The 45,135-nt window shown below is 72.1% G+C and carries 44 protein-coding genes and 2 pseudogenes (1 of these 46 cut by a window edge); 28 read left to right on the top strand and 18 right to left on the bottom strand.

The window, feature by feature from the left end; genetic code table 11:
• Window positions 1-88 precede the first annotated feature (88 nt).
• A complete protein-coding gene (purU, locus tag ABZ887_RS40640; protein WP_361301694.1) occupies window positions 89-961 on the bottom strand; it encodes a formyltetrahydrofolate deformylase in 873 nt (290 codons plus the stop codon).
• A gap of 144 nt (window positions 962-1,105) precedes the next feature.
• Window positions 1,106-2,155 (bottom strand): acyl-CoA dehydrogenase family protein, encoded by a 1,050-nt coding sequence (locus ABZ887_RS40635; protein WP_361301691.1) that lies wholly within the window; start codon window positions 2,153-2,155, stop codon window positions 1,106-1,108.
• 135 nt (window positions 2,156-2,290) lie between these two features.
• Between ABZ887_RS40635 and ABZ887_RS40630 the strand changes: the two genes are divergently transcribed.
• The 9 genes and pseudogenes from ABZ887_RS40630 (at window position 2,291) to ABZ887_RS40590 (ending at window position 10,837) form a co-directional block, all read left to right on the top strand.
• The gene (locus ABZ887_RS40630) at window positions 2,291-2,641 is read left to right on the top strand and encodes a YciI family protein (RefSeq protein WP_361301722.1); all 351 of its coding nucleotides are present in this window, start codon (window positions 2,291-2,293) and stop codon (window positions 2,639-2,641) included.
• A complete protein-coding gene (locus ABZ887_RS40625; protein ID WP_361301689.1) occupies window positions 2,641-3,834 on the top strand; it encodes an RNA polymerase sigma factor in 1,194 nt (397 codons plus the stop codon). Before ABZ887_RS40630 ends, ABZ887_RS40625 begins: the two co-directional genes overlap by 1 nt.
• Window positions 3,835-3,981: 147 nt before the next feature.
• Window positions 3,982-5,304 carry an aldehyde dehydrogenase family protein gene (locus ABZ887_RS40620; protein WP_361301719.1) on the top strand — a complete coding sequence of 441 codons (1,323 nt, stop codon included), beginning with the start codon at window positions 3,982-3,984 and terminating at the stop codon, window positions 5,302-5,304.
• Window positions 5,305-5,814: 510 nt separating this feature from the next.
• Window positions 5,815-6,213 (top strand): annotated as a pseudogene (locus ABZ887_RS40615) (chitinase); the annotation flags it as partial.
• A 35-nt stretch (window positions 6,214-6,248) separates the two neighbouring features.
• Window positions 6,249-7,145, top strand: coding sequence for an oxidoreductase (locus ABZ887_RS40610; RefSeq protein ID WP_361301686.1), 897 nt, complete (start codon window positions 6,249-6,251; stop codon window positions 7,143-7,145).
• Between the two features lie 689 nt (window positions 7,146-7,834).
• Entirely contained in the window at window positions 7,835-8,215 is a 381-nt protein-coding gene (locus ABZ887_RS40605; protein ID WP_361301684.1) for a BlaI/MecI/CopY family transcriptional regulator, read from the top strand.
• Window positions 8,215-9,147, top strand: a complete 933-nt coding sequence (locus tag ABZ887_RS40600; RefSeq protein ID WP_361301716.1) for a M48 family metalloprotease — start codon at window positions 8,215-8,217, stop codon at window positions 9,145-9,147. The genes ABZ887_RS40605 and ABZ887_RS40600 overlap by 1 nt, the downstream gene beginning before the upstream one ends.
• 188 nt (window positions 9,148-9,335) lie before the next feature.
• Window positions 9,336-9,728, top strand: coding sequence for a VOC family protein (locus ABZ887_RS40595; protein WP_361301681.1), 393 nt, complete (start codon window positions 9,336-9,338; stop codon window positions 9,726-9,728).
• Between the two features lie 38 nt (window positions 9,729-9,766).
• The gene (locus tag ABZ887_RS40590; RefSeq protein ID WP_361301678.1) at window positions 9,767-10,837 is read left to right on the top strand and encodes an adenosine deaminase; all 1,071 of its coding nucleotides are present in this window, start codon (window positions 9,767-9,769) and stop codon (window positions 10,835-10,837) included.
• Here ABZ887_RS40590 and ABZ887_RS40585 read toward each other — a convergent pair.
• The 3 genes from ABZ887_RS40585 to ABZ887_RS40575 all read right to left on the bottom strand — a co-directional run bounded on the left by ABZ887_RS40585 (window position 10,819) and on the right by ABZ887_RS40575 (window position 12,887).
• A complete protein-coding gene (locus ABZ887_RS40585) occupies window positions 10,819-11,334 on the bottom strand; it encodes a DinB family protein (protein WP_361301675.1) in 516 nt (171 codons plus the stop codon). The two genes, ABZ887_RS40590 and ABZ887_RS40585, sit on opposite strands and share 19 nt — an antisense overlap.
• Before the next feature lie 27 nt (window positions 11,335-11,361).
• The gene (locus tag ABZ887_RS40580) at window positions 11,362-11,880 is read right to left on the bottom strand and encodes a hypothetical protein (RefSeq protein ID WP_361301672.1); all 519 of its coding nucleotides are present in this window, start codon (window positions 11,878-11,880) and stop codon (window positions 11,362-11,364) included.
• A gap of 113 nt (window positions 11,881-11,993) precedes the next feature.
• Window positions 11,994-12,887, bottom strand: coding sequence for a LysR substrate-binding domain-containing protein (locus ABZ887_RS40575; RefSeq protein ID WP_361301669.1), 894 nt, complete (start codon window positions 12,885-12,887; stop codon window positions 11,994-11,996).
• A 111-nt stretch (window positions 12,888-12,998) separates the two neighbouring features.
• On the opposite strand from ABZ887_RS40575, the gene mgrA reads away from it, so the two are divergent.
• Window positions 12,999-13,991, top strand: a complete 993-nt coding sequence (mgrA, locus tag ABZ887_RS40570) for an L-glyceraldehyde 3-phosphate reductase (RefSeq protein ID WP_361301666.1) — start codon at window positions 12,999-13,001, stop codon at window positions 13,989-13,991.
• Between the two features lie 12 nt (window positions 13,992-14,003).
• On the opposite strand, the gene ABZ887_RS40565 is transcribed toward mgrA, so the two are convergent.
• On the bottom strand, window positions 14,004-14,291 hold the full coding sequence (locus ABZ887_RS40565; RefSeq protein ID WP_361301663.1) for a DUF1905 domain-containing protein: 288 nt from the start codon (window positions 14,289-14,291) through the stop codon (window positions 14,004-14,006).
• A gap of 77 nt (window positions 14,292-14,368) precedes the next feature.
• Window positions 14,369-14,791 (bottom strand): nuclear transport factor 2 family protein, encoded by a 423-nt coding sequence (locus tag ABZ887_RS40560; protein ID WP_361301714.1) that lies wholly within the window; start codon window positions 14,789-14,791, stop codon window positions 14,369-14,371.
• A 271-nt stretch (window positions 14,792-15,062) separates the two neighbouring features.
• Between ABZ887_RS40560 and ABZ887_RS40555 the strand changes: the two genes are divergently transcribed.
• From ABZ887_RS40555 to ABZ887_RS40540, 4 genes are all read left to right on the top strand, one after another.
• Window positions 15,063-15,473, top strand: coding sequence for a hypothetical protein (locus tag ABZ887_RS40555; RefSeq protein WP_361301660.1), 411 nt, complete (start codon window positions 15,063-15,065; stop codon window positions 15,471-15,473).
• Between the two features lie 69 nt (window positions 15,474-15,542).
• Window positions 15,543-17,882 carry an FHA domain-containing protein gene (locus ABZ887_RS40550; protein WP_361301657.1) on the top strand — a complete coding sequence of 780 codons (2,340 nt, stop codon included), beginning with the start codon at window positions 15,543-15,545 and terminating at the stop codon, window positions 17,880-17,882.
• A 7-nt stretch (window positions 17,883-17,889) separates the two neighbouring features.
• Window positions 17,890-18,438: a hypothetical protein gene (locus ABZ887_RS40545; protein WP_361301654.1), complete on the top strand. Its 549-nt coding sequence runs from the start codon at window positions 17,890-17,892 to the stop codon at window positions 18,436-18,438.
• Window positions 18,438-19,376: a serine/threonine-protein kinase gene (locus tag ABZ887_RS40540; protein WP_361301651.1), complete on the top strand. Its 939-nt coding sequence runs from the start codon at window positions 18,438-18,440 to the stop codon at window positions 19,374-19,376. The genes ABZ887_RS40545 and ABZ887_RS40540 overlap by 1 nt, the downstream gene beginning before the upstream one ends.
• 94 nt (window positions 19,377-19,470) lie before the next feature.
• Here ABZ887_RS40540 and ABZ887_RS40535 read toward each other — a convergent pair whose 3' ends face one another.
• Complete coding sequence (locus ABZ887_RS40535; RefSeq protein ID WP_361301648.1) at window positions 19,471-20,760, bottom strand: streptophobe family protein; 1,290 nt, start codon at window positions 20,758-20,760, stop codon at window positions 19,471-19,473.
• Between the two features lie 156 nt (window positions 20,761-20,916).
• On the opposite strand from ABZ887_RS40535, the pseudogene ABZ887_RS40530 reads away from it, so the two are divergent.
• Both ABZ887_RS40530 and ABZ887_RS40525 read left to right on the top strand, forming a co-directional pair.
• Window positions 20,917-22,068: pseudogene (locus ABZ887_RS40530) on the top strand (DUF6777 domain-containing protein); the annotation flags it as partial.
• A gap of 540 nt (window positions 22,069-22,608) precedes the next feature.
• Window positions 22,609-23,061, top strand: coding sequence for an ATP-binding protein (locus ABZ887_RS40525; protein ID WP_217551993.1), 453 nt, complete (start codon window positions 22,609-22,611; stop codon window positions 23,059-23,061).
• Between the two features lie 85 nt (window positions 23,062-23,146).
• On the opposite strand, the gene ABZ887_RS40520 is transcribed toward ABZ887_RS40525, so the two are convergent.
• The gene (locus ABZ887_RS40520; protein ID WP_361301644.1) at window positions 23,147-24,034 is read right to left on the bottom strand and encodes an RNA polymerase sigma factor SigF; all 888 of its coding nucleotides are present in this window, start codon (window positions 24,032-24,034) and stop codon (window positions 23,147-23,149) included.
• A gap of 223 nt (window positions 24,035-24,257) precedes the next feature.
• Entirely contained in the window at window positions 24,258-25,082 is an 825-nt protein-coding gene (locus tag ABZ887_RS40515; protein ID WP_361301641.1) for a class I SAM-dependent methyltransferase, read from the bottom strand.
• Window positions 25,083-25,173: 91 nt separating this feature from the next.
• Here ABZ887_RS40515 and ABZ887_RS40510 point away from each other — a divergent pair, with 91 nt between their 5' ends.
• On the top strand, window positions 25,174-25,656 hold the full coding sequence (locus ABZ887_RS40510) for a VOC family protein (protein WP_361301638.1): 483 nt from the start codon (window positions 25,174-25,176) through the stop codon (window positions 25,654-25,656).
• A gap of 60 nt (window positions 25,657-25,716) precedes the next feature.
• Here the strand turns inward: ABZ887_RS40510 and ABZ887_RS40505 are convergent, their stop codons facing one another.
• From ABZ887_RS40505 to ABZ887_RS40490, 4 genes are all read right to left on the bottom strand, one after another.
• A complete protein-coding gene (locus tag ABZ887_RS40505; protein WP_361301635.1) occupies window positions 25,717-26,601 on the bottom strand; it encodes a geranyl diphosphate 2-C-methyltransferase in 885 nt (294 codons plus the stop codon).
• A 64-nt stretch (window positions 26,602-26,665) separates the two neighbouring features.
• On the bottom strand, window positions 26,666-27,718 hold the full coding sequence (locus ABZ887_RS40500) for a family 2 encapsulin nanocompartment cargo protein terpene cyclase (protein WP_361301632.1): 1,053 nt from the start codon (window positions 27,716-27,718) through the stop codon (window positions 26,666-26,668).
• Window positions 27,719-27,735: 17 nt separating this feature from the next.
• A complete protein-coding gene (locus ABZ887_RS40495; protein ID WP_361301629.1) occupies window positions 27,736-29,178 on the bottom strand; it encodes a family 2B encapsulin nanocompartment shell protein in 1,443 nt (480 codons plus the stop codon).
• 228 nt (window positions 29,179-29,406) lie between these two features.
• Window positions 29,407-30,414 carry a zinc-binding alcohol dehydrogenase family protein gene (locus tag ABZ887_RS40490; RefSeq protein WP_361301711.1) on the bottom strand — a complete coding sequence of 336 codons (1,008 nt, stop codon included), beginning with the start codon at window positions 30,412-30,414 and terminating at the stop codon, window positions 29,407-29,409.
• A gap of 148 nt (window positions 30,415-30,562) precedes the next feature.
• Between ABZ887_RS40490 and ABZ887_RS40485 the strand changes: the two genes are divergently transcribed.
• Window positions 30,563-31,357 (top strand): VOC family protein, encoded by a 795-nt coding sequence (locus tag ABZ887_RS40485; RefSeq protein WP_361301626.1) that lies wholly within the window; start codon window positions 30,563-30,565, stop codon window positions 31,355-31,357.
• 47 nt (window positions 31,358-31,404) lie between these two features.
• Complete coding sequence (locus ABZ887_RS40480) at window positions 31,405-32,106, top strand: ribonuclease H (RefSeq protein ID WP_361301624.1); 702 nt, start codon at window positions 31,405-31,407, stop codon at window positions 32,104-32,106.
• A 39-nt stretch (window positions 32,107-32,145) separates the two neighbouring features.
• Here the strand turns inward: ABZ887_RS40480 and ABZ887_RS40475 are convergent, their stop codons facing one another.
• Together ABZ887_RS40475 and ABZ887_RS40470 are read right to left on the bottom strand one after the other, a co-directional pair.
• Complete coding sequence (locus ABZ887_RS40475) at window positions 32,146-32,976, bottom strand: tyrosinase family protein (protein ID WP_361301621.1); 831 nt, start codon at window positions 32,974-32,976, stop codon at window positions 32,146-32,148.
• A gap of 27 nt (window positions 32,977-33,003) precedes the next feature.
• Window positions 33,004-33,411 carry a tyrosinase cofactor gene (locus tag ABZ887_RS40470; protein WP_361301618.1) on the bottom strand — a complete coding sequence of 136 codons (408 nt, stop codon included), beginning with the start codon at window positions 33,409-33,411 and terminating at the stop codon, window positions 33,004-33,006.
• Window positions 33,412-33,754: 343 nt separating this feature from the next.
• Here ABZ887_RS40470 and ABZ887_RS40465 point away from each other — a divergent pair, with 343 nt between their 5' ends.
• The 8 genes from ABZ887_RS40465 (at window position 33,755) to ABZ887_RS40430 (ending at window position 42,802) form a co-directional block, all read left to right on the top strand.
• On the top strand, window positions 33,755-34,945 hold the full coding sequence (locus tag ABZ887_RS40465) for an FAD-dependent monooxygenase (RefSeq protein WP_361301708.1): 1,191 nt from the start codon (window positions 33,755-33,757) through the stop codon (window positions 34,943-34,945).
• A gap of 97 nt (window positions 34,946-35,042) precedes the next feature.
• Complete coding sequence (locus tag ABZ887_RS40460) at window positions 35,043-36,536, top strand: MFS transporter (protein WP_361301615.1); 1,494 nt, start codon at window positions 35,043-35,045, stop codon at window positions 36,534-36,536.
• On the top strand, window positions 36,533-37,141 hold the full coding sequence (locus ABZ887_RS40455; RefSeq protein ID WP_361301612.1) for a TetR family transcriptional regulator: 609 nt from the start codon (window positions 36,533-36,535) through the stop codon (window positions 37,139-37,141). The genes ABZ887_RS40460 and ABZ887_RS40455 overlap by 4 nt, the downstream gene beginning before the upstream one ends.
• A gap of 257 nt (window positions 37,142-37,398) precedes the next feature.
• Entirely contained in the window at window positions 37,399-40,806 is a 3,408-nt protein-coding gene (locus ABZ887_RS40450; protein ID WP_361301609.1) for a CHAT domain-containing protein, read from the top strand.
• Window positions 40,803-41,858 (top strand): tetratricopeptide repeat protein, encoded by a 1,056-nt coding sequence (locus tag ABZ887_RS40445; RefSeq protein ID WP_361301606.1) that lies wholly within the window; start codon window positions 40,803-40,805, stop codon window positions 41,856-41,858. Before ABZ887_RS40450 ends, ABZ887_RS40445 begins: the two co-directional genes overlap by 4 nt.
• Window positions 41,855-42,511, top strand: a complete 657-nt coding sequence (locus tag ABZ887_RS40440) for a DUF6338 family protein (protein ID WP_361301603.1) — start codon at window positions 41,855-41,857, stop codon at window positions 42,509-42,511. Before ABZ887_RS40445 ends, ABZ887_RS40440 begins: the two co-directional genes overlap by 4 nt.
• Window positions 42,498-42,683: a hypothetical protein gene (locus ABZ887_RS40435; protein ID WP_361301600.1), complete on the top strand. Its 186-nt coding sequence runs from the start codon at window positions 42,498-42,500 to the stop codon at window positions 42,681-42,683. The genes ABZ887_RS40440 and ABZ887_RS40435 overlap by 14 nt, the downstream gene beginning before the upstream one ends.
• Entirely contained in the window at window positions 42,680-42,802 is a 123-nt protein-coding gene (locus tag ABZ887_RS40430) for a hypothetical protein (RefSeq protein WP_361301597.1), read from the top strand. Before ABZ887_RS40435 ends, ABZ887_RS40430 begins: the two co-directional genes overlap by 4 nt.
• A 6-nt stretch (window positions 42,803-42,808) precedes the next feature.
• On the opposite strand, the gene ABZ887_RS40425 is transcribed toward ABZ887_RS40430, so the two are convergent.
• Window positions 42,809-43,714: a LysR family transcriptional regulator gene (locus ABZ887_RS40425; RefSeq protein ID WP_361301594.1), complete on the bottom strand. Its 906-nt coding sequence runs from the start codon at window positions 43,712-43,714 to the stop codon at window positions 42,809-42,811.
• A gap of 133 nt (window positions 43,715-43,847) precedes the next feature.
• Here ABZ887_RS40425 and ABZ887_RS40420 point away from each other — a divergent pair, with 133 nt between their 5' ends.
• On the top strand, window positions 43,848-44,744 hold the full coding sequence (locus tag ABZ887_RS40420) for an SDR family oxidoreductase (RefSeq protein ID WP_361301591.1): 897 nt from the start codon (window positions 43,848-43,850) through the stop codon (window positions 44,742-44,744).
• Between the two features lie 20 nt (window positions 44,745-44,764).
• On the opposite strand, the gene ABZ887_RS40415 is transcribed toward ABZ887_RS40420, so the two are convergent.
• Window positions 44,765-45,135, bottom strand: partial view of a cholesterol oxidase substrate-binding domain-containing protein gene (locus ABZ887_RS40415; RefSeq protein ID WP_361301588.1) — the 3' portion only. The gene runs 1,345 nt beyond the window's last position; only the last 371 of its 1,716 coding nucleotides appear in the window; its start codon lies beyond the right edge, outside the window; it ends in the stop codon at window positions 44,765-44,767.

Here is a 45,135-nt window from a genome sequence, read left to right as displayed (position 1 = left end):
CCAGTTGAAGAAGCTCGTGCTGAGTCTCCGTCAGGCGGCCTCCATCTCACACGACCCCGGCCGGGGTGCGGGCCCGCGGTTCGTGGGGTCAGCGGAAGACGACCGTGCAGCGGCCGTTGACCAGCACCCGGCTCTCGCTGTGCCACCGTACGGCGCGGGCGAGCACCTGGGCCTCCACGTCACGGCCCAGCGCGACCAGCTCGTCGGGGGCGTGCGAGTGGCTCACCCGGACGACGTCCTGCTCGATGATCGGGCCCTCGTCGAGGTCGGGCGTCACGTAGTGCGCCGTGGCGCCGACGAGCTTGACGCCACGGTGGTGCGCCTGGACGTACGGCCGGGCCCCCTTGAAGCTCGGCAGGAACGAGTGGTGGATGTTGATGGCCCGGCCTTCGAGCTGCTTGCACAGGTCGTCGGAGAGGATCTGCATGTACCGGGCGAGCACCACCAGGTCGACGTCCAGCTCGGCGACCAGACTCAGCAGCCGGGCCTCCGCCTCGGCCTTGGTGTCCGGGGTCACCGGGATGTGGTGGAAGGGGATGCCGTAGGTGCGCGCCAGCGGCTCGAAGTCGCGGTGGTTGGAGACGATCGCCGGGATCTCGATGTTGAGCGCGCCCGTGGACCTGCGGAACAGCAGGTCGTTGAGGCAGTGGCCGAACTTCGAGACCATGATGAGGGTGCGGGTCGGCGTCGACGCGTCGTTCAGCCGCCAGGTGATCCGGTGCTCTTCGGCGACCGGGACGAAACCGGTGCGCAGCTCCTCCAGCGAGACCGCGCCGTCCGGGACGTCGAAGTGCACCCGCATGAAGAAGCGGTCCTCCAGCCGGTCGTCGAACTGCTGACTCTCCAGGATGTTGCCGCCGTGGCCGACCAGGAAGCCGGTGACGGCGTGGACCAGACCGGCCCGGTCGGGGCAGGACAGGGTGAGGACGAACTCGCGGCCGGGCTGCGGTCGAGGAGACATGCCATCCTCCTGATGCACATTGCGCAACGATGTGGACTATACGCAACATGGTCCAGCCGAGACGGTCGGTAGGTCAAGAGGCAACGTTCTACTTGACGCACCACTCCGTGCGATACGCAACGCACTTCCCGGTCGGTGCCGCCGTCAACGACCGGAGTCGGGCCGCTCCGCGAGCCGTTGCAGATGCACCGCACGCGACTCGCTCGTCTGGCCCTGGACCAGCAGGAACAGGCCCTCCCTGGCCAGCCGTTGGGCGCGGTGGTCCAGGAGCATCGCCCGGCCGCCGCCCGCCACCACCGCCGCGGTCGTGGCCGTACGCATCAGCGTGAACGCCTCCGTCCGCACCGCCAGCCGCTCCACCACGTGCTCGTCCGGCACCGGATGGTCGGCCAACTCGTACGCCCGGCGGCGGATCTCTGCCAGGCGGCCCCGCAGCACGGCCGCGTACTCCTCCTCCACCAGCGTCAGCGCCGCCTCCGTGATCCCGAAGACCGCCGGGTTGGCGTTGCGGGTCTTCGGGCGGTCCGTCGCCGCCCACCGCGCGAACGGCATCCGGAGCGCGACCGCCTCCTCCGGGACGTGCAGGCCGCCCAGGTCGAGAGAGACCGTCCGGGACGCGGTGAGCGCCGCCAGGCGCATCGGCTCCGACGGCCGCAGGCCCGGCTGCTCCCGCGCCTCGACGAAGGCGAACAGGGCCTCGTCCTCCTCGGTCACCCCGGCCAGCAGCAGCACGTCGTTCAGCCCCCAGCCGGTGTACCAGGGCACGGTCCCGGAGAAGCGCCATCCGTCCGCCGCCCGCCGTACCCGCACGGGGACCCGCGGGTACGACCGAAGATGCGCGTACGCCACCCCCGACAGCAGCTCACCGCGCGCCAGCGGGCCCAGCAGGCGTTCCCGCACCGGCAGGCCGGTCCCCGCCAGGGTCAGCACGGGTGTCTGGTGCTGCGTCTGCACGAACCAGGTCGAGCAGCACGCCCCGGCCAGGATCTCCGCCGTCTCCCGCACCACGGACGTGGGCGCCGCCGAGCCGCCGTACGCCACCGGCGCGCTCATCCCGAGCAGGCCCGAGCGCTTCACCGCCTCGATGTGGCCCGGAGGGACACCCTCCTGGTCGACGCGCTCGGCGGCGGGGGAGAGGAGCCCGTCGGCGAGTTCCCGGGCGCGGGCGACGAGCGGATGCGCGGCGATGGTCATGGCGAAGATTCTTTCGGCTTCCCGGCGTGCGGTGTCGATCCGGCGGCCCGCCGTTCGTGTAGAAGGCGGGAACACCCCATGGCACACCTCACGGCACACCTCACGGCACACCTCACGACGACCGAGGAGAACATCATGAAGCACTACCTGCTCAGTGTGGTCCAGCCCGCCGGTGCCACCCCGCCCTCGCCCGACGCGCTCGCCGCGATCATGCGTGACGTCGAGGCGTTCAACGACGAGCTGCGCGCCGCCGGCGCCTGGGTCTTCGCGGGCGGGCTGCACGGTCCGGAGACGGCCACCATGCTGCGGCCCGAGGGCGGGGACGTACTGATCACCGACGGGCCCTACGCCGAGGGCAAGGAGTACCTGGGCGGGATCTGTCTCATCCGGGCCGAGGACCTCGACGCCGCCCTGGAATGGGGCCGCAAGGCCGCCCTGGCCACCACCCTCCCCATCGAGGTACGGCCCTTCGTGGACCAGCACTGATGGCGGACGCCGTCGACGTCGAGGCCGTCTTCCGCGCCGAGTACGGGCGCGCGGTCTCCGTCCTGGTCCGTTTCCTCGGCGACATCGACCTCGCCGAGGAAGCGGTCCAGGACGCCTTCGCCACGGCGCTCGACGGCTGGCCGCGCACCGGGGTGCCGCCGAGCCCGGCCGGCTGGATCATCACCACCGCGCGCAACCGCGCGATCGACCGGCTGCGCCGCGAGTCCTCCCGGGACGCCCGGCACGCCGAGGCCGACCGGCTGTACGCGCCCGACCCATCGGCCGAGGAGGGCCCCGTGCGCGACGAACGGCTCCGGCTGATCTTCACCTGCTGCCACCCCGCGCTCGCCCTCCAGTCCCGGGTCGCCCTGACCCTGCGCCTGCTCGGCGGGCTCAGCACGGCCCGCATCGCCCGTGCCTTCCTGGTCCCCGAGCCCACCCTCGCGCAGCGCCTGGTGCGCGCCAAGGCGAAGATCCGCGACGCGGGGATCCCCTACCGGGTCCCGAAGGACGCCGACCTCCCCGACCGGCTGAACGGGGTCCTGGCCGTCGTCTACCTCGTCTTCAACGAGGGGTACGGCGGCGATCCCGCGCTGTGCGCCGAAGCCGTACGCCTGGGACGGCTGCTGTACGAACTGATGCCGGACGAGCCCGAGGCCGCCGGGCTGCTCGCGCTGATGCTGCTGGTCGAGGCCCGGCGGCCCGCCCGGGAGCCGGCGGCGGGCGAGCTGGTGCCGCTGCCCGAGCAGGACCGCGGACGGTGGGACCGCGAGCTGATCGCCGAGGGGCAGGACCTCGTCCGGCAGTGCCTGCGCCGCAACCGCCCCGGGCCCTACCAGATCCAGGCCGCGATCAACGCCGTACACAGCGACGCACCCACCGTCGACGCCACCGACTGGGGGCAGATCCTGCGGCTGTACGACCAGCTCATGGCCGTCGCCGCGAGCCCGGTCGTCGCGCTGAACCGGGCGGTCGCGGTCGCCGAGGTCACGGGCCCGGCCGCCGCACTGGAGCTGGTCGACGCGCTCGACCTGCCCGGCTACCACGTGCTGCACGCCGTCCGCGCCGACCTGCTGCGCCGGCTCGGCCGGGACGCCGAGGCGATCGCCGAGTACGACGCCGCCATCGCGCTCGCCGACAGCCTTCCCGAACGGGCACACCTCGCACGACGGCGGGGCGAACTCACCGGCTGACCAGATGTGATCCACGTCAAGCGCAGTACTTTCGCGATGCCGGAATTTACTTCGGACCCTGAATGGTTGCAAAGTACATCTGAACGCTTGAGACCTTCGAGACCACAGTCGGGCCCCTGGCCCGTGCGCATCACCAGCGAGGCATCCGTGAACCAGCCCACCCCCGAGCAGCCCGCCGACATCGTGGCCCGGCTGCGCGCCACCTTCCGCACCGGCCGCACCAAGCCCGTCGAGTGGCGCACCGGCCAGCTCCGCCGGCTGCGCGCCATGCTCACGGAGCGCGGCGAGGAGATCGCGGCCGCCCTCCACGCGGACCTGGGCAAGAGCACCCGTGAGGCCTACGGCTCGGAGATCGACTTCACCGTCCGGGAGATCGACCACACCCTCGACCACCTGGAGGAGTGGCTGCGCCCCGAGTCCGCGCCGGTCCCGAAGCACCTGGGCGGCGACGCGACCGCCTGGACGCAGTACGACCCGCTCGGCGTCGTCCTCGTCATCGCCCCGTGGAACTACCCGGCCCAGCTGCTGCTCGCCCCCGTGGCCGGTGCCCTCGCCGCCGGCAACGCGGTCGTCGCCAAGCCCAGCGAGCTGGCGCCCGCGACCTCGGCCGCACTGGCCCGGCTGCTCCCGGCCTACCTCGACACCGAGGCGGTCGCCGTCGTCGAGGGCGGCATCCCGGAGACCACGGCCCTGCTCGCCGAGCGCTTCGACCACATCTTCTACACCGGCAACGGCGTGGTCGGCCGGATCGTGATGCGGGCCGCCGCCGAGCACCTCACCCCGGTCGCCCTCGAACTCGGCGGCAAGTCCCCGGCGTTCGTCGACCGCGACGCCGACCTCACCGTCGTCGCGGAGCGGCTGGCGCGCGGCAAGTTCCTCAACGCCGGGCAGACCTGTGTGGCCCCCGACTACGTCCTGACCGACCCGGAGACGGCCGCGGCCCTGGAGCCCGCCCTGGCCAAGGCCGTCGAGGGGCTGTTCGGCAGCGAGCCCAAGGAGTCCGGCGAGTACGGCCGGATCGTCAACGAGCGCCACTTCGACCGGCTCAGCGGACTGCTCGACTCGGGCCGGGTGGCCGTCGGCGGCGATACCGACCGTGCCGCGAAGTACATCGCGCCCACCGTGCTCGCCGACGTCGACCCGGAGTCCCCGGTGATGCAGGAGGAGATCTTCGGCCCGATCCTGCCCATCGTGACCGTCCCTGACCTCGACAGCGCGATCGGCTTCGTCAACGACCGTGACAAGCCCCTCGCGCTCTACGTGTTCAGCGAGTCCGACGGCACCCGGGACCGGTTCGCCGCCGAGACCTCCTCCGGTGCCCTCGGCCACGGCCTCCCGCTCGCCCACCTCACCGTCTCCGACCTGCCGTTCGGCGGGGTGGGCGAGAGCGGCACGGGCAGCTACCACGGCCGCTACTCCATCGAGACGTTCAGCCACCGCAAGGCGATCCTGGCGAAGCCGCTGAGCTGACCTGCCGACACCCGTCGGGCCCGGCTGCGTTGTGACGCGGCCGGGCCCGACGGGTGTCCGGGCGAGGTCCGACTTCTCTGTTTCCGGACCCGATTGAAGCAGTCCTGGATCGGAGATCGGCTGCCCGACGTGAGTGGTCTGCGTGCTTGACTGGTGCAGACCGAGGCAGTTGTGGGCCCGCCCAGCCGCACGCCCCGAACGGTCTTGGGCGCACTGGTCCCCGGCGTACTCAGCCCCGGGTCGGTGACACGCATCTTGTGCGTGGTCCGGGCCCAGGAGGCCAGTTCCCTTTGCGACCTGGCCACATGGATACGGCCAGAGACGACGGGGAGGGCCCGAACCATCACTCCGGTGGAGCGGGGGCCCCACACGCTGGCACCGCACCAAGCGTCCCAGATCGCTCGATCAGCGTAGCCCTGGTAGCCCGCACCATCGCAAGCCTGGAAGCTGGCCATCGCACGATTGAGCTAAGTCACCCTCGTGCACACTCCCCGGCGAGCAGTTGGCAATCCCCACCACTGCGACCGGAGCCAGTCCTACGGCTGCCCCGCAGGCCAGTCCGCCTACTACGGGCGCGGCCCCATCCAGCTCAGCTGGAACTCCAACTACAAGGCCGCGGGCGACGCGCTCGGCATCGACCTGCTCAACAACCCCTGGCTCGTGCAGAACAACTCCGCCGTGGCCTGGAAGACCGGCCTGTGGTACTGGAACACCCAGAAGGGCCCCGGGACCATGACCGGCCACAACGCCATGGTCAACCAGGCCGGCTTCGGTCAGACCATCCGCTCCATCAACGGCTCCCTGGAGTACGACGGCAAGAACCCGGCGCAGGTGCAGAGCCGGGTCAGCGCCTACCAGAAGTTCACGCAGATCCTCGGTGTACCGGCCGGGAACAACCTGTACTGCTGACCCTCCGGTCAGGGGCCCTGTGCCAGACTCCGTCGATGACCTCCGAATCGATCACCGCGGACGCCTCCGGCACCTGGAAACTCGGCGACCTGCCCGTCCACCGACTCGGCTTCGGCGCGATGCGGCTGACGGGCAGCGTCGCCTTCCACCACGGCACCCCGAGCGACCGCACCCGCTCCGTCGCCGTACTGCGCAAGGCCGTCGAGCTCGGTGTGAACCACATCGACACGGCGGCCTTCTACTTCTCCGCCCTGCGCTCCGCCAACGAACTCATCAACACCGCGCTCGCCCCCTACCCCGACGACCTGGTCGTCGTCACCAAGGTCGGCCCCTTCCGCGACTACTCCGGCGAGTGGGCCACCTCCGCCCGCCCCGACCAGCTGCGCGGGCACGTCGAGGAGAACCTGCGCCAGCTCGGCCGCGACCACCTCGACGTCGTCAACCTCCGCCGGATGGGCCAGGACTCGATCGCCGAGCACTTCGGCGCCCTCGCCGAACTCCGCGAGGCGGGCCTGGTCCGACACCTCGGCGTCTCCGACGTCGAACCGCACCATCTCGACGAGGCGCTGGCCATCGCCCCCGTGGTGTGCGTGCAGAACCGCTGGGGACTCGACGCGGCGAACCCCGCCACCGAGGAGGTCGTGCGCATCTGCGGCGAACGGGGCATCGCCTTCGTGCCGTTCTTCGCCGTGGCCGGGGCGCTCGGCGCCACCGCCGACCACGACGACGAGGTCCTCGCCGTCGCCCGCGCCCACGACGCCACCCCTGCCCAGATCCGCCTCGCCTGGACCCTGCACCAGGGCCCGCACGTCCTCGCCATCCCCGGCACCGGCAACCCGGACCACCTGGCCGAGAACGTGGCCGCGGGCGCCCTCCGGTTCACGGAGGAGGAGCTGACCCGGCTGAACGCCGTCCACGCCAAGGCCGGTTGACGGCCCGGCCCGGACCGCCCGCACCCCGTCCCGCACCAGGTGCCGACCGCGCAGCTCGCGCTCCCCGCGCCGGGCCCGCACCGGGTACGGCCGGATCCGGCAGAACGCGTACGACGGGCTGTCCCCGCGCGGGTCCCGGCCCGTCCGCGCTCGCAGCGCCCCGGCCACCGCCCCGGCACGTCGGCCGGGGCGAAGACGGCCGCCTCCCCGTCGGGCAGCACGACGTCCCGCCCGTCCCCGAGCCCGAGCCCGAGCAGGGCCCGGCCGCCGTCCCGCAGGTCGCGCCCGGCCGGGGTCGGCGGGAGCGGACAGCCGCACCGTGTCCGCGCGCTGGACGAACCGGAGCGGGACGGGACACGGCGGCCCGTCGCCGTCCGCCGTGGCCACCCCGATGTCCGTCTCCGCCTCCAGAGGGGGCGAGGGCTCCGAGCCTGCGAGGCTCGGGGGGACGGGCCGGGTCCGCGCTCTTCATGGCCGCGAAGCCGCCGGCCGGGACCGCTCCGCGCCTCGGGCCCGCCTCCCAGCCCCGGCAGCGCATGCCCTGTGACGGTTCCGCGGTCTGTGCGGTCGGGCCACCTCTCGCGGCGGGCTCCCCATAATGGATTCACGGGCGACGGGCGCCGCCGGGCTGACTACACTGCCGTAGACGGTCTGCGGACCGAGGACGAAGAAGGAGTGAGGAACCTTCCATGGCCGACGGGAAGGACGAACGCCGGCCCGCCGGCGAACTGGAAGCGAGCGTCATGGCGGCTCTCTGGGCCGCCGGTGTGCCCCAGACCCCCGGGCAGGTGCAGCGGAGCCTCGGCAGTGCCCTGGCCCGCACGACGGTGACGACGATCCTGACCCGGCTGCACGACAAGGGCGTGGTCGAACGGCACCGCCAGGGGCGCGGCTATGCCTACGTCCCCGTTCAGGACGCGCAGGGCCTGACCGCGAAGCGGATGCACACCGAACTCGACCGGGACGCCGACCGGGAGACCGTGCTCGCCCGCTTCGTCGCCCAGCTCAGCCCCGACGACGAGCGCGTTCTGCGCGGCCTGCTCGAAGCCGACGAGCAATCCGGTGGATGATGATCGCACTCCTGATCCTGCCGCTGCTGCTGCCGTTCGCCCTGCCGCCCCTGGCCCGGCGGGCCCTCGACCGGCTGGCCCCCGCCGTCGCGCTCCGGGCGATCACCGGCTCGGCCGTCGCCCTCGCGGGGTGCTCGCTCGCCGCGTTCGGCGCGTTCGTCCTCACCGGGCTGTTCAAGGTGCCGTTCTTCGCCGCGCTCGGTGAGCTGATCCGGCCCCTGCACACCGCCTCCGACCGCTATGTGCTGCCGCTGGCCGCGCTGTCGGTGGGAGCCCTCGCCGTGTGCGCCTGGACGCTCGCGCGGACGGTGCTCCGGCAGGTCCGTGCCTTCCGTGCGGCCCGCACGGAGGCCGGGCGCGGACCCGCGGCGGGTGATCTGTGCGTGGTCGACTCGCCGTGTGCGGACGCGTACGCGCTGCCCGGCAGGCCGCACCGGATCGTGGTCACCACCGGGATGCTGCGCAGCCTCGACGGGAACGAACGGGAGGCGCTGTTCGCGCACGAACGGGCACACAACGCGGGCGGCCATCACTACTATCTCGCCGCGGCCGAGCTCGTGGCGCACTGCCATCCAGCGCTGCGCGGGGTGCGGGACGTCATCCGGCTGGCCGTGGAGCGGGCTGCCGACGAGGCAGCGGCGCGTGCGGTGGGGGACCGGCGGCTGACGGCCCGCGCGATCGCACGGGCCGCGCTGGCGGGGCAGGGCGGGGGCGTCGAGCGGCCGGCGTTCGTGCCGGGTGCGGTGTCCGGGCCGGTGCCGCAGCGGGTGCAGGCGCTGCTGGCCGCGCCGCGGGTGCGGCGGCGGGCGGGGGTGTGGGGCGCCGTGCTGCTGCTGGTGGCTTGCGCGGGGCTCTCGTGTGCCGCTTCCGCGACCGGGATGATCGACTTTCATCATCGGGTGGAGGTCGCGCAGGGGGAGGCGGAGGGGTAGGGGCCGCGTCGACGGTCGGCTGCGGGTCGGTGGGGGCTGGTCGCGCAGTTCCTCCCCCAGCCGAAGGCTGGGGGTACCCCCAGCGCCCCTATCGGGGCGCTTCAGTGACGGTCCTCAGAGAAAGCGACTGGCGTCCGTTACGTTTTACGTATAACCTCTCCCGCTAACCGCTCCACCGAAAGGCCCCCATGCGACGCGTCGCCCTGGTCACCCTTGTCGTCGGCGACTACGACGAGGCGATCCGCTTCTACACCGAGGCCCTCGGCTTCCGGCTCGTCGAGGACGTGCCGCGGCCCGACGGCTCCCGCTGGGTCGTCGTGGAGCCCGGCGGGGAGGGGCACGGCACCGGACTGCTGCTCGCCCGCGCCAAGGACGAGGAGCAGTGCGCCCGCGTCGGCGACCAGACGGGCGGCCGCGTCGGGTTCTTCCTGCACACCGACGACTTCGCCCGCGACCACGCCCGGATGACCGCCGCCGGCGTGACCTTTCTGGAGGAGCCGCGGCACGAGCCGTACGGCAGCGTCGCCGTCTTCCAGGACCTCTACGGAAACCGCTGGGACCTGCTCCAGCCCGCCGCCTGACCGACCGCTCCGAACCACCTGCCGAGGAAAGCTCCACCATGACTGCTACGCGCGTAGACGCAGATGTGATCCGTCGCCTTCCCAAGGCCGTCCTCCACGACCACCTCGACGGCGGCCTGCGCCCCGCCACCCTGGTCGAGCTCGCGGCCGAGGTCGGTCACACGCTGCCCGCCACCGATCCGGACGAGCTGGCCGCCTGGTTCTTCGAGGCTGCCAACTCCGGAGACCTGGTCCGTTACATAGCCACCTTCGAGCACACCCTCGCCGTGCTGCAGACCAAGGAGGGGCTGCGGCGGGTGGCCGAGGAGTACGTCCTCGACCTGGCCGCCGACGGTGTGGTGTACGGCGAGGTGCGCTACGCCCCGGAGCTCAACGTCCGGGGCGGGCTCACGCTGAACGAGGTCGTGGAGAGCGTGCAGGAGGGGCTCGCGGCCGGCATGGCGAAGGCCGCTGCCGCCGGCACGCCGGTCCGCGTCGGCACCCTGCTCTGCGGGATGCGGATGTTCGACCGGGTCCGCGAGGCCGCCGAGCTGGCCGTCGCCTACCGGGACGCCGGTGTCGTCGGCTTCGACATCGCCGGTGCCGAGGACGGCTTCCCGGCCGCCGACCACCTGGACGCCTTCGAGCTGCTGCGCGGCGAGAGCGTGCCCTTCACGATCCACGCCGGTGAGGCCTACGGCCTGCCCAGCATCCACCAGGCGATCCAGGCCTGCGGCGCCCAGCGCATCGGGCACGGTGTCCGCATCACCGAGGACATCGTCGACGGCAAGCTCGGCCGTCTCGCCGGCTGGGTGCGCGACCGCCGCATCGCCCTGGAGATGTGCCCCACCTCCAACCTCCAGACCGGCTGCGCCACCTCGATCGCCGAGCACCCGATCACCGCGCTGAAGGAGCTGGGTTTCCGGGTCACCCTCAACACCGACAACCGGCTGGTGTCGGGGACGACGATGACCCGGGAGGCGTCCCTGCTGGTCGAGGAGGCCGGCTGGACCGTCGAGGACCTGCGCACGGTCACGGTGAACGCCGTGAAGAGCGCGTTCATCCCGTTCGACGAGCGCAAGGCCCTCATCGAGGACGTCGTCCTGCCGGGTTACGCCGCCGCGCTCTGAAGCAGCCCCCGCAGGTAGGCCGCCTGTCCGACGTGCTGAAGGTCGTCGGACAGGACACTCACCAGCCGTACGCCCAGCGTGACCGGGGGATCCCAGCGGGTGTCGACGATCCGTTCGAGGTCCGCCGCGGGCAGTCCGCGCAGTACGCCCAGGGTCTGCTCGTGCACCGCGTCGTAGTAGCCGGTCAGCAGGTCGCCGGAGTCCACCGTGACCTTGGCGACCTGCGCGGGGGTGTGGCCGTACCCGTGGTCACGGGGCGGCAGGTCGAGGCCGAGACGCTTCTCCCAGCCCTGGGCCAGCCACACCTGGTCCAGGTCGAAGGCGTCGGCGACGTGGTCGTCCTGGATCCGGGTGAGGTGCCACACCAGCCAGGTGACGGAGTTGGCGTCGGGGGACGGGCGGGCGTTGAGCAGGTCGGGGTCGGCGCCGTCGAGGGCGGCATGGACTTCTTCCTGGATGCGGCCGAAGCCGTCGATGAGGATGTCCCTTGCATGCATACGACCACGATCGCGCATCGCCGGTCGTCATGCGCCGGGAATCCGGCTTCCTTGACGCTCCGGCGGGCCGCTCCACGGTGTCCACGGCGGCGGGACGGGAATCCAGTCCGGGCCGCGGTGGTCCAGCCACCACCTGCCGATGGTGTGGAACTTCTCCTCGAAGTCGCGATCCCAGCTCAGGATCCCGGTGCTCGGGGCCCGCAGGCGGGTACAGCGGCCGCCCGCCTCGTAGATCACGACGGTGCGGCTGCCGAGGAGGGGCTCGATCCGGATGGCCTGGACGTCCGACCACGGGACGGTCCGGCGGCGGAAGGCGTGCACCACGGCCGCCGACGGCGTGAGCGTGATCCCGAGGGACCACGACGTGATCAGCCCCAGGAGCGGCAGCACACCGCACAGGACCACCGCCGAGACGAGCAGGGGACCCGTCGGGTCCCCCTCCAGCCGGAACACGACCTGGGAGGACATGACGATGACGATGGTCGGCAGCATGGGCAGCAGGCGTTGGAGCACCGTCAACCGGTAACGGATCTGCTCCGCCGGCACAGTTGTGTCCTGCGATCGCTCCACCGAACCCCGCCCCTCGCACCATGCGGCCGCCCCCCGGACCGGCACCGCCCGGACAGGATGGCGGGCCGGGGGCCGGCATGTCCAGGCCGTCACCGCTCTGTCAGGTCCCCGGTTTCGAGGAGGTTCATCAGCGCCCGGGCCGCCGGGCTGGTGGCCGTCTCGGGCGGCAGCAGGGCGACCGTCTCGTACGCGGCCTCGTCCGTGTCCTTGAGTGCGAGCGCGGTCAGCGTGGGCCGCTTGTGGCGGAAGTGACGGGGGACGACGGCGACACCGAGGTTCTCGTCGACCAGGTCGAGGAGGCTGTGCACGTCGTTGACCTCCAGGGCGACCGTCCGCCGTACGCCCGCCGAGGCGAAGGCCGCGTCGGTGGTACGGCGCGGGCCCCAGTCCGGGTGGAAGTCGACGAACACCTCGCCGCCCAGGTCCTGCGGGGTCACCGCCACGCCGGCCGTCGCCAGCCGGTGGCTGGGATGGCACAGCACGGTCATCGGCTCGCCGGTCAGGGCCACCGAGCGCAGCTGGTCGGTGTCGTCCTGGGTGCGGTACGCGAAGGCCAGGTCGAGCCGGCCCGCCGCCACCTCCTCGGCGAGCGCACCCGAGCCGGCCTGCCGCAGCCGGATCTCGACGTCCGGGTGCCGGCGCCGGAACGCCGCGAGCAGCCCCGCCACGTGCACCCCCGCGATGCACTGCTCGGTGCCCAGCGCCAGCGTCCCGCGCAGTACCCCCTGCACCGCCGCCACCGCCTCGTGCGCCGACCGCACCTGGGCCAGGATCCGCTCCGCCTCGCCGAGCAGCGCCCGGCCCGCCTCGGTCAGCGTCACCCGGCGGGTCGTCCGCACGAACAGCGGTGCCCGCAGCTCCCGCTCCAGGGCCCGGATCGACGCCGACAGCCCCGACTGGGACACCATCAGCCGCTCGGCGGCCCGGGTGAAGTGCTGGTCCTCGGCGACGGCGACGAAGTGCTGGAGGTGGCGCAGTTCCATGATTGAGCAGCCTAGCCGCACAATTCCATCGGATTCTCCTGTTGGACCACTGCCCGCGGCTCGGGAAAGAGTGGAACCGGTAGATCCTGTGCCCACCCCTCTGGAGTCGCGTTGTACACCGCACACCCCGACCGCTACGCCGACATGCCGTACCGCCGCAGCGGCCGCAGCGGCCTGAAGCTCCCCGCGCTGTCGCTCGGCCTGTGGCACAACTTCGGGCCCGACCGGCCCGTGGCGACCCAGCGCGCCATCCTGCGCCGCGCCTTCGACCTCGGCGTCACCCACTTCGACCTCGCCAACAACTACGGCCCGCCGCCCGGCGCCGCCGAGTCCGCGTTCGGCGAGGCCCTCAGGGCGGACTTCGCGGCCTACCGCGACGAGCTGATCATCTCCACCAAGGCCGGCTACCTGATGTGGCCCGGCCCGTACGGCGAGTGGGGTTCGCGCAAGTACCTGCTGTCCTCGCTGGACCAGTCCCTGACCCGGATGGGCCTGGACCACGTCGACATCTTCTACTCGCACCGCCCGGACCCGGAGACTCCCCTGGAGGAGACGATGGGCGCCCTGCACTCCGCGGTCCAGCAGGGCAAGGCGCTCTACGTCGGCATCTCCAACTACTCGGCGGAGCAGACCCGGGAGGCCGCCCGGATCCTCGGCGAGCTCGGCACCCCGCTCCTCATCCACCAGCCGCGCTACTCGATGCTGGACCGCCGCCCGGAGACCGAGGGCCTCCTGGACGTCCTCGACGAGCTCCAGGTCGGCTCCATCGTCTTCTCCCCGCTGGAGCAGGGCCTGCTGACCGGCCGCTACCTCGACGGCATCCCCGAGGGGTCGCGGGCCGCGAGCGACAGCCCGTTCCTGAACTCGGACGCGGTGACCGAGGACCTGGTCGCCCAGCTGCGCGACCTCGACGAGGTCGCCAAGGGCCGCGGCCAGACCCTGGCCCAGCTCGCCCTGTCCTGGGTGCTGCGCGGCGGCCGGGTGACCTCGGCGCTGATCGGCGCGAGCAGCACGCAGCAGGTCGAGGACTGCGTCGGCGCCGCGCGCAACCTCGACTTCGAGGCGGAGGAGCTGGCCCGGATCGAGGCGATCATCAACCGGTGACCGAAGTGATCGTCAACCGGTGAGGCGCTCGGTGAGGCGGACGCACACCGTGTCCCCCTCGCCCTTGCCGATCGCCCTGCGGACGTCGGCCCGCACGGGCAGCTTGTGCGTGCCGTCGCCCAGGGCCATGAAGGAACTCCGGAAGGGGTGCCCGTCGACCGTGCCGCGGATCCTGACGAGTCCCCGGGTGCCGAAGAACACGGCGGACTCGGGCCAGACCACGTAGGTCCAGCCGCCCCGGGCGGGGCTGCGGCGCAGCACGGCGGTGAACTCCACGTCCAGGTGTGCGGTCGTACTCATCGACGGTCCTCCGCTCGCGGTGGTCTCTCTCGTCCGGGAGACCGCCGCGAGCGCGGGAACTCATCGCGGACGCCGGCTCATGCTCCGGCCGGAATCCGGTCCGGGAAGCCCGGTACCCGGAGGATCCGGCCGTTCTGACTGAGCGTGACCACGTCAAAACCGGCCACCGGAGCCGAATAGTCCGCTTCGTTCACCGGCTCCCAGCCGAAGCGCGCCGTGTCGTGGTGGCCGTCGGTGGCCCCGAGCGGACGGAAGTCGAAATCCGGGAACTGCTGGTGCGCCGCCGCGATCACGGCCGTGATCTGCGCGTGTCCGCCGACATCCACGAGCGGATCGGTGTAGCGGCCGTCCGGAGCCCATGCCTCGGCGGCCGCCTTGCCCGGCGCCTGCGGCTCCGTTGCGTTCCAGGCCTCGAAGCAGCGGGCGGCGGCGGTCTGGTAACGGTCGGTGTTCGTGGACCTGGCGAATCGGCCTCCATCGAGGTCGTCACTGCTGGTCAGGGGGTGGGTCGCGGCTTGCGGCGATCCGTCGGCACCGCCATGCCCCGGTCCGCGTGACGGGTCGATTACCCCTCAGGCAATGAAGACCCGCCGGTACAGCTCGCGCATTTCGGCCAATTCGCAGGGGGAATATGCCAAGAGACTGGCCGGAAAGGTGTGGTGACAGTGTTTCGAAAGTGAACATACTCGAATGTCAGGAGCACTTCACCGCACAGGAGCCGCACGGAAACCCGGCCGCGACGGCACACCGGCGAGCTACGGGGGAGTGATCGTGCACGACGAATTCCTGTGCCATGTCACGGCATACGGCATGTGCGGCGGGCAACGCATCGGCGTTCCGCTGGGCACCTACCGTGCGCCGACCCTGGCGCTGGCGCTGTGGTGGTTACGGGACCGGGCGTCCTGGATCGCGGAGCGGCTGGACCCGTTACCCGAGAACCCCAGGTTCCCGCGGGGGGCGCTGGTCCCGGTCGCCGACACCGTCTCCGACGTGCCCGCCCTGCTGCGTGCCTGGTGTGCCGACGTGGTCCGGCAGGAACTCGTCGCCGACGAACTGGCCGGCGGGCGGCTGGTGCGGATCGCCCTCCAGGACGACACCACGGAGTACGAGCTGCTCGCCGAGTCCATCGACGCCCTCCGGATGCAGCGCACCGTACCGGCCCTCGTCGTCCCCGTCGCCTGACACGTGACAGCCGCCGCCCGGGCGGTCATGACAAGGCACACAAGTGGTCAGATCGGTAGAATTCTGGCCATGGCGGAGCGACCGGTCGCCTCGACGGCGCCCGAACTCGTCCTGGAGACCGACACGGGATCCACGGTGATGAGCCCGGGGCGCGACTACCACGTGGGGCGCGACCCGTTGAGCGACATCTTCATCGACGACGCCCGGGTCTCCTGGCACCACGCGGTGCTGCGGCCCGACGAAGGCCACTGGACGCTGGAGGACGAGCAGAGCACCAACGGCACCTACGCCGACGGCCGCCGCATCCGGGAATGGGAGGTCGGACCGGGCACGGTGATCCGCTTCGGCAGCCCCGCCGACGGCCCGTCCGCCGTCCTGAGCGGCCGCCCGCCGCCCGCCCCGGACCGCCCCTCCTCGGTCTCGATGCCCAGCCGGACCGGCACCTTCCGGCAGCCCACCTCGATACGACGACTCCAGGCCCGTACGGTCCGCATCGGCCGCGCCCCCGACAACGACGTCGTCGTCGACGACCTGATCGTCTCCCGCCACCACGCCGAACTGCGCGTCCACCCCGACGGCAGCCACGAGATCGTCGACCTCGACAGCCACAACGGCACCTACCTCAACGGCCGCGCCGTCACCCGCGCCCCGCTCGGCCCCCGCGACGTCGTCGGCATCGGCCACTCGGCGTTCTGCCTGGTCGACGGCCAGCTGCAGGAGTACGTCGACACCGGCGAGGTCTCCCTCGACGTCCAGGAACTCACCGTCGCCGTCGACCGCGGACGCAAGATCCTGCTGGACCACGTCTCCTTCCCGGTGGGCGAGAAGTCCCTGCTCGCCGTGGTCGGACCGAGCGGCGCCGGCAAGTCCACGCTGCTGGGCGCCCTCACCGGACAGCGTCCCGCCGAGCACGGCACCGTCCTCTACGACGGCCGCGACCTCTACCGCGACTACGCCGAGCTGCGCCAGCGCATCGGACTGGTCCCGCAGGACGACATCCTGCACGTCCAGCTGACCGTGCGCAGCGCCCTCACCTACGCCGCCGAACTGCGCTTCCCGGAGGACACCGCGAAGGCCGAGCGGCGCCAGCGGGTCGACGAGGTCATCCGGGAACTGGGCCTCGAACAGCGGGCCGAGCAGCCCGTGCACAGCCTCTCCGGCGGGCAGCGCAAGCGGGTCAGCGTGGCCCTGGAGCTGCTCACCAAGCCGTCCCTGCTCTTCCTGGACGAGCCGACCTCCGGGCTCGACCCCGGGATGGACCGCTCGGTGATGAACATGCTGCGCGGCCTGGCCGACGACGGCCGTACCGTCATCGTCGTCACCCACAGCGTGCTCAGCCTCGACGTGTGCGACCGCCTCCTGGTCCTCGCCCCGGGCGGCCGGACCGCCTACTTCGGGCCGCCCGGCGACGCCCTCGGCTTCTTCGGGTTCGAGGAGTGGCCCGAGGCCTTCGAGGCGTTCGAGCGGGACACCGGCCGGGACTGGGCGGGGGAGTACCGCGCCTCGTCCTTCCACCGGAAGTACATCGTGAACTCCAGCGCGCAGCCCGTGGTGCCGCGCTCCGGGCCGATGGCCACCGCCCCGCCGCCCAGGCCGCGCAGCTGGGGCGCCCAGTTCTCGACGCTGGTGCGCCGCTACACGGCCGCGCTCGCCGCCGACCGGACCTTCCTCGCCATCATGATCGGGCTGCCGTTCGTGATGGGCGCCATGGCACGGGCCGTCGCCGGCAACAAACTCACCTTCGACACCGCGACCAACGCGCTTCTCACCCTGTGCGTGGGCGGCGTCCTGACCGGCGCGGCCAACGCCGTGCGCGAGCTGGTCAAGGAGCGGGTCATCTACCAGCGCGAGAGAGCCGTCGGCCTGCCCAGATCGGCGTATGTGATGTCGAAGGTCGTCGTCCTCGGCGCCATCACCGTGCTCCAGGCGATCGTGCTCACCCAGGTGGGCCTGGCCGGCGTCGACATCAACGCGCCCGGCGGCGACGGGGTGCTGATGCCGCCCCTGCTGGAGATCACCGTCGCGGTGGCCGTGCTCTCCTTCACCGCGATGATGCTCGGTCTGCTGATCTCCGCCCTGGTCCGCAAGGAGGAGGTGACGATGCCGCTGCTGGTGCTGCTCACGGTCGTCCAGGTGGTCTTCTGCGGGACCCTGCTGAAGCTGAACGGCGTACCCGGTCTGGAGCAGGTCGCCTGGCTGGTGCCGTCCCGATGGGCGCTCGGCGCCATGGCCGGCACCGTCGAACTGCACCGGATCGTGCCCGGCACCCTCACCGCCGACCCCTTCTTCCGGCACTCGGCGGGCGTCTGGCTGCGGAACATGCTCATGCTGGTGGTGCTGTCGGTGGCCTTCGGCTGTGTGCTCTCCCGGCTGCTGCGCCGGCACGAACCGGCCGTGATGCGGAAGTAGGCGAGCGATGACGACGACGCCAGGATTCCGGCCCACCCACGTCGTCCCCGGCGACGGCATGCCCGCCTGGGAGGCCCCCGACCCGGCCCGGCCCACCGTGCCGCTCGACGCCCTGCTCCCGGTCCAGCTCGTGGAACGGCACGGCGACTGGGCGCACATCAGCTGCGCCAACGGCTGGTCCGCCTGGGTCGACGGCCGCTACCTCGTCGCCGTTCCGCAGGACCCGCCCGTCGCCGGCGACCCGCTCACCGAGGCCACCGACCCCCGCGGGCTGCTGGCCCGCGCCACCGAGGCACTCACCGGCTACCGGGCCGCCGTGGAGGAACTGGCCGTCGGCGGCCTCGACGGCGAGTCCTTCCGGGGCCGCACCCACGGACTGCGCATCGGCGTGGTCGTCGACGGGGAGTCGATGTGGCTGTACGACCCGGCCGAGGGACGCTGGCTGTACGGCGACGGGCGGCGGCTGTCCACGTACGTCACCGACCGCGCGGGGCCGGGCGGCGGCGGCCCCGGTCATGAGCCGACCCGGGTGGTCACCCCCGACGGTGACCGTTGATGTCCGGCGGTGCCGGCCTGCTCTCCGAACCGGTCGGGAAGGAGGTCGCCGGCTACCTGATCGAGAGCCGGCTCGGCCGCGGCGGCATGGCCGTCGTCTACCGCGCCCACGACCTGCGTCTGGACCGCACGGTCGCACTCAAGCTGCTGGCCCCCGAACTCGCCCGCGACGACGTCTTCCGGCAGCGCTTCACCCACGAGTCCCGGGCGGCCGCCGCGATCGACCACCCGCACATCGTGCCGGTCTTCGAGGCCGGCGAGACCGACGGCGTCCTCTACATCGCCATGCGCTACGTCGACGGCCGCGACCTGCGCCACCTGCTCGACGACGAGGGCCCGTCGGCCTTCCCGGCGGCGGTGCGGATCGCCGCCCAGGTGGCGTCCGCGCTGGACGCCGCCCACGACCACGGCCTGGTCCACCGGGACGTCAAGCCCGGCAACATCCTGGTCGCCCAGGGCACCGACAGCGACCACCCCGAGCACGTCTACCTCACCGACTTCGGACTCACCAAGAAGTCCCTGTCCCTGACCGGCTTCACCTCCGTCGGCCAATTCGTCGGCACCCTCGACTACGTGGCCCCGGAGCAGATCGCCGGCCGGCCGGTCGACGGCCGCTGCGACGAGTACGGCCTCGCCTGCGTCGTCCACGAGACCCTGACGGGCCGTCCGCCGTTCGTGCGCGAGGACGACATGGCCGTGCTGTGGGCCCACCAGAACGAGGAGCCGCCCGCCGTCACCGCCGCCCGGCCGGACCTCGGCAGGGCCGTGGACGAGGTCTTCGCGAAGGCCCTCGCCAAGACGCCCGACGAGCGCTACCCCACCTGCCTCGCCTTCGTCACCGCCCTGCGAACGGCCACGGCCACCGTCGCGTCCGGGAACGAGCGGCCCGTGTCCCGTCCGCCGCCGCCCTGGGCCGGTCCGGTCTTCCGGCGCGGTTAGCCCTGCCCGCCGCCCCGCCGATCGCCAGGGGCTGCCGCAAGGGCCTGCCGCCAGGGCCTCCAGGGCCTTCCGGCTGAGGGCCCCTCGGCGGCCCTCAGGCCGACACCTCGCCCCGCCGGTGCACCGGGCGGGCCAGCAGCGCGCCCAGGAACCCGGCGACCAGACCCCACAACGCGCCCAGGCCCATCGCCGACCACAGCACGGGCTCCAGCAGCAGTTCGCCCGACAGATTGCCGCCCAGATCGCCGATGCCGAGCAGGGAGAGGCCGTAGTGGGCGGAGATCCGGCCGATCAGGCACAGGGCCAGCATCGTCAGCGCGAGGGCGACCGCAAGGTGCAGGGCGTGCTGCCAGGCGCGGATCCGGGCCGGGGAACGGGCCACCATCAGGAACGCGGCCGCCAGCAGCAGCACCCCCGCCACCCAGGCCAGCCACCACCAGCGGCCGTCGTGGGCGGTGATGGTGCGCAGGTTCAGCGTCGAGACGTCCGGTGTGCGCAGCACCTCGGTGAGCACCTTCGGCACCGGCAGCCCGAACGGGCCGTCGATCCTGCCCTTCCAGGTGGCGCCGAGCCCGAGCGTGAGGGCGAGCCAGGCCAGGTTGGGCAGTCCGAGCAGGATCACCGCGAGGGTCTCCCTGGCATGCCCGCGGGTGACCATCACGACCAGGGCGATCACCAGGGCCAGCACGACGTACGCCAGCACGAGCACGACCATCGCGTACGCCGCCGGGCGCACCGAGGCCTGGAAACGCAGCAGGCGCCCCGGCAGCGGCGCGCCGCGCGACACCAGCAGCGCCAGCAGCAGGACCCCCGCCAGCCACAGCAGCCCGAACCCGGCGGTGAGCGCAACGTCCGTCGTGAAGCCCGCCTTCGGTGCCGCGTCGAGCGCGTCGGTGAGGTCACTGAGCACGCCGCTGCCCACGTCCACCGCGAAGGTGTGCCGGGCGCCGAGCGCGAGTCCGACCAGCGCGAGCAGCCACAGCACGGCGATCCGCGCCGCCCACCCGGCCAGCTCCGCGGCCCCGGCCACCGCCCGGTGGCGCAGCGGCCGCAGGAAGCCCCCGGCGGCGACCAGCGCCCCGACCAGCGTCACCGACAGCGGTACGACCGTCAGCCCGGCGTTCGTCCGGGCCAGTTCGCCCGCGTCCCCCGACAGCTCGACGGTGCCGCCGACCGCCGTCACCACGGCCGCCAGGACCACCGGCGCGAACGCGCCCTTCGGCAGGTCCGCCGCGCCCGCCGCCCACAGCCCGACCGCGGCCACCACGAGCATGGCGACCAGGGCGGCCAGCACCACGGCCAGGGCCGGCAGCCAGCCGTGCCGGGCGAGGGGCCGGCCGGCCGGCGTGGCCACCGGCTGCGCGGAGGCGATTTCGGGGCGCACATGGTCACGCTAGGCAGGACCCGCCCGCCCCGCCCGCCGGGTGGTCCGTCCGCGTCGGCTTGCGGCCGGTACCGGACCGGCGCACATTGGGCACAATGTGCCCCAAATGAGGCATTTTTTTCGGAATGCCGTTTGTCGAACCGGGGAGATGAACGCGTGAGCGTCGAACCGCCGTCGTCCGGCCGTCCCACAGGACCCCCCTCCGGCCCGCTGTCCGGGCCATCCGGGCCGCCCCCAGGGCCCCCGTCGCAGCCTCCCGGAGGCGGCGGCGGTCAGGGCGGGGAGCCGCACCAGCCGTGGTGGAGGTCGGTGCCCCGGGTCGCCACGCTCACCACCGCCGTGGTGGTGGCCGCGGCCCTGGCCCTGGTCCTCACCCGTTCGGGCGACAGCTCCGGGAAGCGTGGCGAGGTCTTCCTGCAGGCCGCCAACAGCTCCGGCCAGGACCCGTTCACCGAGTCCACCGCCACGAAGACCACCGCCGCGGCGGTGTCCGCGGCTCCTACCGGGTCGGCCGCGTCGGCGGCGCCGGCGAACGAGGTGCGCGGGGTCGACGGCGGAGCGCCCGGCCTCTACAGCGGCACGAAGAACAGCGCCAGCTGCGACGTCGAGCAACAGGTCAGGTACTTCCAGGCCTCGCCCTCCCGCAACAAGGCGTTCGCCTCGCAGGTCGGCGTCCAGCCGTCCGGCGTCCCCGCCTACCTGCGCTCCCTCACGCCCGTACAACTGCGCGCGGACACCCGGGTCACCAACCACGGCTACCGCGACGGCAAGGCGACCGCCTACCAGTCCGTCCTCCAGGCGGGCACCGCGGTCCTGGTCGACGGGCACGGCGTGCCCCGGGTGCGGTGCGCCTGCGGCAACCCGCTGGCCCCGCCGGTCGCGCAGCAGACCACCCCGAGGGCCATCGGCACCGCCTGGTCCGCCTACCGGCCCTCGAACGTGGTCGTCGTCGCGCCCGCCGCGCAGATCGTCAAGGTCTTCGTCGTCTTCGACCACCAGCGCGACGACTGGTTCGGCCGCTACCGGGGCGACCACACCGGGCACGACGACCGCCCGGCCAGGCCCCCGGCCGATCCGAACCCCATGAACCCACCGGCCCACCAAGGCTGTCCGCCCGCGTCCGGGAAGCCCGGGGCACCCGGCACCACACCGTGCCCGCCGCTCTCGTCCGGCCCGTCGACACCGCCCAGCCCGGGGAACGGCTCGAAGCCCCCGCCGTCGAAGTCGCCGGCCTCGAACTCCCCGTCCTCGCAGTCGCCAGGCTCGCAGTCACCGGGCTCGAAGCCGCCCTCGTCCCAGCCGCCGTCCTCGAAGCAGCCGTTCTCGGCGCCGCCCTCGTCGCAGTCCCCGAAGTCCGAGCCGCCCAAGTCCGAGCCCCCGAAGAGCGAGCCCCCGAAGAGCGAGAGCGAGTCCCCGAAGTCCGAGCCGCCGAAGTCCGAGTCACCGAAGAACCAGAACGAGTCCCCCCGCACCGAGTCCCCGAAGAACGAATCGCCTGCGTCGCAGCCTCCGAAGTCGCAGGGGCCGGCCTCCGAGCACCCGTCCTCGGCGCCACCGCAGGCCCCGGCGTCCCCGGCGTCGCCCGGTCCCCAGTCCGCGGTGTCCTCCGCCGCCCCGGCCTCCTCCGCCCAGCAGGCACCGCCCAGCTCGGCGGCTCCCGGGCCGGGCACCCGGTCGGTCGAGACCTCCGTCCCCCCGGCACCCGAGGGCCCCGCCTCACCGGCGCTGTGACCAGCGCGACCTGATGTGTGCGCGTTCGGCGAACACTCGCGGGGACTGTCGGCCCGCACGCGGGGTACGAGCATGGATGCAAAGCGACCGGCCGGGCCGGCCTCCTGGAGAGAACGCATGATCGAACACCTGGGCGGGGCAGTGATACCGACTGGCTTCGACGTACCCGTGGAGCCGCTGCGACGCGCGGCGCACTACACCGGCGAGCCCGGCTGCATCGCCGAGGCGCGGGACTTCGCGGCCCGCTTCCTGGAGCAGCTCAGGACCGAGTGGTGTGCCGCGATCGACCCCCGGGCCGACGGTGAGCTGCTCCTCGTGGTGAGCGAGCTGGTCACCAACGCGGACCGGCACAGCAACGGCCCGTACATCCTCGAACTGGAAGGCACGGACAGCGCGGTCCTGGTCTCCGTGTACGACAGCAGCGTCGCCCTGCCCCGGCGCTTCCCCAGGGACCCGGAGCGGGTCGGCCGGCACGGGCTGGAGATCGTCCATGCCCTGGCCGTGGAGGTGAGTGCCGAACGGGTACCGGTCGGGAAGCGGGTGCGCGCGCTGGTGCGTTTCCCCGGGTGAATCAAGGGGCGGCGGGCTCCGTGCGGGGCACCGCGGGCGCCGCCCCGCACGTCGGTGCGGCGGGGCGGCGCCCGGGATCCAGCCGTCAGGCGCAGCCGAGTTCGCCCAGCATCCCCTGGCGCAGCCGCGTGATGATCCGCTTGATCAGGCGGGAGACATGCATCTGGGAGCAGCCGAGCCGCTCGCCGATCTCCGCCTGCGTGGCCTCCTCCACGAACCGCAGATGGATGATCTCCCGGTCCCGTTCGCTCAGCTCGGCCATGAGCGGGGCCAGCGACTGGAAGTCCTCGACGAGCCGCAGCCCGTCCTCCTCGACACCGATGAAGTCGGCCAGCACCGCCTCGCCGTCCTCCGGGCCGTCCCCGGTCAGCGCGGCGTCCAGGGAGGAGGAGTTGTAGCCGTTGGAGGCCAGCTGGCCCTCGACCACCTCGTCCTCGGACAGGTTCATGAGCGTGGCGAGCTCGGCGACGGTCGGTTCCCGGTCCAGGCGGCTGGAGAGCTCCTCGCGCGCCTTGGCCAGCTCCACACGCAGCTCCTGGAGCCGGCGCGGTACGTGCACCGCCCAGGTGGTGTCACGGAAGAACCGCTTGATCTCGCCCACGATGTACGGCAGCGCGAAGGAGGTGAACTCGACCTCGCGCGACAGCTCGAACCGGTCGATGGCCTTGATCAGGCCGATCATCCCGGTCTGGACGATGTCCTCCATGTCGTCGCCGCGGTTGCGGAACCGTCCGGCCGCGAACCGCACCAGCGACATGTTCATCTCGATGAGCGTGTTGCGGGCGTACTGGTACTCGGGGGTGCCCTCCTCCAGCTCACCGAGCCGCTGGAAGAACTGACGGGACAGCTGGCGTGCGTCGCGCGGGGCGACGGTCCTCGGGTCCTCGATTCCTGGCAGTGCCCCCTCCGGCGTCCACGCTTCGACGGGGTGAGCGGTGTTCACTGCTTCCGACCGGATCCCGGCGGTGTTCATTACCTCTCCCAGGTCACTCATGTTTCGGCGGCTGCCTCTTCGGCCGGTGTCGTCCCGGCCCTGTCCAGGTGTCGCCCAGACCCGGGTACCCGGAGCCGGACGTCCCATGCGTGCCTTGACGCTCGGGTACCCGGGGTGACGCGACGCATGCGTCCTGACTCCGGGCGTGGCCGAAAACAGCCGGTGACGGTCCGTGGGGGAGGGGGCGAGGAGGACGAGGGGCCTACGTTCCGACGCGCACCGCCGTGATCAGCTCGTGCCAGTACCGCTTGGTGACGACGCCGTCGTACCGGGAGTCGATCAGCTCGCGGATGTCCGCGAGCAGCCCGTTCCGGGCGGCCTCCGGGAGCGCACGGTGGTTGGAGTAGGTGAGCAGCAGGTCGATGTACCCGTCGGTGGTGTACGTGATCTCCTGCGGATGGCCGTGCACGGCGACGCCGGTGAAGTGCGGGGAGCCGGTGAACTCGGTCCTGTCGGTCGCGAGATCGGACTCGCGGGTCGGGCGAAAACCCGGCGGGGTGGCCGGATCCCAGCGCTCGTAGCACTCCTGGACCTCGGCGAAGAAGTCCTCGGTGCCACCCGCCACATGGTGGGTGGCGACGACGCCGAGCAGCCCGCCGGGGCGCAGCGCCCGGGCCGCCCTGGGCATCCGGACCGCCGGGTCGAGCCAGTGGAAGGCGGTCGCGCAGACCACCGCGTCGAACGGCTCCGGCGGCAGCTCCCACTGTTCGAAGGCCGCGACCACCACCTCCACCCCGGGGAACTCCGCCAGTTGCCGACGGGCCACGGCGGCCATGTTCGGGCCGATCTCCACGGCGGTGATCGAACAGCCGGAGCCGGCCAGATCGACGGTGAGCTTGCCGGTGCCCGCGGCGATCTCCAGCACCCGGACGCCCGGCCCGGCCCCCGCGACCCGGACCAGTTCCTCGACCAGCGAGGCGGGGTAGCGGGGCCGGGCCCGCTCGTACAGTTCGGCGTCCTGGTCGAAGATGTCCCGCAGCTTCGGTTCTTTCACCCTGAATTCCAGTGCGTCCACGCAGGGCAGCATGCCGATGCCCGTCCTGCGGAGCCAGCGATTAGTTTCCTGGCGGGCGGGGGTCGGTACACATGACCGCGTTCGCCGCTCCCGGGAGGTACCCATGACCACCGACGGATTCACCACGTGTCTCTGGTTCGACGGGCAGGCCGAGGAGGCCGCCCACTACTACGTGTCGATCTTCAAGAACTCCAGCATCGGGAAGGTCGGCCGGTACAACGAGGCCGGGCCGGGGGAGGCGGGATCCGTGCTGGCCGTCGACTTCACGGCCAACGGGCAGAAGTTCGTGGCCATCAACGGCGGCCCGCAGTTCAAGTTCACCGAGGCGATCTCCTTCCAGATCTACTGCGACGGGCAGGAGGAGGTCGACCACTACTGGGCCAAACTCACCGAGAACGGCGGCGAACCCGGTCCCTGCGGCTGGCTCAAGGACCGGTACGGCGTGTCCTGGCAGGTGATCCCGGACGGGCTGATCGAGATGATCGGCGACGCCGACCCGGAGCGGGCCGCGCGCACCACCCGGGCCATGTACAGCATGGGCAAGCTCGACATCGCCGCGCTGCGGAAGGCGTACGCGGGGGAGTGAACCGCACGGGGACGGGGGCGGTGTCCGCGGACACCGCCCCCTCGTGGACCCGCCGCCGGATCAGACCCGGTCGGCCACGATCAGCAGGTACTGGAAGCTGCCGTTCTTGTACGCGGTGAGGAACGCGTCCTCGATCCCCGTCACCAGATGGTCGGCCTGCTTGCGTAGTTCCCAGTACGGGATCGTCGCGGCGGTGAGGTCCTCCACGTGGACCGGCACCAGCCGGTTGGCGGCCATCGCCCGGAAGTACTCCGAGCGCGGGTGGATGTCGCAGATGTAGTGCGCGTTGATCAGGGACACCTCGCGGGACGCCTGCCCGTAGGTGTTGTTGTAGCAGCCGGTGATCGTCACATAGCGGCCGCCGCGGCGCAGCAGCCGGGCGTGCTCGGCGAACAGCAGCTCCAACTCGACGTACATCGTGGACTCGTTGTTCCACGAGGCCGCGTACCCGCCTGTGTCGAAGCCGGTGTCCAGCATGTTCCGGTGGTGGTAGCGGACCTTGTCGCCGACCTCCCGCTTGCGGGCCATCTCGTTGGCGAAGTCGGCCTGCTTGGCGGAGATGGTCACCCCGTCGGAGTGGCAGCCGTAGCGCAGGTTCGCCACGATGCTGCCACCGCCGCGGCCGCAGCCCGCGTCGAAGACCCGGTCGGCCGACGTGAGGGCGCCGAGGTGGGAGGCCAGCAGCTCGGCCTGGGCGTGCTCCAGGCGGTGCAGCTCACCGGTGACGCGCTCCTTGCGCAGCGCCGGGTCGGGCTCGTCGAGCACCGACCAGTCGGCCTCACCGATGCCGTAGTGGTGGTGGTAGAGGTCGTCGATCTTTCCGAGTTCGAGGTTGACCGGGTTCTCCTCGGCGTTCCAGTACTCCGCGACGCTGTTCTGGTACCTGGACTGGGTCGGCACCGGGGCTGACGGGGTGGTCTTCCGAGCGACAGGGGCGGTCGTCAACAGTTGCTCCTCGAAGTGTTTCTGACGGTGTTTCGGTGATCCGGCGTTCCGGATGGCTCGGTGGCTACCAGTAGTCGGGCAGGTGGTAGCGGTTGGTGTTGGTGGCGTGCCATTCGTGGTTGCCGGCGACCCAGGCGGCCAGCCCCTCGGCGTAGCGCGCGACCAGCGGCGAGGTGGCGGCCAGGGCGGCCGACTCCTCCTCGAAGGCCTCCATGATCCGGTTGTGGATGCCGACCGACTTCAGATAGGCCGCCTTCAGCCCGCGCCGGTCGTTGGCGGCCACCACCTGCGGCAGGTTCAGGTGGTCCGGGTCGCTCGCCAGCTCCTTGGTGAAGGAGTACAGGTCGTTCATGACCGTGGTGGCGTTGCAGGCGAGGGCCGTGATCCGCTGGATCTCCGGGCGGGCGTAGAGCTGTTCGGGCAGTTCGTAGCCGTCCACCGCGTCGACGAGCGACAGACACGGGCGGAAGTTGTTGAACTGCCGCATCACCAGGTACTCCCAGACCCGCGGTACGTACCCGGTCTCCATCCAGGCGGCCTCGCCGAGGTAGCCCATGTGCAGCCGGGCCATGTCGTGCACGAACCGGGCCGTCTGGCTGGGCGTGGCGAAGGTCGCGTAGTCCGCGAGGGCGTGGTGGTACGAGCGCAGCGGGCCGTCCGCCTGGATGCCCTCGCGCCACTCCTCCTCCAGCTCCGGGATGCCGTGGTAGGGGTCGAGCGCCGACTGGGCGATGATCAGCGGGCCGCCGAGACCCCGCCGGGACCCGCCCCGACCCTCGTCCTCCTCGCAGTAGCAGGAGTCCACGATGTTCTCGGCGAGCAGCAGCTTCCCGGCGACGGTGAGCCGGTCCAGGTCGAGGCCGCCCGGATGCTGCAGGACGACGGCCCGGCCGAACTGGAAGCCGGCGAAGTCCCCCTTCCAGGCCGCGGGGAACAGGTCCAGCTCGCGGGCCCAGGCCTCGAGGCGGCGGTCGAGCTCGGCGGCCTTCTCCGGGTCGGCGGGCACGGCCGGCCGGTAGTGCAGTCCGGGGACCGCCCCGGTGCGCCGGACCGGGCGCAGCCGCTCCGCGATGTTCGGCGGTCCCGGCAGGGCGTAGGAGGTGGTGGTTGTGCTCATGGATGTGCTCCAGGCCGTCAGTCGGCGGTGCGGCCGAGCTGGACGTTCTCCAGGATCCCGGCCGCGTCGGGGACCAGGACGGCGAGCGAGTAGTAGGCGGTGACCAGGTAGTTGATGACGGCCTGCTCGTTGACGCCCATGAAACGGACGTTCAGGCCGGGCTGGAACTCCTCGGGGATGCCGGTCCGGTAGAGGCCGATGACCCCCTGGTCGGCCTCGCCGGTGCGCAGCGCGATGATGCTGGTGGTGTGGTCGTCGCTGATCGGGATCTTGCTGCACGGGTAGATCGGGACCCCGCGCCAGGCCGGGATCTCGTGCCCGTCGACATGGGTGGACGGGGGCACGAGGCCGCGCCGGTTGCACTGCCGGAAGAAGGCCGCGATCGCCTTGGGGTGGGCCAGGATCACCTTGGTCTTGCGGCGCATGGAGATCAGCTCGTCCATGTCGTCCGGGGTCGGCGGACCGGTGAAGGAACTGATCCGCTGCCCGTAGTCGATGTTGTGCAGGAGCCCGAACTCCCGGTTGTTGACCAGCTCCCACTCCTGGCGCTCGCGGATCTCCTCGACCGTGAGGCGCAGCTGCTGCTGGGTCTGGTCCATCGGGTGGTTGTAGAGGTCGGCGACCCGGGAGTGCACCCGCAGCACGGTCTGGGTGAGCGACAACTCGTATTCGCGCGGCGCGAGGTCATAGTCTACGAAGCCGCCCTGCAGGGTCGGCTCGCCGGTGTGGCCGGCCTGCACCGGCACCTCGGCCTCGCCCTTGCGGTTCATCGGCAGCCGCTGCCGGTCGACATAGGCCTGGAGATGAGCACCGAGCGACGGCACCCGGTCCATGATCTCCTCGGCGACCGTCCAGGGCAGCGCGAGCACCACGCCCGCGGTCTCCGCCCGGACCGAGCTGAGCCAGAGCGGATCGGTCTGGCCGACCGCCTCGTCGCCCATCTGGTCGCCGTCGGTGACAACCCCGACGACCTCCTCCTCGCCGTACTTGCCGGCCGCATACCGGATGAACCGGCCGTGCACCACCAGGTAGGTCTCGGTGACCGGCTGCCCCGCCTCGAACAGCACCTGCCCGGCGCGCACCTCGCGGGGCTGGAACCGGTCGGCGATCTGGGTCAGCGCGTCCGGGTCGTCGTATCCGCGCAGGATCGGCAGTTCGGTGAGGGTTCCCGGGATGACCCGGATGTCGTCCCCGCCGTTGTGCTCGAAACTCACCCGGCCCCGCCCGGTGCGCAGTTGGAGGCGCCGGTTGACCCGGTAGGTGCCGCCCCTCACGTCCACCCACGGCAGCGTCTTCAGCAGCCACCGGGAGGTGATCGCCTGCATCTGCGGTTCGGACTTGGTGGTCGTGGCGAGCTGGCGTGCCGCCCGGGTGCTCAGGCTGGTGAGCTGCCCGTCGGCGGTCGGATCCGGCTCGGGCTCGTCGACGGCGGAGCCGATGACGCTGTCCGGTGTGGACACATTCCCTCCAGCAGAGCGGTGAACGACGGTGACCCGAAGGGTCGGTGGTGTGCGAGGTGGTGGTGCGCACCGACAAGCCAAACAGTCGTGGTGATCTACGGGTACGGCGCGAAAGGGGCGGTTGCATGCCTTAGTTGCGCAAACCTGGAGTTCGGGGTGGAAAGGGTTGCGTTTCCCGATCGTGCGCCGGTCGCCCGCTCTCGTGCCCGCGCCACCCGGGGGTTGAGCTCAGGAAAGGTCGTTCACCAGCACCGCGGCCCCGTCGAAGCGCCCGGCCTTGAGGTCCCGCAGCGCCCGCGGGGCCTCCGACAGCGGGTAGGCGTGGGTGGTCGCGCGCACGCCGTGCCGCTCGGCGAGCGCGAGGAACTCCCGCCCGTCGGCACGGGTGTTGGAGGTGACGCTGCGCAGCTCCCGCTCGTAGAACAGCTCGCGTTCGTAGGTCAGCGGCGGTACGTCGCTGAGGTGGATGCCCGCGACCGCCAGCACCCCGCCCCGGTCCAGGGCGCGCAGCGCCACCGGCACCAGGTCGCCGACCGGCGCGAACAGGATCGCGCTGTCGAGCGGCTCGGGCGGTGCCTCGTAGGCGTCCCGCGCCGAGGCCGCGCCCAGCTCCAGGGCCAGACGCCGCGCCTCGGCACCCCGGGTCAGCACATGCACCCGCGCGCCCTGCGCGAGCGCCACCTGTGCGCACAGGTGGGCGCTGCCGCCGAAGCCGTACAGTCCGAGCCGACCGCCCGGCGGGAGCGAGGCCCGGCGCAGCGCGCGGTAGCCGATGATCCCGGCGCACAGCAGCGGCGCGAGCGCGACGTCGTCGAGGACGCCGGGCAGCCGGTAGGCGAAGGCGGCCGGCACGGTCGTGTACTCCGCGTAACCGCCGTCCGCGTCCCAGCCGGTGTACTCCGAGTGCGGGCACAGGTTCTCGGCGCCCCGCAGGCAGTACGCGCACTCCCCGTCGGTGCGCCGCAGCCAGGCCACCCCCACCCGGTCACCGACCGCGAAGTCCGCCACCTCGGCGCCCGTCCCCGCGACCGTGCCGACCACCTCGTGCCCAGGCGTCACCCCGGCCCGGTGCACCGGCAGATCCCCCTCGGTGACATGCAGATCGGTCCGGCACACCCCGCAGGCCCGCACCCGCACCAGCAGCTCGTCCGCCCCGGGCGCCGGCACCGGCCGCTCGACCAGCCGCAGCGGATCCGCCTCGACCGGCCCGGGCCGCTGCACCGACCACGCCCGCATCACGTCCGCCATACCGCGCCCCGTCCGCCGAAGGCCGCCGACTCCCTTCCCAGTGTCCGCCGGAGTCCGGCGTTCGGCGCGCGGGCGGACCTCCCGGTGACTAGCGTGAGGAACCGGGAGAACCCGCTCGATCGGAAGGGCCGCGGCGATGGCGGTACAACCTGAAGGAACCCCCTGTTGGGCCGACGCGATGTTCGGCGATCTGGAGGGGGCCAAGAGTTTCTACGGCGAGGTCCTCGGCTGGACCTTCGGCGAGTCGTCCTCGGAATACGGCAACTACACCCAGGCCTACGCGAACGGCAAGGCCGTCGCCGCCGTCGTACCGCCCATGCCCGGGCAGGAGGGGCAGTCGCAGTGGTGCCTGTACTTCGCCTCGCCGGACGCGGCTGCCGCCGCCGCGCGGATCCGGGAGAACGGCGGCGAGGTGCTCATGGAGCCTATGCAGGTCGGCGACTTCGGCACGATGTGCCTGGCCCGCGAGCCCAGCGGCGCGGTGTTCGGGATCTGGCAGGGCGGCGTCCACGAGGGCTTCGAGGCCACGGCCGTGCCCGGCGCCTACTGCTGGGCGGAGGTCTTCACCCGCGAGCCCGAGAAGGCCGACCCCTTCTTCGCGGCCGTCTTCCCGTACACGGTCCGGCAGATCGAGGACGACAACGTCGACTTCCGCACGTTCAGCCTCGGTGAGCAGCCGGTCCTCGGCCGGATGCGGATGACCGACGACTTCCCGCCCGAGATTCCCTCGTACGTCAACGTGTACTTCACCGTCGCCGACTGCGACGAGGCCGTCGCCAAGGCGACCAAGCTCGGCGCGGTGCTCCGCTTCGGGCCGATGACCAGCCCCTTCGGCCGGTTCGCGGCGCTCAGCGACCCGCAGGGCGCCAACTTCTCGGTGATCGACGTCACGACCACCGAGGGTGAGATGCCGCCGACCACGGACGTCTGACCTGCGCTGATCCAGGACCACGGCCGGGCACCCCGCCCGGCCGTGGCATGATCGGGGCCATGCGTGAACGAGCGGTGGCCGCGTGCGACGGGGCTTCTAAGGGAAACCCGGGACCGGCGGGCTGGGCCTGGGTGGTGTCCGACGACGCGGCGACTCCGGCCCGCTGGGAGGCCGGACCGCTCGGCAGGGCCACCAACAACGTGGCCGAACTGACCGCCCTGGAACAACTGCTGGCGGCCACCGACCCGGACGTGCCGCTCGAGGTGCGGATGGACTCGCAGTACGCGATGAAGGCCGTCACCAGCTGGCTGCCCGGCTGGAAGCGCAACGGCTGGAAGACCTCCGCGGGCAAGCCGGTCGCCAACCAGGACCTGGTCGTCCGCATCGACGAACTCCTCGACGGCCGCACGGTCGACTTCCGCTACGTCCCCGCCCACCAGGTCGACGGCGACCCGCTGAACGACTTCGCCGACCGCGCGGCCAGCCAGGCGGCCGTGGTCCAGGAGGCCGCGGGCAGCGCCCTCGGCTCCCCCGTACCCCCGCCTTCTGCGACGCCCGCCGCCTCCGCCGGGGCGCCGCGCCGCAAGGCGGCACCCCGCAAGAGCGCGGCGGGCGGCTCCTCGTCCCGCACCCTCAAGGCGAAGTTCCCCGGCCGCTGCCTGTGCGGCCGCTCCTACGCGGCCGGCGAGTCCATCGCCAAGAACGCGCAGGGCTGGGGCCACCCGGAATGCCGCACGGCGGAGGCCTGATGCGGGGGCCCGCTACCGACGCCTGATGCCGCGGCCCGATCAGGCCTCCAGGGTGTCGAACGTGTAGAACTTCGTGTGGTCGAGCAGATCCGCCGGCCGCACGTCGTTCCACGGCTTCATCGTCTCGTCCAGGTCCACCACGTCCGGCGTGCCACCGCCCGGCACATAGGCCGCCTCCGGGTGCCGGCGCTGCCACCGCGCCCACAGCTTGTCGATGAAGGCGTGGTGCAGCCAGAACACCGGGTCGTTGGGGGAGACCCCGGTGGCCATCTGCCCGCCGACCCAGACGTGGACCCGGTTGTGCAGGTTGACCCCGCGCCAGCCCTCCAGGTGGTTCCGGAAGCCGTCCGAGGCGCTGTTCCAGGGCGCCATGTCGTACGTCGCCATGGACAGGACCGAGTCGACCTCGGCCCGGGTCGGCAGCTCGCGCACACTCGTCCCGAGCGACCTGCGCAGATAAGTACGGCCGTCCACACGGACGTTGACCGGCCAGTTCCCGCCGGTGGCGGCGAACGGCCCGTCCGTCACCCGCCCGTCCGAACTGCGCCCGGTACCGCCGAGGAAGTCGGGCGCCCACAGTGTGGCGCGGACGGTCCGGTCGGCGCTCCAGTCCCAGTAGGGGAGCGCGACGGAGGGGTCCACCGACTGGAGGGCCTGCTCGAAGTCGAGCAGGAACCTGCGGTGCCAGGGCAGGAACGACGGCGAACGGTGGCCGGTGCGCTCCGAGTCGTCGGTGTCGGACATGATGAAGGCGTTGTGCGTGCGCACGAAGTCGTCGTAACGCCCGCCGCGCTTCAGCTCGATGACGGCGGCGACGAACCGCCGCTTCTCGTCGGCGGTCAGACTGGCCTGGTTCTTGCGTACGGTCATGTGCGGGAAACTCCTGGTACGGGGCGGTCAGTTGGCGGGGAACGGCAGCAGCGCGGCGCCCTGCAGCTCGTCGACCGCGGCGCGGGCGGCGGCACGCGGGGTGGCGACCGGGTCGTAGTGGCTGACCACGCTTATCCAGCTGCCGTCGGCGTTCCGCATCACGTGCAGTTCGACCCCGTCCACGAGCACCGCGTATCCGGTGCCGTGTCCGTGATGGTGACCGCCGTCCATTCCCTTCATTCCGCCCATGTCGCCCATGCCGGACGGCCGGCCCTGTATCCGGCGGCCCTTGTAGACCTCGTCGAAGGGTTCGAGCGATCCCCCGTGCGAGTGGCCGGCGGCCGAGGCGCCGGATGCGACGAGGGTCTGGACTCCGGCCGCGGCGGCGAGGGCGGCCGCCGCGGTGAGTGCGCGACGGCGGGTGAGTTCGGGCATACGGATGCTCCTGTGACGGGTGCGGGTCATGACCCCGTATGCCTATCCGCCGGTTCCGGAGCGGGAGAAATCGCCCGGATCGGGTTGGCTACGATCAGGACAATTGACTACATGTCATACAAGATTGAACGAAGATGATCTTGTCGTCATGGTGGCCCCGCCCGACCCGGAACGGGGAATTCCTTGCTCGGGCGGGCGGCTTTCCGGTGATCTTTCGCGACGGTCCGCCGTCCGGGTGGCGTGGCTCACGGCGCCAAACTGGCGCGATTCGAAAACCCGGCCGGGCGCCGTCGCGCTGCTACCCTCCGGTGCCAATTGACCACGTTCGGTGAAACCCAGGGGTGTGTGCGTGAAGGTCGTCTGCGTCGGAGGCGGGCCCGCCGGCCTGTATCTCGCGATCCTGCTCAAGCGGCAGAACCCGTCCCACGACATCACCGTCCACGAACGCAACCCGGAGGGCTCCACCTACGGCTGGGGCGTCACCTACTGGCGCGCACTGCTCGACCGGCTGCACGCGTACGACGCGGAGTCGGCGCGGGCCGTCGAGGAGAGCTCGGTGCGCTGGACCCAGGGCGTCGCCCACGTCCGCGACCGGCAGACCCGGCAGCCCGGCGACGCGGGCCACGGCATCGGCCGCCACCGCCTCCTGGAGATCCTCGCCGAACGCGCCCGCGCCCTCGGCGTCCGGCTGGAGTTCGAGGGCGAGATCACCCCCGGGAACCTCCCCGAGGCCGACCTGGTCGTCGCCGCCGACGGCATCCACAGCGCCCTGCGCACCCAGTACGCCGACCACTTCGGCGCCGAGGCCGTCGAGGGCCGCAACCACTACGTGTGGCTCGGCACCACCCGGGTCTTCGACTCCTTCACCTTCGCCTTCGTCGAGACCGAGCACGGCTGGGTCTGGTGCTACGGCTACCCGTACGACGACGGGCACAGCACCTGCGTCATCGAGTGCGCCCCGGACACCCTCACCGGACTCGGCCTCGACGCGACGGACGAGGCCGGCCAACTGGTCCTGCTGGAGAAGCTGTTCGCCGGCATCCTCGACGGCCACCCGCTGACCGGCGGCTCCTCGTCGGCCTGGCCGGCCTTCCGCACTCTCACCAACCGCACCTGGCACCACGGCAACCTCGTCCTGCTCGGTGACGCCGCGCACACCACCCACTACTCCATCGGCGCCGGCACCACCCTCGCCCTCGAAGACGCGATGTGCCTCGCCGACGCACTGCGCGAGCATGCCGCCCTGCCGCAGGCGCTGGCCGCCTACGAACGGCGGCGCAAGGCCGAGATCGTCTCCGCGCAGAGCGCGGCCCGCCTCAGCGCCCAGTGGTACGAGAGCCTGCCCCGCTACATCGGCCTGCCCCCGCACCGCATGTTCGCCCTGCTCGGCCAGCGGCACTCGCCCCTGCTGCCGTACGTCCCGCCGCAGCTCTACTACGGCCTCGACAAGGCGGCCGGAAGGCTGGAGGTGCTGCGCCGCTTCAAGCGGTGGCTCGGGCCGCGGGCGGCGCGCGCCCTGCACGTCCGGTCGTAGGAGCCTTACGGACGCGGGATGTTTGGGTGAAAGGTAATTCACCCGATAGGGTGAATTCGCATTCACCTAGTTTTCCGCGTCGCCCGCAGGAGTGCCGATGGACCAGCCCGCCCCGACAGCCGGCTCCCCGGAACCGCCCGCCGCACCGCCTCCGCTGCGGGAGCGGCTGACCATCCCGGTGCTGGCCTTCTGCGGGATCCTGATGGCCGTCATGCAGACGGTGGTCGTCCCGCTCCTGCCGGACCTGCCCCGTCTCACCCACTCCTCGGCCGGTGCCGTCTCCTGGACGGTCACCGCGACCCTGCTCGCCGGGGCCGTCCTCACGCCGGTGCTCGGCCGGGCCGGTGACATGTACGGCAAGCGCCGGGTGCTCACCGGGGCCCTCGCGCTGATGACGGTGGGCTCCGTGATGTGCGCCCTGTCGTCGGACATCACCGTGCTCATCGTCGCCCGCGCCTTCCAGGGCGCCGCCGCCTCCGTCGTACCCCTGTCGATCAGCATCCTGCGCGACGAACTGCCGCCCGAGCGCCGGGGGTCGGCGGTGGCGCTGATGAGCTCCACCGTCGGCATCGGAGCCGCCCTGGGCCTGCCGCTGGCCGCGCTGGTGGTGCAGTACTACGACTGGCACACCATGTTCTGGCTGACCAGCCTCCTCGGGGCGCTGGGTGTCGCGGCGGTCTGGTGGGCGGTCCGGGAGTCGCCGGTGCGCGAGCCCGGCCGGTTCGACGTCCTCGGCACCCTCGGGCTGGCCGCCGGGCTGACGTCTCTGCTGCTCGGTGTCTCCCAGGGCGGCCAGTGGGGCTGGGGCAGCCCGCGCGTCCTCGGACTGTTCGGCGCCGCCGTCCTCGTGCTGGCCCTGTGGTGGTGGCAGCAGCTGCGGACCGGACAGCCGCTGGTCGACCTGCGCCTCGTGTCCCGGCCGCGGGTCGGCCTCTCGCATGTCGCCGCCCTGCTGACCGGGTTCGCCTTCTACGCCAACTCCCTGGTCACCGCCCAGCTGGTGCAGGCGCCGAAGGCCACCGGATACGGCCTCGGCCTGTCGATCGTGGCCACCGGCCTGTGCCTGCTGCCCGGCGGTGTGACCATGCTGCTGTTCTCGCCGGTCTCCGCCCGGATCTCCGCCGCCCGCGGCCCGCGCGTCACCCTGGCCCTCGGCGCCGCCGTCATCGCCTGCGGATACGTGGTCCGCATCGCCGACAGCCGCGACCTCTGGATGATCATCCTGGGCGCGACCGTCGTCGCCACCGGCACCACCCTCGCCTACTCCGCGCTGCCCACGCTGATCCTGCGGGCCGTCCCGGCCAGCCAGACCGCCTCCGCCAACGGCGTCAACGTCCTGATGCGGACCATCGGCCAGGCCACCTCCAGCGCCGCCGTGGCCGCCGTCCTCACCCACCACACCAGCCTCGTCGGCGGCGTTCCCGTCGCCACGCTCCACGGCTACCTGCTGGCCTTCACGATGGCCGGCGCCGTCGCCCTCGCGGCCGCCGCCGCGGCCCTCTCCATACCCGGCGACCGGGCTCCCGCCGGCCCCGTCCGCACCCGGGACCGTGCCGAGGGTGCGAGGGACGACGCGCTGGAGGGAGCATGAGTGCCGTGAGCACCCGACCCGGCACCCCCTCCGCGCCCGCGCCCGCCCCCGCACGACGGGACGCGGAGGCCACCAAGGCGGCCATTCTCAAGGCCGCCCGTTATCTCCTCGCCCGGCACGCGCACGCCGACATCACCCTCAAGGACGTCGCCGAACGCGCCGGGGTGAGCGCGCCGTTGATCCTCAAGTACTTCGGCAACAAGGACAGCCTCTTCGCCCGGGTCATGTCCTTCGACACCGACGCGGCCGCGCTGCTCGACGCACCCCTGGAGGAACTCGGCCGGCACATGGTCCGGCACGTCCTGGAGAGCCAGCGCGACCGCGGCGCCGACCCGCTGCTGCGGATCGTCTTCGCGCCCCTGCACGGTGACCACGGGGACGTGCTGCGCGCCAACTTCCGCGCCCACGTGGTCGACGCCCTCGCCGCCCGGCTCTCCGGCCCCGACCCGGACCTGCGCGCCGAACTCGCCGTCGCCCAGCTCATCGGCCTGGGCGTGATGTACGGCATCGCCCGCGGCCCGAAGCTGCGCGACTGGGCGGCCGCCGACATCGGTGACATCGCCGACCGGTACGGTCCCGCCGTCCAGGCCCAGTTGACGCCGTAGCCGTAGCCGTAGCCCCCTAGCCCTGGCCCTGCGGTCTGTCCGGCGGATCATGAGTGTTCACGCGGGGGGCATCGAGAGCCCGCACGAGGCGCCCGATGGCGGAAAAACGGGTTCACGCGGCGGTTGTCACTGTGTGTCCCTACAGTGGGGCATCGGGTGACGGTGCGTCTGTGGTTCGGTGACCGCACCCCGAGGACCTCCGGTGCGCACGGGGAGGGGGTCCTCGTTCGGAGCGTCTTACGTCGGTCGGGGGGCCGGTGAACTACTCGATTCGGATCAGGCACGACTGGCAGTGCCACAGGTGCGGCGAGGCCGTCCAGGACGACACGTACATGGTCGTCGACGCCCTGGCACGGCCGGACCTGGTCCAGGGAGTGATCAAGGGCAAGGTGCCGTCGGTCACTTGTCCGTCCTGCGGTGCGAGGAAGGCCCGGTTCTTCCCGCTGCTGGTGTACCGCGGCGAGGCGACCGGGCAGTTGGTCTACTTCTATCCACCTCACACCCCGTCCGAGCAGGACGAGACCAACAAGAAGCTCTACGTGGAGGCGCTGCTCGACAGGCTGGGGCCGGTGAGCGCGGAGGAGGCGGAGAACTCCGGCGTCCTGTCCGTGCCGTTCGACGCGGCACGGGGAGTCCTGGCGCCGACGGCGCGCGGCGCCTCGGCGGGCGGAGGGCCGCGCAGGTGCAGGGTCAAGCCGCGGCGCTCGGCACCGCCGCCCGAAGTGCTGCGGATCGGCGCCGAACTGGTGGCGTCCGGGCGTGCCGGGCTCGGCCGGTCCCTGAGCGACAGGCCGCTCGCGGAGGAGCTGGCGCGTCTGGCGGAGCGGGCTCTGGAGCTGTTGGGCGACCGTGACCAGCCCGAGTTGCGGGGCGACCTGGAGATGACGCTGGGCATGATGCTCAGCAGTGTGAACCGCGGGCAGGACGTCGTCGGCCTGGAACGGGCCATCGGCCTGTTGCTGCGCAGAGCGCGCAGCATGTCGAGGGAGGAGGACCCGCAGGGCTGGGCCATAGCGCGATACGAGCTGGCACGCGCCTATGGCCAGCGCTACACGGGTGACGTCCACGCCAACCAGGAGCTGGCCATCCGGCATCTGCGGGCGGCTCTGGAAGAGACAGGGCCGGAGCGCGGTACCGGGACGTGGGCACGGGTCCGCAGCGAGCTGGCGAAGGTGCTGATGGACCAGGGCACCCAGTCCGCACCCGGCCAGATCGAAGAGGCCATCGGCCTGCTGGAACCGGTCGTCGCCCGGCTCGACCCCGCCCGGGACAAGGAGCTCTGGTGCGACGCCCAGAGTTTCCTCGCCGGCGCGTACAACGTACGGCAACAAGGCGACCCGGCCGTCAACAGGGAGCACGTGGTGCGGCTGTACGAGCAGCTGGACGCCGTCGAATCGGAAGAGAGCGATCCCGAGCAGTGGGCCAACACGCAGGCCCGACTGGCGGTCTCACTCTCCAAGAGAATGCGCGGGGACAGCCGGGAGAACAGTCTTCGCGCACGCGAGCACCTGCTGCGGGCGCTCGCCGTCTACGAGCGGGTCGGCGACCGCGGCGAGGCCTCCAGCACCTACGACAAGCTGGCCGTCGTCGCAGGCGAACTCGGCGAGTACGACGAGGAGATCCGGTGCCACGAGGCCGCCCTCGTGAACCGCCACCGGGACACCGCTCCCCACCTGTGGGCACGCAGCATGTCCAAGCTCGGCTGGGCCCTGCTCGAGCAGGCCGAGAGAGACGGGGTGGGACATGCTGCCGCCACGGCACGGCGGGGGCTGGGGCACATCGAAGACGCCGTCGCCGCCTACGAGGGTCTCCCGACCGGATTCGAACTCGCCTTCCAGCTCGTCTCCTTGGCACAGGCGTGCCGGGTCTGCCGCAAGCTGGACCCCTCCCGGGAGGACGAACTTCGCGAGCGGGAGCTGTCCGTTCTGCGGGAAGCGACGGACCGCGCCCACGGTCGCAGCGACCTGCTGCGCACCGCGGCGGAACAACTGGGTGACGCTTTCACGGAACGGACCGACTGGTCCGCGGCGGCCGACGCGTACCAGCAGGCGGTGGAGGCGGACGAACAGCTGTTCCGCGCCTGCCTGGTGAGCTCCTCGCGGGAGCTGCGGCTGAACTCGGCCCGGGATCTGCATCAGCGGGCCGCCTACGCACTCGCGCGCGCGGGCGGGTTGGAAGAGGCGCTGCTCTGCCTGGAGCGCGGCAGAACACGCAACTTCAATCTGGCCCTCTCACCGGATCACGACCAGCTTCACCGGCTGGCGCGGACGGACCCGGAGACCCACACCGCCTACGTGCGAGCCGCCGAAACCGTACAGACCCTGGAGGCCCGCAACCGTGAGCTGAGCCGGCAGGGAGCCCCGCGGGACGGCGGGGGGGAGTTGGACTCGGCCGAGTACGAGCTGGGCGGAGTTCTCGACGAAGCCAGAGCTGAACTGGCCGCCGCCCTGGCCCGGGTCAGGGCGCTGCCGGGTATGGAGTCCTTCCTGCGGGAGACGACGCGGGCCGACCTCCTGGGGGCCGCACGACCGGGAGAGCCGCTCTGCTACATCGCCGCGACGAAGAACGGGAGCCTGTCCCTGATCGTCCGGCACGAGAGCGATCCCGGGCCCCGCGTCGAAGCCGTGGAGTCCACGCTGACGGCGGCGGACGCCCGCGCGCTGGCCGCCGCCTTCTCCGCAACCGTGGCCGAGAAGGGGGCGGAGCTGCGGGAGCTGCTCCCGCGGCTCGGGAAGGAGCTGATCGGACCGGTCGCCGAGGCGCTCGGCACGGCGACCGGCGTGGTCGTGATCGCCTGTGGCCCCACCGCCCATCTGCCCCTGCACGCCGCACGTCTTCCTTCGACGGGCGAGCCGCTGCTCGCGACCTGCGCGGTCGCGTACGCACCGTCGGTGCGACTGCTTCTCGCGGCCCGGCACCGGGCCGCGGCACCGCCGTCGGAACCCCTTCTCGTGGCGGCGTCCGCCCCGGGGGATGACGGCGGACTGCTCGCCGCGCAGGAAGTGGAGACGCTGCGGCGGCTGTTCGCCGCGGTGGGGGAGAGCCGGGACGTCACCGGCGATCCGCCCGGGGCAAAGGACGGGTGGACAAAGGGGGACCTGCTCGACGCGCTGTCCGGCGGCAGCCACGTCCACCTGGCATGCCACGGCGCCTACGACCCGACCGATCCGCTCGCCTCCAGGCTCGACCTCGGCGGCGACCGCATCACCCTGGCCGACCTGCTGAACGCACGTCCCCGGCCGCTGGAGCGGGCCCGGCTGGTGACCCTGTCGGCCTGTGACACCGGGCTCGTCGACCCCCGCCTGCCGGACGAGGCGATCGGGCTGCCGACCGGCATCCTGCTGGCCGGCGGAGCGGGTGTCGTCTGCACGCGCTGGAGGACGAACGACACCGCGGCCGTGCTGTTGATGATCGCGTTCTACCGGCGGCTGCTCGGCCACGGCGTCGAGCCGCCCCCGTACGGCACACCGCGCGGCGTTGCCGAATCGCCCGCACAGGCGCTGCGGTGGGCCCAGTTGTGGCTGCGCTCGGCCACCGTCCCCGAACTGCTGGGCCTGGACTGGCTCCCCGCCGAGATCCGCCGGCGGCTGATGTCCCGCCGGGTGCCGGCGCTTCCTTTCCGGCACCCGTTCCTGTGGGCACCCTTCAGCATGGTGGGGGCATGATGACCGAGGCGCCGGACACGACCGCGGCCGACTTCCTGCACATGCCGGCCTACGAACGGGTCGCACGCTTCGCGCTCGTCGACACCCCGGCCGTCCGGCGCACGCTCTCGGACCGGGACGTCGCCGCCGTACTGGGCTCGCTCTGCCTGGCCTACGCCCAGGAGGAACGCTACGACGAGGCCTTCGCCGCAGGGCTGCGGGCCCGGCGGATCGCCAGGGGCCTGGCGGCGGACGACCCGGCGCTGCTCGGCCACGTCCTGCTCAACCTCGGGGTCGCCCACAGCCAGGCGGACGACCTTGAGAAGGGCCTCGCCGCGTATCTCGAGAGCTGGACGCACGCACGCCGTGGCGGCGACGAGGAGACGCTGTTCAAGGCCGGTGCGAACGCCTTGCTCGCGCTGGAGGCCGGGCGGCCGACCGGGGAGGCCGAGTTCGCCTTCCTCCAGGAGTGCCGTGCCGTCTTCGAGGCGGCGGACCGGCAGCCGGAAACCGCGCGGGCCTCCCGGTTGCTCGGGGAGGCGCTCCTCGACCGTGGACAGGTGACGGACGCGATCGCCGTCCTGGACCGGGTCCTGGTGCTGACCGAGTCGCTCGGGGGCGCCCGGTCGATGCGGCGGGAGACGACCCGGCTCCTGCTGGAGGCGGACCGGCGCATCGGCGACCCGGCGGACGCGCCACCGCTCGGCCCCGGCGCCCTGCGCGAGGTGCGCGCCCTGGTCGACGACGGTGTGGAGAGCGCGTTGCGGGGCATCGTGCCGCGCACGAGGACGTGCTTCTCCCGTGCCCTGGCCCTGCTGGAGCGGCGCGCCCGGCCACGGGAACGCCTGCTGGCGGCATTCCTGCTGCTCGTAGGCGCCTGGCTCGCCTTCCACGAGGACGACGAGCCGGCGACGATCGAACTGATGGAGCGGGCCGGGCGGGAAGTGGAGCTGGTCAAGCCGTCCCCGGCCGAGTGGGTGAAGACCCGCGCCTATCATCTGGACCTCGGCGCACTGAGCACACTGGCCCGGAACGCGGCCGTCAGCGCGCGCGAGCGGGGGAGCGGACCATGACACCAAGTACCGTCCAGCAGCTCGCGATCCTGGTGCTGCTGGTGCTGCCCGGCACCTCCTACCTCTTCGCGAGGGAGCGGCTCCTCGGGATCCGTGAGGCCGAACAGGAGGTGAACAACCGGTTCCTGCGCGCCCTCGCCGTCGGGGTCCTGCTCGACGCCGCATATCTGATCACCGTCGGTCCCCACCTGATACGGCAGCTGCGGGGCATGGGGAAGCGGCCCCTGACCGGTGTCGCCGAGCAGCCGCGGGAGGCCGGACTCTGGCTGCTGCTCCTCGCCGTCGTCGTGCCGACGCTGGTGGCATGGGCGGAGGCGTACTGGATCCGGCGTCGGCGCGCCGCCGTGCACGAGGGGACGCCCACCGCGTGGGACGCTCTCTTCCAGGACCGCGGGGCGTGTTTCGTCCGGGTCCGGCTGAAGAACGGCGGCTGGGCCGGCGGCTGGTACGGAACGCGCTCGCGTGCCTCGGCCTATCCGCAGCCCGGTGACCTCTACCTGGAGTCCCAGTACCGGATGGAGCCGGACGGTACCTTCGGACCACGGATGAGCGGCACGGCCGGGTTGTACGTCCGGGCCGCCGACATCGACCTGCTGGAATTCCACGAACCGCGCCGCGACACACCCCGGGGGGACTCCGATGCCGCAGTCTGACGCCGCCGACTACGAGGAACTCGACGACGACTTCGCGAGCTGGGCGGGCCCGCCGCGTGGCACCCACCATCCCAAGAAGGAGGAAGTGCCCGAGGCCCAGGCCCTGCCTCCGGAGGGACCGGCCGGTGTCTCCACCACCGCGGAACAGGACGGCGACCCGTCACCGCAGTGAGGCGACCGCGTGCGCGCTTCCGGGCGGCGTCCGCCGGGGTGCTGCACGAGGCGTGCAGCAACCGCGCGATCCGGTCCTGCCTGCGCAGACGCCGGATCAGCGCCAACGCCAAGACCTGACGGGCACTACTGGCCCAGGCCCGGCTCCGGCCCCGTCAGCAGTGCCTCGGCCGACCTCCGGAAGGCGGTCAGCAGTCGGTGGTTGTCGCCGGCACGGGTCGCCAGCACCACGTGGCTCGGCTCGACGCCGTGCAGTGGGACCGCGGTGAGATCGGGGCGGAGGGTCGCGCCCGGCACCAGGGGCACGATCGCCACGGCCTGCCCGGCGGCGACATGCTCGAACTTGTCCTCCACCGCGCCGATCAGCGGACCGTCGGGCGCCGGGTTGCCGTCCGGCCGGGGATCGACGCGCCAGAACGCGTTCCAGAGCGGATCCTTCCCACGGGGCAGCGGCTCGTCGGCGATGTCGTCGAGGGTGACCGACTCCTTCCCGGCCAGCCGGTGGTCCAGCGGTACCACCAGGACGCGTGGCTCGTCGTGGAGGACCGTCACCCGCAACCCGTCGGTGCGCAGCGGCAGCCGGGTCACGACCGCGTCCACGCGCCCCGCCAGCAAGGCCTCGCGCGGCTCGGGCCAGTCGAGGTGCACGGTCCGCACGTCGGCGTCCGGGAAGCGGCGGCGCAGCTCGCGCACGGCCGGGGTGACGAAGATGCCGTTGATGTACCCGACGGTGATCCGGCTGGGCTCGGCGGCGGCCCGGGTGACGGCGGCGGCCTCGCCCGCGGCCCGCAGCAACGCCCCGGCCCGCGCCAGGAACACCTCGCCGGCCTCGGTGAGCCGGGCCCCCTGCGGGGTGCGGTCGAAGAGCCGCGCACCCAGCACCTGCTCCAGCCGCTGGATCTGCCGGCTCAGCGCGGGCTGGGTGATGTGCAGGGCACCTGCGGCCCGCCCGAAGTGCCGCTGCTCGGCGACGACGGTGAAGTACCGGACGAGCCGCAGATCGAGGTCGGGGCCGGAAACCGGATCAGCCATGCCTCCAGCATAAAACCGACGACCTGCACCGATGCCTGAAATGCATTGCGTATTGCGAAAGAGGCTTTGGACGCCCGCCGCCCGCTGGCCGAACGATGGAGGCACCACCCCCTCACTCGAAGGAGCACCCACCATGCGGGTATTCGTCACCGGCGGCAGCGGCTTCATCGGCTCCGCCGTCATCCCCGAACTCCTCGGCGCAGGCCACCGGGTCCTCGCCCTCGCCCGCTCGGACAGGTCGGCCGAGACCCTGCGGGCGGCGGGCGCAGAGGTGCACCGCGGCAGTCTCGACGACCCCGAGGACCTGGCCCGCGCGGCGGCCGGGACCGACGGCGTGGTCCATCTGGCCTTCAACCACGACACCTTCCCGGACATGACCCGCGCTGTGGCGACCGACCTCGCCGTGATCGAGGCGATCGGGGTGGCCCTGGCGGGATCCGACCGCCCCTTCGTGGTCACCTCGGGAACCATGATGCTCGCCTCGGTCGACGGTGTGGCGACGGAGGCGGACACCCCGGTACCGGGCACCTACCGCAGCGCCCCCGACCTTGCCGCGCTCGCCCTCGCCGGGCGCGGCGTACGCAGCGCGGTGGTCCGCCTGGCCCCCACGGTGCACGGCCGCGGCGACCAGGGCTTCGTGCCCCGACTGGTCGACGTCGCCCGGGGGAAGGGCGTCGCCGCGTACATCGGCGACGGCACCAACCGCTGGCCGGCCGTCCACCGCCTGGACGCCGCCCGCCTGTTCCGCCTGGCCCTGGAGTCGGCCCCGGCGGGCACCGGCCTGCACGCGGCGGCCGACGAGGGAATCCCCTTCAAGGACATCGCGGCGGCCATCGGCAGGGGGCTCGACGTACCGGTGAAGAGCATTCCGGCGGAAGAGGCCCAGGCCCACTTCGGCTGGCTGGGCCTGCCGGCGTCGATCGACAACGCGACGTCGAGCGAACGAACCCGGAACCTCCTGGGCTGGAAGCCGGAACAGCCGGGTTTGATCGCGGACTTGGAAGACGGTTTCTATTTCAGCGCCCCGTAGGGGCGCGGGGCTCGCAGCCATCAACGGCGCACAAGCACCCCATCCAAGAACCCGTTACTGAAGACCCGGTGCGGATCAAGCCGGTCAAGCGTCTCGACAGCCGCATCCCACACCCCACCCCCGAACGACCCCGGAATCCTCGTACCGAGCACCTCCTCGTCACTCCACACGCCGGACTCTGTATAACCCCACCCCTTCGACCACTCGACCCGAGTCCCCTCGAACCTCTCGAACAGGAACTGCTCCAACTCCCGCAAGAAAGCCTCCGCATGAGGCGTCCCCGGCAGCGTCAGCACATCCAGCCACACGGCGGTGTCCGCCCCGTTCCGAGGCCGCACGGCGGACAGCAACGGCACCTGGGCGCCGTCCAGCTGCGCATCGGACGCCTCGT

The sequence above is a fragment of the Streptomyces sp. NPDC047061 genome, from assembly GCF_040643955.1.
Classification (GTDB): domain Bacteria; phylum Actinomycetota; class Actinomycetes; order Streptomycetales; family Streptomycetaceae; genus Streptomyces.
Note: the sequence above shows the minus strand (reverse complement) of the source record. Positions and strands in the feature narration are given on the sequence as shown.

Excerpts from the sequence above, each read along its gene's own strand:
- ABZ887_RS40435 (WP_361301600.1), top strand. The coding sequence starts at position 42,498 with ATGCCGCAGTCTGACGCCGCCGACTACGAGGAACTCGACGACGACTTC.
- ABZ887_RS40420 (WP_361301591.1), top strand. The coding sequence starts at position 43,848 with ATGCGGGTATTCGTCACCGGCGGCAGCGGCTTCATCGGCTCCGCCGTC.
- ABZ887_RS40445 (WP_361301606.1), top strand. The coding sequence starts at position 40,803 with ATGATGACCGAGGCGCCGGACACGACCGCGGCCGACTTCCTGCACATG.
- ABZ887_RS40630 (WP_361301722.1), top strand. The coding sequence starts at position 2,291 with ATGAAGCACTACCTGCTCAGTGTGGTCCAGCCCGCCGGTGCCACCCCG.
- ABZ887_RS40515 (WP_361301641.1), bottom strand. The coding sequence starts at position 25,082 with ATGCTGCCCTGCGTGGACGCACTGGAATTCAGGGTGAAAGAACCGAAG.
- ABZ887_RS40525 (WP_217551993.1), top strand. The coding sequence starts at position 22,609 with ATGATCGAACACCTGGGCGGGGCAGTGATACCGACTGGCTTCGACGTA.
- ABZ887_RS40440 (WP_361301603.1), top strand. The coding sequence starts at position 41,855 with ATGACACCAAGTACCGTCCAGCAGCTCGCGATCCTGGTGCTGCTGGTG.
- ABZ887_RS40575 (WP_361301669.1), bottom strand. The coding sequence starts at position 12,887 with ATGGAACTGCGCCACCTCCAGCACTTCGTCGCCGTCGCCGAGGACCAG.
- ABZ887_RS40455 (WP_361301612.1), top strand. The coding sequence starts at position 36,533 with ATGAGTGCCGTGAGCACCCGACCCGGCACCCCCTCCGCGCCCGCGCCC.
- ABZ887_RS40595 (WP_361301681.1), top strand. The coding sequence starts at position 9,336 with ATGCGACGCGTCGCCCTGGTCACCCTTGTCGTCGGCGACTACGACGAG.
- ABZ887_RS40600 (WP_361301716.1), top strand. The coding sequence starts at position 8,215 with ATGATCGCACTCCTGATCCTGCCGCTGCTGCTGCCGTTCGCCCTGCCG.
- ABZ887_RS40425 (WP_361301594.1), bottom strand. The coding sequence starts at position 43,714 with ATGGCTGATCCGGTTTCCGGCCCCGACCTCGATCTGCGGCTCGTCCGG.
- ABZ887_RS40545 (WP_361301654.1), top strand. The coding sequence starts at position 17,890 with ATGACGACGACGCCAGGATTCCGGCCCACCCACGTCGTCCCCGGCGAC.
- ABZ887_RS40500 (WP_361301632.1), bottom strand. The coding sequence starts at position 27,718 with ATGAGCACAACCACCACCTCCTACGCCCTGCCGGGACCGCCGAACATC.
- ABZ887_RS40520 (WP_361301644.1), bottom strand. The coding sequence starts at position 24,034 with ATGAACACCGCCGGGATCCGGTCGGAAGCAGTGAACACCGCTCACCCC.
- purU (WP_361301694.1), bottom strand. The coding sequence starts at position 961 with ATGTCTCCTCGACCGCAGCCCGGCCGCGAGTTCGTCCTCACCCTGTCC.
- ABZ887_RS40550 (WP_361301657.1), top strand. The coding sequence starts at position 15,543 with ATGGCGGAGCGACCGGTCGCCTCGACGGCGCCCGAACTCGTCCTGGAG.
- ABZ887_RS40510 (WP_361301638.1), top strand. The coding sequence starts at position 25,174 with ATGACCACCGACGGATTCACCACGTGTCTCTGGTTCGACGGGCAGGCC.
- ABZ887_RS40605 (WP_361301684.1), top strand. The coding sequence starts at position 7,835 with ATGGCCGACGGGAAGGACGAACGCCGGCCCGCCGGCGAACTGGAAGCG.
- ABZ887_RS40480 (WP_361301624.1), top strand. The coding sequence starts at position 31,405 with ATGATCGGGGCCATGCGTGAACGAGCGGTGGCCGCGTGCGACGGGGCT.
- ABZ887_RS40565 (WP_361301663.1), bottom strand. The coding sequence starts at position 14,291 with ATGAGTACGACCGCACACCTGGACGTGGAGTTCACCGCCGTGCTGCGC.
- ABZ887_RS40590 (WP_361301678.1), top strand. The coding sequence starts at position 9,767 with ATGACTGCTACGCGCGTAGACGCAGATGTGATCCGTCGCCTTCCCAAG.
- ABZ887_RS40585 (WP_361301675.1), bottom strand. The coding sequence starts at position 11,334 with ATGCATGCAAGGGACATCCTCATCGACGGCTTCGGCCGCATCCAGGAA.
- ABZ887_RS40475 (WP_361301621.1), bottom strand. The coding sequence starts at position 32,976 with ATGACCGTACGCAAGAACCAGGCCAGTCTGACCGCCGACGAGAAGCGG.
- ABZ887_RS40540 (WP_361301651.1), top strand. The coding sequence starts at position 18,438 with ATGTCCGGCGGTGCCGGCCTGCTCTCCGAACCGGTCGGGAAGGAGGTC.
- ABZ887_RS40610 (WP_361301686.1), top strand. The coding sequence starts at position 6,249 with ATGACCTCCGAATCGATCACCGCGGACGCCTCCGGCACCTGGAAACTC.
- ABZ887_RS40460 (WP_361301615.1), top strand. The coding sequence starts at position 35,043 with ATGGACCAGCCCGCCCCGACAGCCGGCTCCCCGGAACCGCCCGCCGCA.
- ABZ887_RS40635 (WP_361301691.1), bottom strand. The coding sequence starts at position 2,155 with ATGACCATCGCCGCGCATCCGCTCGTCGCCCGCGCCCGGGAACTCGCC.
- ABZ887_RS40485 (WP_361301626.1), top strand. The coding sequence starts at position 30,563 with ATGGCGGTACAACCTGAAGGAACCCCCTGTTGGGCCGACGCGATGTTC.
- ABZ887_RS40490 (WP_361301711.1), bottom strand. The coding sequence starts at position 30,414 with ATGCGGGCGTGGTCGGTGCAGCGGCCCGGGCCGGTCGAGGCGGATCCG.
- ABZ887_RS40625 (WP_361301689.1), top strand. The coding sequence starts at position 2,641 with ATGGCGGACGCCGTCGACGTCGAGGCCGTCTTCCGCGCCGAGTACGGG.
- ABZ887_RS40470 (WP_361301618.1), bottom strand. The coding sequence starts at position 33,411 with ATGCCCGAACTCACCCGCCGTCGCGCACTCACCGCGGCGGCCGCCCTC.